The organism is Streptomyces sp. NPDC001056 (genome assembly GCF_053598955.1).
Genome location: NZ_JBSFLI010000004.1, coordinates 1 through 57151 on the forward strand (window position 1 = coordinate 1; position 57151 = coordinate 57151).

The 57151-nt window shown below is 72.7% G+C and carries 50 protein-coding genes and 1 pseudogene (1 of these 51 cut by a window edge); 26 read left to right on the forward strand and 25 right to left on the reverse strand.

Features of this window, described 5'->3' with window-relative positions:
• The 7 genes and pseudogenes from ACWDD7_RS06420 to ACWDD7_RS06450 form a co-directional block, all read right to left on the reverse strand.
• A pseudogene (locus ACWDD7_RS06420) lies at positions 1–247 on the reverse strand (hypothetical protein); the annotation flags it as partial.
• 105 nt (positions 248–352) lie between these two features.
• Positions 353–901: a hypothetical protein gene (locus tag ACWDD7_RS06425; RefSeq protein ID WP_351871979.1), complete on the reverse strand. Its 549-nt coding sequence runs from the start codon at positions 899–901 to the stop codon at positions 353–355.
• The gene (locus ACWDD7_RS06430; RefSeq protein ID WP_392211851.1) at positions 879–2177 is read right to left on the reverse strand and encodes a hypothetical protein; all 1299 of its coding nucleotides are present in this window, start codon (positions 2175–2177) and stop codon (positions 879–881) included. Before ACWDD7_RS06430 ends, ACWDD7_RS06425 begins: the two co-directional genes overlap by 23 nt.
• Positions 2177–2479, reverse strand: coding sequence for a DUF6317 family protein (locus tag ACWDD7_RS06435; protein WP_351871974.1), 303 nt, complete (start codon positions 2477–2479; stop codon positions 2177–2179). Before ACWDD7_RS06435 ends, ACWDD7_RS06430 begins: the two co-directional genes overlap by 1 nt.
• Complete coding sequence (locus ACWDD7_RS06440; RefSeq protein ID WP_351871972.1) at positions 2476–2985, reverse strand: hypothetical protein; 510 nt, start codon at positions 2983–2985, stop codon at positions 2476–2478. The genes ACWDD7_RS06435 and ACWDD7_RS06440 overlap by 4 nt, the downstream gene beginning before the upstream one ends.
• 191 nt (positions 2986–3176) lie before the next feature.
• Positions 3177–4241, reverse strand: coding sequence for a lipoate--protein ligase family protein (locus ACWDD7_RS06445; RefSeq protein ID WP_392211853.1), 1065 nt, complete (start codon positions 4239–4241; stop codon positions 3177–3179).
• 817 nt (positions 4242–5058) lie between these two features.
• Positions 5059–6300, reverse strand: a complete 1242-nt coding sequence (locus ACWDD7_RS06450) for a PucR family transcriptional regulator (RefSeq protein ID WP_450456566.1) — start codon at positions 6298–6300, stop codon at positions 5059–5061.
• A gap of 158 nt (positions 6301–6458) precedes the next feature.
• Between ACWDD7_RS06450 and ACWDD7_RS06455 the strand changes: the two genes are divergently transcribed.
• From ACWDD7_RS06455 to ACWDD7_RS06525, 15 genes are all read left to right on the forward strand, one after another.
• On the forward strand, positions 6459–7934 hold the full coding sequence (locus ACWDD7_RS06455) for a class I adenylate-forming enzyme family protein (protein WP_450456567.1): 1476 nt from the start codon (positions 6459–6461) through the stop codon (positions 7932–7934).
• Positions 7935–7970: 36 nt separating this feature from the next.
• Positions 7971–9716, forward strand: coding sequence for a DUF3556 domain-containing protein (locus ACWDD7_RS06460; protein ID WP_450456568.1), 1746 nt, complete (start codon positions 7971–7973; stop codon positions 9714–9716).
• Positions 9713–11161, forward strand: a complete 1449-nt coding sequence (locus ACWDD7_RS06465; RefSeq protein ID WP_450456569.1) for a phytoene desaturase family protein — start codon at positions 9713–9715, stop codon at positions 11159–11161. The genes ACWDD7_RS06460 and ACWDD7_RS06465 overlap by 4 nt, the downstream gene beginning before the upstream one ends.
• A gap of 95 nt (positions 11162–11256) precedes the next feature.
• Positions 11257–13032: a gamma-glutamyltransferase family protein gene (locus tag ACWDD7_RS06470; protein ID WP_450456728.1), complete on the forward strand. Its 1776-nt coding sequence runs from the start codon at positions 11257–11259 to the stop codon at positions 13030–13032.
• Positions 13033–13422: 390 nt separating this feature from the next.
• Entirely contained in the window at positions 13423–14832 is a 1410-nt protein-coding gene (locus ACWDD7_RS06475; protein WP_450456570.1) for a phytoene desaturase family protein, read from the forward strand.
• On the forward strand, positions 14829–15338 hold the full coding sequence (locus ACWDD7_RS06480; protein WP_450456571.1) for an O-acetyl-ADP-ribose deacetylase: 510 nt from the start codon (positions 14829–14831) through the stop codon (positions 15336–15338). The genes ACWDD7_RS06475 and ACWDD7_RS06480 overlap by 4 nt, the downstream gene beginning before the upstream one ends.
• A gap of 327 nt (positions 15339–15665) precedes the next feature.
• Positions 15666–16853 (forward strand): ATP-binding protein, encoded by a 1188-nt coding sequence (locus ACWDD7_RS06485; protein ID WP_351871948.1) that lies wholly within the window; start codon positions 15666–15668, stop codon positions 16851–16853.
• Positions 16850–17689, forward strand: a complete 840-nt coding sequence (locus ACWDD7_RS06490; RefSeq protein ID WP_450456572.1) for a roadblock/LC7 domain-containing protein — start codon at positions 16850–16852, stop codon at positions 17687–17689. The genes ACWDD7_RS06485 and ACWDD7_RS06490 overlap by 4 nt, the downstream gene beginning before the upstream one ends.
• Positions 17686–18069 carry a DUF742 domain-containing protein gene (locus tag ACWDD7_RS06495; RefSeq protein ID WP_285552516.1) on the forward strand — a complete coding sequence of 128 codons (384 nt, stop codon included), beginning with the start codon at positions 17686–17688 and terminating at the stop codon, positions 18067–18069. The genes ACWDD7_RS06490 and ACWDD7_RS06495 overlap by 4 nt, the downstream gene beginning before the upstream one ends.
• Before the next feature lie 3 nt (positions 18070–18072).
• Positions 18073–18633, forward strand: coding sequence for a GTP-binding protein (locus ACWDD7_RS06500; RefSeq protein WP_285552514.1), 561 nt, complete (start codon positions 18073–18075; stop codon positions 18631–18633).
• A 13-nt stretch (positions 18634–18646) separates the two neighbouring features.
• Positions 18647–20002: a cytochrome P450 family protein gene (locus ACWDD7_RS06505; protein ID WP_351871940.1), complete on the forward strand. Its 1356-nt coding sequence runs from the start codon at positions 18647–18649 to the stop codon at positions 20000–20002.
• A gap of 70 nt (positions 20003–20072) precedes the next feature.
• Positions 20073–21344, forward strand: a complete 1272-nt coding sequence (locus ACWDD7_RS06510; protein ID WP_351871937.1) for a cytochrome P450 — start codon at positions 20073–20075, stop codon at positions 21342–21344.
• A 5-nt stretch (positions 21345–21349) separates the two neighbouring features.
• Positions 21350–22180 carry an enoyl-CoA hydratase/isomerase family protein gene (locus tag ACWDD7_RS06515; protein WP_450456573.1) on the forward strand — a complete coding sequence of 277 codons (831 nt, stop codon included), beginning with the start codon at positions 21350–21352 and terminating at the stop codon, positions 22178–22180.
• A gap of 187 nt (positions 22181–22367) precedes the next feature.
• Complete coding sequence (locus tag ACWDD7_RS06520; protein WP_450456574.1) at positions 22368–22526, forward strand: hypothetical protein; 159 nt, start codon at positions 22368–22370, stop codon at positions 22524–22526.
• A 341-nt stretch (positions 22527–22867) separates the two neighbouring features.
• Entirely contained in the window at positions 22868–23338 is a 471-nt protein-coding gene (locus ACWDD7_RS06525) for a MarR family winged helix-turn-helix transcriptional regulator (RefSeq protein ID WP_450456575.1), read from the forward strand.
• A 380-nt stretch (positions 23339–23718) separates the two neighbouring features.
• Here ACWDD7_RS06525 and ACWDD7_RS06530 read toward each other — a convergent pair whose 3' ends face one another.
• Positions 23719–25365 carry an MFS transporter gene (locus ACWDD7_RS06530; protein WP_450456576.1) on the reverse strand — a complete coding sequence of 549 codons (1647 nt, stop codon included), beginning with the start codon at positions 25363–25365 and terminating at the stop codon, positions 23719–23721.
• A gap of 389 nt (positions 25366–25754) precedes the next feature.
• On the opposite strand from ACWDD7_RS06530, the gene ACWDD7_RS06535 reads away from it, so the two are divergent.
• The 3 genes from ACWDD7_RS06535 to ACWDD7_RS06545 all read left to right on the forward strand — a co-directional run bounded on the left by ACWDD7_RS06535 (position 25755) and on the right by ACWDD7_RS06545 (position 28724).
• Positions 25755–26624, forward strand: coding sequence for a methylenetetrahydrofolate reductase (locus ACWDD7_RS06535; protein ID WP_351871922.1), 870 nt, complete (start codon positions 25755–25757; stop codon positions 26622–26624).
• A 77-nt stretch (positions 26625–26701) separates the two neighbouring features.
• Positions 26702–28222 carry a DNA-3-methyladenine glycosylase 2 family protein gene (locus tag ACWDD7_RS06540; RefSeq protein WP_351871919.1) on the forward strand — a complete coding sequence of 507 codons (1521 nt, stop codon included), beginning with the start codon at positions 26702–26704 and terminating at the stop codon, positions 28220–28222.
• A gap of 13 nt (positions 28223–28235) precedes the next feature.
• Entirely contained in the window at positions 28236–28724 is a 489-nt protein-coding gene (locus ACWDD7_RS06545; RefSeq protein WP_351871917.1) for a methylated-DNA--[protein]-cysteine S-methyltransferase, read from the forward strand.
• 1 nt (position 28725) lies between these two features.
• Here ACWDD7_RS06545 and ACWDD7_RS06550 read toward each other — a convergent pair whose 3' ends face one another.
• The 3 genes from ACWDD7_RS06550 to ACWDD7_RS06560 all read right to left on the reverse strand — a co-directional run bounded on the left by ACWDD7_RS06550 (position 28726) and on the right by ACWDD7_RS06560 (position 31144).
• Positions 28726–29466: an SIR2 family NAD-dependent protein deacylase gene (locus tag ACWDD7_RS06550; RefSeq protein ID WP_450456577.1), complete on the reverse strand. Its 741-nt coding sequence runs from the start codon at positions 29464–29466 to the stop codon at positions 28726–28728.
• Between the two features lie 81 nt (positions 29467–29547).
• Positions 29548–30042 carry an NUDIX hydrolase gene (locus ACWDD7_RS06555; RefSeq protein ID WP_351871911.1) on the reverse strand — a complete coding sequence of 165 codons (495 nt, stop codon included), beginning with the start codon at positions 30040–30042 and terminating at the stop codon, positions 29548–29550.
• Positions 30026–31144, reverse strand: a complete 1119-nt coding sequence (locus ACWDD7_RS06560; RefSeq protein ID WP_450456578.1) for an ADP-ribosylglycohydrolase family protein — start codon at positions 31142–31144, stop codon at positions 30026–30028. Before ACWDD7_RS06560 ends, ACWDD7_RS06555 begins: the two co-directional genes overlap by 17 nt.
• Positions 31145–31284: 140 nt before the next feature.
• On the opposite strand from ACWDD7_RS06560, the gene ACWDD7_RS06565 reads away from it, so the two are divergent.
• On the forward strand, positions 31285–32436 hold the full coding sequence (locus ACWDD7_RS06565) for a glycerate kinase (protein ID WP_450456579.1): 1152 nt from the start codon (positions 31285–31287) through the stop codon (positions 32434–32436).
• Between the two features lie 94 nt (positions 32437–32530).
• Here the strand turns inward: ACWDD7_RS06565 and pssA are convergent, their stop codons facing one another.
• Positions 32531–33349 carry a CDP-diacylglycerol--serine O-phosphatidyltransferase gene (gene pssA / locus ACWDD7_RS06570; RefSeq protein WP_351871982.1) on the reverse strand — a complete coding sequence of 273 codons (819 nt, stop codon included), beginning with the start codon at positions 33347–33349 and terminating at the stop codon, positions 32531–32533.
• Between the two features lie 22 nt (positions 33350–33371).
• A complete protein-coding gene (locus ACWDD7_RS06575) occupies positions 33372–34028 on the reverse strand; it encodes a phosphatidylserine decarboxylase (protein ID WP_450456580.1) in 657 nt (218 codons plus the stop codon).
• Between the two features lie 18 nt (positions 34029–34046).
• Here ACWDD7_RS06575 and ACWDD7_RS06580 point away from each other — a divergent pair, with 18 nt between their 5' ends.
• Entirely contained in the window at positions 34047–34172 is a 126-nt protein-coding gene (locus ACWDD7_RS06580; protein WP_351871902.1) for a hypothetical protein, read from the forward strand.
• A 36-nt stretch (positions 34173–34208) separates the two neighbouring features.
• On the opposite strand, the gene ACWDD7_RS06585 is transcribed toward ACWDD7_RS06580, so the two are convergent.
• The 7 genes from ACWDD7_RS06585 to ACWDD7_RS06615 form a co-directional block, all read right to left on the reverse strand.
• Positions 34209–35414: an acyl-CoA dehydrogenase family protein gene (locus tag ACWDD7_RS06585; RefSeq protein ID WP_285552496.1), complete on the reverse strand. Its 1206-nt coding sequence runs from the start codon at positions 35412–35414 to the stop codon at positions 34209–34211.
• On the reverse strand, positions 35414–35926 hold the full coding sequence (locus ACWDD7_RS06590; protein ID WP_145884642.1) for a MaoC family dehydratase: 513 nt from the start codon (positions 35924–35926) through the stop codon (positions 35414–35416). Before ACWDD7_RS06590 ends, ACWDD7_RS06585 begins: the two co-directional genes overlap by 1 nt.
• A gap of 3 nt (positions 35927–35929) precedes the next feature.
• Complete coding sequence (locus tag ACWDD7_RS06595) at positions 35930–36895, reverse strand: HpcH/HpaI aldolase/citrate lyase family protein (protein WP_351871897.1); 966 nt, start codon at positions 36893–36895, stop codon at positions 35930–35932.
• The gene (locus ACWDD7_RS06600; RefSeq protein WP_392211871.1) at positions 36892–38919 is read right to left on the reverse strand and encodes a protein meaA; all 2028 of its coding nucleotides are present in this window, start codon (positions 38917–38919) and stop codon (positions 36892–36894) included. The genes ACWDD7_RS06595 and ACWDD7_RS06600 overlap by 4 nt, the downstream gene beginning before the upstream one ends.
• Before the next feature lie 9 nt (positions 38920–38928).
• Positions 38929–40266: a crotonyl-CoA carboxylase/reductase gene (gene ccrA / locus ACWDD7_RS06605; protein ID WP_285553366.1), complete on the reverse strand. Its 1338-nt coding sequence runs from the start codon at positions 40264–40266 to the stop codon at positions 38929–38931.
• A gap of 432 nt (positions 40267–40698) precedes the next feature.
• Positions 40699–41517: a TetR family transcriptional regulator gene (locus tag ACWDD7_RS06610; protein ID WP_450456581.1), complete on the reverse strand. Its 819-nt coding sequence runs from the start codon at positions 41515–41517 to the stop codon at positions 40699–40701.
• A gap of 145 nt (positions 41518–41662) precedes the next feature.
• Positions 41663–43465: a 3-hydroxyacyl-CoA dehydrogenase family protein gene (locus tag ACWDD7_RS06615; protein ID WP_450456582.1), complete on the reverse strand. Its 1803-nt coding sequence runs from the start codon at positions 43463–43465 to the stop codon at positions 41663–41665.
• 396 nt (positions 43466–43861) lie between these two features.
• Between ACWDD7_RS06615 and ACWDD7_RS06620 the strand changes: the two genes are divergently transcribed.
• On the forward strand, positions 43862–44446 hold the full coding sequence (locus tag ACWDD7_RS06620) for an adenylosuccinate lyase (RefSeq protein ID WP_392211873.1): 585 nt from the start codon (positions 43862–43864) through the stop codon (positions 44444–44446).
• A 193-nt stretch (positions 44447–44639) separates the two neighbouring features.
• Here the strand turns inward: ACWDD7_RS06620 and ACWDD7_RS06625 are convergent, their stop codons facing one another.
• The 5 genes from ACWDD7_RS06625 to ACWDD7_RS06645 all read right to left on the reverse strand — a co-directional run bounded on the left by ACWDD7_RS06625 (position 44640) and on the right by ACWDD7_RS06645 (position 49746).
• Entirely contained in the window at positions 44640–45116 is a 477-nt protein-coding gene (locus ACWDD7_RS06625; protein WP_351872284.1) for a hypothetical protein, read from the reverse strand.
• A 160-nt stretch (positions 45117–45276) separates the two neighbouring features.
• Positions 45277–46332: a YihY/virulence factor BrkB family protein gene (locus tag ACWDD7_RS06630; RefSeq protein WP_450456583.1), complete on the reverse strand. Its 1056-nt coding sequence runs from the start codon at positions 46330–46332 to the stop codon at positions 45277–45279.
• A 162-nt stretch (positions 46333–46494) separates the two neighbouring features.
• Positions 46495–46917 carry a RidA family protein gene (locus ACWDD7_RS06635; protein WP_351872279.1) on the reverse strand — a complete coding sequence of 141 codons (423 nt, stop codon included), beginning with the start codon at positions 46915–46917 and terminating at the stop codon, positions 46495–46497.
• 91 nt (positions 46918–47008) lie between these two features.
• Positions 47009–48562 carry an alpha/beta hydrolase gene (locus ACWDD7_RS06640; RefSeq protein ID WP_450456584.1) on the reverse strand — a complete coding sequence of 518 codons (1554 nt, stop codon included), beginning with the start codon at positions 48560–48562 and terminating at the stop codon, positions 47009–47011.
• A gap of 146 nt (positions 48563–48708) precedes the next feature.
• Complete coding sequence (locus ACWDD7_RS06645; protein ID WP_351872275.1) at positions 48709–49746, reverse strand: Rv2578c family radical SAM protein; 1038 nt, start codon at positions 49744–49746, stop codon at positions 48709–48711.
• Positions 49747–49893: 147 nt separating this feature from the next.
• Here ACWDD7_RS06645 and ACWDD7_RS06650 point away from each other — a divergent pair, with 147 nt between their 5' ends.
• From ACWDD7_RS06650 to ACWDD7_RS06670, 5 genes are all read left to right on the forward strand, one after another.
• On the forward strand, positions 49894–50337 hold the full coding sequence (locus tag ACWDD7_RS06650) for an SRPBCC family protein (protein ID WP_392211879.1): 444 nt from the start codon (positions 49894–49896) through the stop codon (positions 50335–50337).
• Between the two features lie 169 nt (positions 50338–50506).
• Entirely contained in the window at positions 50507–52984 is a 2478-nt protein-coding gene (locus tag ACWDD7_RS06655) for an MFS transporter (protein ID WP_450456585.1), read from the forward strand.
• 153 nt (positions 52985–53137) lie between these two features.
• The gene (locus tag ACWDD7_RS06660) at positions 53138–55693 is read left to right on the forward strand and encodes a SpoIIE family protein phosphatase (RefSeq protein ID WP_450456586.1); all 2556 of its coding nucleotides are present in this window, start codon (positions 53138–53140) and stop codon (positions 55691–55693) included.
• Positions 55694–55798: 105 nt separating this feature from the next.
• Complete coding sequence (locus ACWDD7_RS06665) at positions 55799–56518, forward strand: class I SAM-dependent methyltransferase (RefSeq protein ID WP_351872265.1); 720 nt, start codon at positions 55799–55801, stop codon at positions 56516–56518.
• 372 nt (positions 56519–56890) lie between these two features.
• Positions 56891–57151, forward strand: the beginning of a protein-coding gene (locus tag ACWDD7_RS06670) for a M55 family metallopeptidase (RefSeq protein ID WP_450456587.1). 573 nt of this gene lie beyond the right edge of the window; 261 of the gene's 834 nt are visible here — the first part of the coding sequence; it begins with the start codon at positions 56891–56893; its stop codon lies off the right edge, out of view.

A 57151-nucleotide genomic window follows, 5' to 3' on the forward strand; every position in this document is an offset into this window, starting at 1 on the left:
CGAGCTGGGAGCCGGAGACCGGGGGCCAGGAGCACGGGGCCGGGGACCGGAGCCGGGGACCGGAGGCGGGGGCCGTGGCGGAGGGCGCGGCGGACGAGGTGTCGGGCGTGCTCGCCTCGGCCCGGGGCCCGGAGGCCGGCGTCCGCGGCGCGGCGGGGCCGGCGGACAGCGCCCACCCGGCGCAGGCGAGAACGGCGACCGGGGTCAGCCGGGCGGTGAGGGCGAGCGGCAGAGGCAGAGAACGCACGGCGCACATCTCGTGGGGAGGGGGACGGGGACGACAGTGTCACACGGCTGTCTGCAAGGCGGAAGCACGAACTCGCAGGGTGCTCGCACGGTCACGGGCACGCGCTCACGACGTACCTCTCCGCCCGGTTTGCGCCTCCAGCCAGCGACGGGCGCCGACCTCGGTGGGGTATTCGCGGACGGTGAGGAGGGCCAGGAACCACCCGACGCACCAGGCCGCCAGCATGGGCATGAGGGGCGCGGCGAGGAGAAGGAGCCCGCGGCCCAGGGCGACCAGGCCGGGAACCCGCCTCTTGCTGTCGCGTCCGGCCCCCGCTGCCTGAGCGGGGGAGGGAGGGGCGAGGAGCGCCTCGCGGTGGCTCCGGCGCTGCTTCGTCCAGCCCCACACCAGGGCCACGCAGGAGGCCACCGCCTGCGTCACGTCCCATCCCGTGCGCACGCCCCGCGGCAGATAGGTGCGCGGGGCACCCGAGTACAGCACGAGCGCGATGTAGCAGAAGAACGCCAGGACGGTGAGCAGGAACAGGGCGTTGACCGTGCGGCGCAGCCAGTAGCGCGGGCCGCGCCGGTACCAGGTGGTGCCGAGCCCCGGCAGCTCGGGGATCCGCGCGGGCGCCGGGGAGGCCGCGGCCTCAGAAGATGCTCTTGATGCCATGCCACACATCGTCTTTCAGTCGTACGAAGTCGTCGCCGGTCTTGGACAGCACGTGCCCCGAACCGGTCAGGATGCCCCCCACCACGCCGTGGTCGTGGATGTCCTCGCTCCAGTGCTCGTGGAAGGAGTGGTCGATGATGCCGGTCGCGCCGATCACCACGGCGCCGCCGACCCCGGCCACCACCGCGACGGGCACATCGACGGGCGCGGCGGCCACCAGGCCCGCCGTGATGGCCGTACCAGCCGCGAGACCCGCGATGTTGGCGCCGCCGTCGACCGCGACCGATTTCTGCCACGACCAGCCCTTGTCGTGGTCGTCGGACGCCTCCAGCAGACCGCACGCGCCGGCCGCGGCGACGTCCAGCACCGGGATCTCCTTCAGGAAGTCCGGCACCGCCTCCAGGCTCTTGCCGGCGCGCAGCAGATCCGCCGCGTCCGCCAGCTTCACATTGAGGGCGCGGTCGTACGGCAGCTCGGTGCTGCCGTTCTCGGCGCGCGCGATGGCGTCCTCCAGGTCGTCCACCTTGGTGAGCGCGTCCTTGTACGCGCCCTTGGCGGGCAGGTCCTTGGGCAGCGCCTTGCCCGCCTTCTGGTACGCCTTGCGCTCGGCGCGCAGCTCCTTCTTGGCGTCCTGCGCCGCCTGCTTGGCGTCGTCCAGCTGGGCGCGCGCCTTCTCGCCGCCGGCGCGGGCGTCCTCGGCGTCGTACGCGTACAGGCCGCGCAGATAGTCCGCGATGGTGACCTTGTCACCGGTGGACACCGAGCTGTCCTTCGACGTCACCTGGTCGTACAGGTCCGACAGCTGCTGCGCCGCCTCGATGCGCGCGTGCTGCGCGGTGTGCAGGATCCGGTCGCGCACCTTCGCGTACTCGTTCATCGCGGAGATGGTCTTCTGGTCGTCCGCGCTCGGCGGGTCCGCCGTCATGATCGGCTGCGGCGCGCCCTTGGCGTCGCAGACCACGCCCTTGCGGGACGCCGCGTGCTCCGCGTTCTGGAGGGACGTCTCACAGGTGGTCAGCGCGTCCGCGAGGGTGCCCAGGACGGTGCCCGCCTGGTGCACCAGCTCGGCGAAGCCGCCGGCCGTGATCTCGTCCTCGCTCCACTTGCCGCGGAACGTCTCGGCCGCCTCGCCCTTCCAGCTCGCGTCGCTCGCCAGCTTCTCGACCGCCTTGCTCAGCGGCTTCACCACGCCGTCGAGCTTGTCCTTGGCGTTCTTGTACGTGGTGGCCATCGTGTGCAGCCCGCCGATGTCGCCACCGACCCAGCTGTCGCCCATCAGTCCAGACCCTCCGTCAGGTCCTCGAAGACGCCGTGGATGTCCACGTCGTGCCGGTGGAAGGAGTCGCGCGCGTACCCGGCCTTGTCGCCGTGGTCGTCCATGCGGTCGGCGAGCCCTGTGTGCAGGGCGATGATGAGGTCGGCGACCTCCTTGATCGCCGAGTCCAGCGCCGGGTCGCCGCCGCTGACGATGGCCGGGGACACGTCCGGGGCGAGCTTGCGGTAGTCGCCCGCCTGGTCGTGGAAGGCCTTGGCCAGCCCCGTGAGGTCCTCGTAGATGACCTTGAAGTCGGCCGTCACCGGCGCACCTCCTGCGCGAGGGCGGCCAGGTCCTCGGGCCGCCAGTTGGACTCCCCGGGGGCGATGCGCGGATCGAGCAGGACGGTGACGTCCCGTCCGCCCATCTCCTCGGCCAGCGGCCCGAGCGAACCGGCCACCCACGGCTGCGCGTCGCCGAGCGCCGCCGCCAGCTTCGCCGGGGAGGTGAAGGCGAAGGCGACCGTGCCCCGCGTCGGGTGCGCGAAGAGCTCCACGACGATGAACGGCACGCGGGCCGGGCGGCCGTCGGTGCCGGTCCCGGCGACGGAGCGCGGATGCGCCGGCACGTACACCGGCGTGTGGTACGGCGGCACGCCCGGCCGGGGGCCCGGCCGACCGTCGGCCGGGGGCGGGGGAGGAGCGGACTCGGCGAGGTCCAGCAGCGCCGAACGTCGCGGCCGGGGCCCGTCTTCCGGGGAGGCTCCCCCCGGGGGTTCGGGCTCCGGCTCCAGGAAATCGAGCAGGCGTGAACGTATCGGTGCCGCCACCGCCGTCACCTCTTCCCCGTGGTCGTGCGTGGCCGATTCAGGCCCGACCACGGTAGCCAGCGGGCGGCGGGGCAAATCCGGCTTTGTCGGGGCCGGTGACCCGGACGTGCACGGAACTCATACACGGGCTTGGCCGGGGCATGGGCATGCCTTGACCAGCGTCTGAATCGTTCCGTTCCGTGAGGGAACGGTTACGGAACCCGGGCGGTCCACTCCTCGGCCGTGAACTTCGACCGCGCCAGTTCCCGCGCCCGGGCCAGCTCCTCGTCCGTCACCTTGCCCGGCGCGAGTCCGTAGCGTCCGCGGAAGGACTCGATCATGCGGTCGATGACGGTCTCGCGGGCCAGCCCGGTCTGCCGGCGCAGCGGGTCCACCCGCTTCTTCGCGCTCCTCGTCCCCTTGTCGGACAGCTTCTCCCGGCCGATGCGCAGCACTTCGGTCATCTTGTCGGCGTCGATGTCGTACGACATGGTCACGTGGTGCAGCACCGCGCCCGGACCGCCGCCGGGGCCGACGACCCGCTTCTGCGCCGCGCCCGCGATCTTGCCCTGGTCGGTGGCGATGTCGTTCAGCGGCTGGTACCAGGCGCGGATGCCCATGTCGCCGAGCGCGGCCAGCACCCAGTCGTCCAGGTAGGCGTAGCTGTCCTGGAAGGACAGGCCGTGCACCAGGGCCTCGGGCACCGAGAGGGAGTACGTGATGGTGTTGCCGGGCTCCACGAACATCGCGCCGCCGCCGGAGATCCGGCGCACCACCTCGATGCCGTGGCGGGCGGCGCCGTGCGGGTCCACCTCGTTGCGCAGCGACTGGAAGCTGCCGATGATCACCGCGGGGGCGCCCCACTCCCACACGCGCAGCGTCGGCGGGCGTCGGCCCGCGGCCACCTCGGCGGTCAGCACCTCGTCGAGCGCCATGTGCAGGGCCGGGGACTGGGGGCCCTCGTGGATCAGCTGCCAGTCGTAGTCGGTCCAGTCGGTGGCGTGCGCCAGTGCTCGGCGCACCGCGACGGCGATGCCCTCCGCCGTCAGCCCGTACATCACCGTGCCCGCGGGCAGCGCCGCCTCGATCCGCGCGGCGAGCCCGGCCGCGTCGGTGCCCGCCGGGGCGCCCTCCAACGCGCCGTTCACCGCGTCGAGCGCCTCGTCAGGCTCCAGGAAGAAATCGCCCGCCACCCGGACGTCGCGCAGCACGCCGCCGTCCGTCTCCACGTCCACGACGACGAGCTTGCCGCCGGGCACCTTGTACTCTCCGTGCACCGCCTGGACCCTCCGTTTCCCTCCCCGTGATCAACGCACCACCTCCCCGCGGTGTTCCCCGCCCCGCGCCTCGTGCGGCGGCACGATCCCGCATTCCCGCCCGGGGGTCACTCGGGGACGGACCAGGCCGGCCGCGGCCGGGGAGCGGCGTGAGGGGGGACTTCCCGCCGGCGCGCTGTCGGCACCCCTGTTCACGGCCCCTTCGGCGGGGGCGTCAGCAACCCGTCAAAGCCGCGCGGATCCCCGTCAGCGTCACGTCAGGAAGGGCCGGGGAGCAGGTGGCGCGGGCATACCGTCGACAGTGAGCCCCGGGCCGCCTCCCCGCGTCCGGGGTCTCCTCGACTCGACGCTCCCTGCCGCACGGGAGGCACCCGTGGCGGAGCTCCGCTCCGGCGACGGCCCCGAGCCCCCCGAACCCTCCCGGCCGGACCCCTGTTCGTCCCGGTCCGGCCGGGGCCCTCCGGCCGCGGGGTACGGCGCTTCCGTCCCCCGCTCGGCGAGCGCACCGGCGTCCGGCTTCACCTCCGCGCCCCGGCTCCGCGCCGCGCTCGGGCCCGGACACGCCTCCATCCGCCTCGCGGGGGCCGGACCGCGCACCCGCGGTCGAGGTCCGCCGCCGTACCGACGCCGTACGCGACGGCCGCGCCCGGCCGCTGGTGCGCCGGAAGTCCCTGGAGGACGTCCGCCGCCGCGTGAGCGGGAACCCGCCGCCCGTCGGCGCCGGACTCCACGGACGTCTCCGGGACGGCCTCGCCCCCCGTGCCAGGAGCCGAGGTCGTGGCCTCCTCGGCTCCTGGCACGGGCCGGCCGGCTCCGCCTACGGCTCGGCGCCCAGCGCCGCGTCCCCCAGCCAGTGCACCGCGAGCAGCGCGGCGCGCACGTTGAAGTCGTCGGTCAGGCTGTCGTCGCCGTGGGGGAGCAGGGACGTGGCCCGGTGGACGCGGTACTGGACGGAGTTGCGGTGCAGGCTCATGGCCTGGGCGGTGGCGGCGTGGCTGCGGTGGTGGGTGAGGAAGGTGCGCAGGGTGTCGCGCAGCACGGCCGCGCGGGGGTCGGCCGCCGCCAGGGCGCCCAGGGAGGCGGTCACGAAGTCGCGGACGGCGGGCAGGTCCCCGGCCATGAGGGCGACCGGCGCCGCCTCGTCGTAGTGCACCCACAGCGGCGCGGCGCCGGCCCCGGAGCCGAGCCGGGTGCCGATGATCTCCCTGACCCGGGCGGCCTGGCGCGCCGAGGTGCGAAAGCCCGTCAGGCCGGGCGCCGGGCGGCCGATGGCGGCGTGCAGGGGACTGCCCTCCGGCGCGGTGAAGTGCGCGGGCCCCGCCGTGGGCAGCGCGAGCCACAGCCGTGCCTCGTGCTCGTCGGTCGGCACCAGCAGCGCGGCACCGGCCCGCAGCACCGACACGGCATGGGCGCGCACGTCGTCCACCGCGGCGACGAGGTCGAACGAGGTCATCCGCCCGGCCGGCCACAACGTGCACGCGATGTGCACCGCGTCCAGCGGATACCGCAGCGCCCGCTCGGCGGCGGCGCGGTCCACCGGGCGCCCGCCGAGCAGGTCGGTCACCCACTGCTGGCGCACCCCGCTGCGACTGGCCACCCACCGCTCGCGCTCCCGCTCGTAGGTGCGGCCGACCTGTTCGCAGATCAGGTCGATGTACCGGGCCGAACGGCGCACCAGCTCGACGCAGACCGGCACCCGCTCGGCGGCCGGCAGATCGCCGAGCAGGGCGAAGGCGTGGTCGAGGAACCGCTGGTGCCCGATGCGGTAGGCGCGGATGAGCGCCGACTGGGGCACGTCCCGCTGCGCGAGGAAACGGGCGTAGGCCAGCGCGGCCGTCGGCGCCTCCAGCAGGTCCGGGTCGATCCCCTGCCGCAGGTAGTTGATCGCGGCCACGATGTTCTCCGTGATGCTCGCCTCCAGCAGGGACCGCGCGGCGGCATCGTGGTCGAGGGCGCCGATCTGCGCGCGGGTGTCCCGGACCAGCTCCTCGATGAGCGCCTCCCGGGACTCCCGCACACGGTCGCCGACCCGGCGCACCAACGCCTCCTGTGACTGCATGGGACGCACCCTACGGCGGGGCCGGAACCGGGCGTTCGTGCCCGGAGCACGAAAACCGCCGCCGACCTTGTGCCCCGCGGCCGTGGCCGCGCGGGGCCCGCGGGACCTACGGTCGCCTCCACTCGCCTGTCACCCCAGCCCAGAGGTCCGATCCCCGTATGAACCTGAGCCGCCTGCCCGCTGTGCGCCGCGAACAAGCCCCGGACGCGCCGGCCCTCACCGACGACACCCACGGCACCCTGTCGAACGCCGCCCTCGCCGACCTGGTCGACCGCTACGCCCGCCACCTCGCCCACCGCGGCGTGCGCCCCGGCGACATCGTGGCGGTCAAGCTCACCAACCGCGTCGAACTGGTCGCGACCCTCTTCGCCGCCTGGCGGTTGGGCGCCGCCCTCGCCCCGGTCAACCCCGCCCTGACCGCGACCGAGACCGCCTACCAGCTCACCGACTGCCGCGCCCGGGTCGTCGTGGCCGAGGAGCCGCCGGACGGCCTGCCCGCCTCCGCCACCCCTCTCACCCTGGCCGACCTGGCCGCCCCGGCACCGGACCACGGCCCCCTGCCCGAACCGGCGGCCGACGGCGACGCGCTCGCGCTGGTCATCTACACCAGCGGAACCACCGGCCGCCCCAAGGGAGTCGAACTCCTGCACCGCAACATCGACGCCATGACCGAGACGCTGATCGACGCGATGAAGCTGACCGCGGCCGACCACAGCCTCCTCATCCTGCCGCTGTTCCACGTCAACGGCATCGTCGTGAGCGTCCTGTCCCCGCTGCGCGCCGGCGGCCGGGCCACCCTCGTCGGACGCTTCAGCGCCAGGGGATTCTTCGGCGCCCTGGAGCGGGCCCGCCCGACCTTCTTCTCCGGGGTCCCGGCCATCTACGCCATGCTGGCCGACCTGCCCCCCGAGGCACGGCCGGACACCTCCTCGCTCCGCTTCGCCGTGTGCGGCGCCGCCCCCATGCCCCCGGGACTCATCGCCGCCGTGGAGGAGCGCTTCGGGTTCCCGCTCGTCGAGGGCTACGGCCTGTCGGAGGCGACCTGCGCCTCCACCTCCAACCCGCTCGACGGCCTCCGCAAGCCCGGCACGGTCGGGCCGCCCCTGCCCGGACAGACCGTCGCCATCATGGACGAGCAGGGCCGGATCGTCACCGACGGCGGCATCGGCGAGGTCGTCATCAGCGGCCCCACCGTCATGCACGGCTACCTCGGCCGACCGGAGGATACCGCCAGGGCCCTGCGCGACGGCCGGCTGCACACCGGCGACCTGGGACGCCTGGACGAGGACGGCTACCTCGTCCTGGTGGATCGCGTCAAGGACATGATCATCCGGGGCGGGGAGAACGTCTACCCCAAGGAGATCGAGACCGTGCTGCACGACCACCCCGCCGTCCGCGAGGCCGCCGTCGTGGGGCGCCCCGACCCCGTCCTCGGCGAAGTCCCCGTCGCCTACGTCGCGTTGCGCGACGGCACCGGCGAACCGCGCGCCGCGCTGGCCGACTTCGCCGCCGAGCGCCTCGCGCCGTACAAGTGCCCCGTCGAGATCCTCGTCCTGCCCGACCTCCCCAGGAACCCCGTCGGCAAGACCGACAAGCCCGCCCTGCGCCGCCGCGCGCTCGCCCCCTCCCGCTGAGCCGCCGTTCCCCCGAGACACGAGGGTGTGATCCCCATGGGCTTCGTGAACCCCCAACTCCCGCCCGTCGACGCCGAGTCCTTCCGCGCGCTGCCGCGCCCCGAGCGCCTGAAGGTCCTCACCCGGCACTGGGTCGAGCACGGCTTCGGCACGCCGTACGCCGTGTACCTCTTCTACCTCGTCAAGTGCCTGCTGTACGTGGGCGGTTCGGCGTACGTCATCTCCCTGACGCCCGGCCTCGGCGGCGTCACCGGCATCGCGTCCTGGTGGTCGGAGCCGATCGTCTACCAGAAGCTGATCGTCTTCACCCTGCTGTGGGAGGTGGTCGGCCTCGGCTGCGGCTCCGGGCCCCTGGCCTCCCGCTTCAACCCGCCCATCGGGTCCGTGCTGTACTGGCTGCGGCCGGGCACCATCCGGCTGCCCCCCTGGCCCGAGCGGGTGCCGCTGACCCGCGGCAGCCGTCGTACCGTCATCGACGTCGTCCTGTACGCCGCCGTCCTCGTCTCGGCCGGATGGCTGCTCACCCGCCCCATGACCGGCTCCGCCGGGCTGCTCGACGCCCGCGCCACGCTCCCGCTCCTGGCCGCCCTCGCCCTGCTGGGCCTGCGCGACAAGACGGTCTTCCTGGCCGCGCGGGGCGAGCAGTACGGGCTGTCCCTGCTGCTGTTCTTCTTCCCGTACACCGACCAGTTCATCGGCTTCCAGCTGGTCATGCTGGCCCTGTGGTGGGGCGCGGCGACCTCGAAGCTCAACCACCACTTCCCGTTCGTGGTGGCGACGATGCTGAGCAACGCCCCGCTGATCCCGAGCCGCCGCCTCAAGCGGCTGCTCTTCCGCGACCACCCGCACGACCTGCGCCCCTCACGGCTGCCGTTCTACCTCGCCCACATCGGCACCGTGACCGAGTACGGCGTCCCCCTGTACCTGGTCTTCCTCGGCGACGGCGGCTTCTGGACCTGGGCGGCGATCGTCTACATGGCGGTGTTCCACCTGCACATCCTGTCGACCGTGCCGATGGGCGTGCCGCTGGAGTGGAACATCTTCTTCGTCTTCTCGCTCTTCTACCTCTTCGGCGCCCACACCGACATCAGCGTCCGGCACCTGCACTCGCCCTGGCTGCTCGTCGTGATCCTGCCGAGCCTCCTGCTGCTGCCCGCGCTCGGCAACGCCCGGCCCGACCTGGTGTCGTTCCTGCCCGCCATGCGCTACTACGCGGGAAACTGGGCCACCAGCGCCTGGCTGTTCACCGGCGACGCCCTCACCCGTCTGGAGACCGGACTGACCGCCTCGTGCCGGCTGCCCACCCGGCAGCTGGAGACCCTGTACGACAAGGAGACCGCCCTGCTGATGTCCCAGAAGGTGGAGAGCTGGCGCTCGATGCACTCCCACGGCCGCGCGCACAACGGCCTGATCGACCGCGTCACCTGGGGCGAGGACGACACGGTCGTGGTGGAGGGCGAGCTGATCGCCGGCTTCGCCCTCGGCTGGAACTTCGGCGAGGGCCACCTGCACGACGACCAGCTGCTGCGCGCCGTCCAGGAGCGCTGCGGCTTCGCGCCCGGAGAGGTGCGCGTGATCTGCCTGGAGGGCCAGCCCATCCACCGCCCGACCCAGGCGTACGAGGTCCACGACGCGGCCCTCGGCCTCCTCGAACGCGGCCACGTCGAGGTGCGTGACATGCTGACCCGCCAGCCCTGGCCCACCGACGGCCCCGACTACCCCGTGTACGACGTGCGGCGCCGCCACCCGCTGCGTCCGGCCCCTGAGGACACCACCGCATGAGCACCGCCCTCGTCGTCGGCGGCGGGCCCAACGGGCTCACCGCCGCGGCCCTCCTCGCCAGGGCCGGACTCGACGTCACGCTCCTGGAGGCCGCCGACGAGGTCGGCGGCGGCACCCGCAGCCAGGAGGCGATCCTGCCCGGCCTGCTGCACGACCACTGCTCGGCCATCCACCCCATGGCCGTCACCTCGCCCGCGCACCAGGCCCTCGACCTGGCGCGGTACGGACTGCGCTGGCGGCTGCCGGACATCGACTGCGCGCACCCCCTGGACGACGGCACGGCGGGCGTCCTGCTGCGCTCCGTCGAGGACACCGCCCGTCTGCTCGGCCCCGACGGCCCCCGCTACCGCCGCCTGCTGGAGCCCTCGGTACGCCACTGGGACGCCCTCGGCGACGACGTGCTGCGTCCCCTGCTGCGCGTCCCCGCCCACCCCCTGCTGCTCGCCCGCTTCGGCCTGCCCACCACGCTCCCGGCCACTCTCCTCGCCCGCCTCTTCACCACTGCCCGGGCACGGGCCCTGTGGGCGGGCGTCGCGGCGCACTCCTTCCGGCCGCTGGACCAACCTCTCGGCTCGGCGATCGGCCTCGGCATCCTCGCGGCCGGGCACGCCGCCGGATGGGCCGTGGCGGAGGGCGGCTCGGGCGCCATCGCCCGGTGCCTCTCCGACGCCCTCCGCGCCCACGGCGGCCGCGTCCACACCGGCGTCCGCGTCACCCACCACAGCCAGCTGCCGCCCGCCGACGTCACCCTCCTCGCCCTCGACCCCGCCCAGATCGCCCGCATCTACGCCGACCGCCTGCCCACCCGCGTCCGCGACGCCTACCTGCGCTTCCGTCGCGGCCCCGCCGCCTTCAAGGTCGACCTGGCGGTGGAGCAGGGCGTGCCGTGGACGAACGAGGACGCCCGGCGGGCCGGCACCGTCCACCTCGGCGGCACCCTCGCCGAGATCGCCCGCGGGGAGAGGGACGTGAACGGCGGCCGTATGCCGGAGCGCCCCTTCGTCCTCGTCGGCCAGCAGTACCTCGCCGACCCCACCCGCTCCGTCGGCGACGTCCACCCCGTCTGGGCCTACGCGCACGTCCCGTACGGCTACGACGGCGACGCGACCGAGGCCGTACTCGCCCAGCTCGAACGCTTCGCCCCCGGCACCCGGGAGCGCGTCGTCGGCCTGCGCACCACCTCACCGGCCGGGTTCGCCAGGGAGAACCCCAACTTCGCGGGCGGCGACATCCTCACCGGCGCCAAGACCGTCCCCCAGCTGGTCCTCGGCCCCCGCCCCGCGCTCGACCCCTACTCCACCGGTCTGCCCGGCGTCTTCTGCTGCTCCGCCGCCACCCCGCCGGGACCCGGCGCCCACGGCATGTGCGGGGCCGGAGCGGCGGCGTCGGCCCTGCGCCATCTGGGTGTCCGGCGGGGTGGAGACGGGAAGCGGGGCCGCCGGTAGCCTGGCGGCCGACCGCACGACCGGTAACGGCCCCGACTCCCGCGAGGTGAGACGTGCAGTTCACCACCCGGCCCACCCTGCACGGCACGTTCGGCATGGCCTCCTCCACCCACTGGCTGGCGTCCCAGTCGGCGATGGCGGTGCTGGAGGAGGGCGGCAACGCGTTCGACGCGGCCGTGGCGGGAGCGTTCGTGCTGCACGTCGTGGAGCCGCACCTGAACGGTCCCGCGGGGGAGGTGCCGATCCTGTTCGCGCCGGCCGGCGGCACGGTGCGCGTGCTGTGCGGGCAGGGCGTGGCTCCGGCGGGCGCCACCGCCGCGCACTACCGGGACCTCGGCCTGGACCTCGTCCCCGGCACCGGCCCGCTCGCCGCCGCCGTGCCCGGCGCCTTCGACGCCTGGCTGCTGCTCCTGCGCGACCACGGCACCAAGTCCCTTGAGGACGTGCTGAAACACGCCATCGGCTATGCCGAGCACGGGCACCCGCCGGTGGAGAACGTCGGCGCGACCGTGGAAAGCGTACGGGCGCTGTTCGAGACCGAGTGGACGTCCTCGGCGCAGTTGTACCTGCCGGGCGGCCGCGCGCCCCGCCCCGGCACGCTGCTGCGCAATCCCGCCCTCGCCGCCACCTGGCGCCGACTGCTCGCCGAGACCGCGCGGGCCGGGAACCGCGAGGCCCGCATCGACGCCGCCCGAAAGGTGTGGCGCTCCGGCTTCATCGCCGAGGCCCTGGTCCGGCAGTCCCGGCGGCCCACCCTGGACACCAGCGGCGAACGGCACACCGGGACGCTCGACCCGGAGGACCTCGCCACCTGGTCGGCGACGTACGAGGACGCGGTGTCGTACGACTGGAACGGCTGGACCGTGTGCAAGGCCGGCCCCTGGAGCCAGGGCCCCGCCTTCCTCCAGCAACTCGCCCTGCTCCCACCGGAACTCCCCGCGTACGGCGGCGTGGACTACGTCCATCTCCTCGTCGAGGGCTGCAAGTTGGCCATGGCCGACCGGGAGGCCTGGTACGGCGACGCCGCCGACGTGCCGCTCACGGAACTGCTGTCCGAGGAGTACAACGCCGGGCGGCGGGCGCTGATCGGGACCGAGGCGTCGTACGAACTGCGGCCCGGCGCCCCGGGCGGGCGCACCCCGCGGCTGCCCGAGCGGACCCGTGAGCCCGTGCCGCTCGCGGCGGAGGGATTCGACCCGATGGGCGTGGGGGAGCCGACGGTCGCGCGGCTGTCCGGCGACCCCCGGGTGGCGGCCGACGGCGGCACCCGGGGCGACACCTGCCACCTCGACGTGGTCGACCGCTGGGGCAACATGATCGCGGCCACGCCCAGCGGCGGCTGGCTGCAGTCCAACCCCGTCGTGCCCGAGCTGGGCTTCCCGCTCGGCACCCGGCTCCAGATGGCCTGGCTGGAGGAGGGCCTGCCGAACACCCTCACCCCCGGCCGCCGCCCCCGTACCACCCTCACCCCGTCCCTCGCGCTGCGCGACGGCGTGCCGGTCATGGCGTTCGGCACGCCCGGCGGCGACCAGCAGGACCAGTGGCAGCCGCACTTCTTCCTCGCCGTCGCCCTGCGCGCCCCCGTCCGCGGCGGCCTCGACCTCCAGGGCGCCGTCGACGCCCCGAACTGGCACAACGACGCCTTCCCCAGCTCCTTCTACCCGCGCGGCCACCACCCCGGCGCCCTGACCGTCGAGTCCCGGATGCCGCCCGGGGTCGTGGCCGGACTCCGCCGCCGCGGCCACGACCTCACCCTCGGCCCCGCCTGGTCCGAGGGGCGGCTCTGCGTGGTCGCCCGCGACCCGGAGACCGGCGTGCTGTCGGCGGCGGCGAACCCGCGCGGGATGCAGGGGTACGCCGTGGGACGCTGAACCCGGGCCCCTGCTCCAGCAGCGACTCGCGTGCGAAACGGCGCGGTTCGTCCGCCGACGCGGTCGCCCGCCGGGTGCTGTGCCGCCCGAGGCCGCAGGGCCCCAGCACCCGCTCCCGCGCCCCCGGCACCCGGTCCACCAGGGCGAGGGCCACCGCCGCCGTGCCCTCCAGGAGGGGTACGGCGAGGTCGTCAGGGTCGACCACCACGGCCGCCGCGGCCACAGGTGAGGCCGCAGCACCTTTCCCGGGCCGGGCGGGAGCGAGAGAACCGGCGCCTGCCCGCCCTCCGGAGCCCCTCGGGGCCTCGCGCGGGGCCGCTCCGCCGGTGCCCCGGCATATCCTGAACCCGAGTGGCCATCGGCTGACGAAGGGGTCCGAAGGTGCCGTCGATGCTCGATGCGGTCGTGGTGGGTGCGGGGCCCAACGGACTGACCGCCGCCGTGGAACTGGCCCGCAGGGGCTTCTCCGTGGCCCTGTTCGAGGCGCGCTCCACCGTGGGCGGCGGCGCCCGCACCGAGGAGCTGACCCTGCCCGGCTTCCGGCACGACCCGTGCTCGGCCGCCCACCCCCTGGGAATCAACTCACCCGCCTTCCGCGCCCTGCCCCTGGAGCGGTACGGCCTTCAGTGGCTGCACGCGGAGCTGCCCATGGCGCACCCCTTCCCCGACGGCACCGCCGCCGTGCTCTCCCGCTCGGTCGCGGAGACCGCCGCCTCCTTCGGACCGCGCGACGCGGGGTCGTACCGCAGACTCGTCGAGCCGCTGCTCGCCCACTGGGACACGCTGGTACGGGACTTCATGTCCCTGCCGCTTTCCGCGCTGCCCCGCGATCCGGTGACGCTGGCCCGCTTCGGCCTCGCCGGGCTGCCGCCGTCCACCTGGCTGATGCGCCGCTTCAAGGACGAGCGGATCAAGACGCTGTTCGCCGGCCTGGTCGCCCATGTGATGGCCCCGCTGGACGGCTTCGCCACCAGCGCCGTCGGCCTGGTCTTCGCGCTGGCCGCGCACGCCCGCGGCTGGCCGGTGGCCCGTGGCGGCTCCCAGGCCGTCTCGGACGCCCTCGCCGCCTACCTGGCGGATCTCGGCGGCGAGGTGCACACCGACTACGAGGTCAAACGCCTGGACGACCTGCCGCCCGCCCGCGCCTACGTCTTCGACACCTCGCCCACCGCCCTCGCCCGCATCGCCGGCTTCGGCGCCCACTACGACCGCTACCGGTACGGCCCCGGCGTCTTCAAGATCGACTACGCGCTGGACGGCCCGGTGCCCTGGACCGCCCCCGAGGCCCGCGTCGCCGGCACCGTCCAGATCGGCGCGAGCCAGGCCGAGATCGGCACCGCCCTGCGCGCCGCCTCCCGCGAGGGCCGGGCCCCCGAGAGGCCGTTCATGATCACCGTGCAGCCGAGTGTGGCCGACCCGGGTCGCGCCCCGGCGGGCAAGCACGTCTTCTGGGCGTACGGGCATGTACCGAGCGGCTGGTCCGGCGATCTCACCGATGCCATGGAGCGCCAGCTGGAGCGCTTCGCGCCCGGCTTCCGCGACCGCGTCCTCGCCCGCGCCATCGCGGGCCCCGCCGAGATGGCCGCCCGCAACGCCAACTACGTGGGCGGGGACATCGCCTGCGGTGCCACCTCCGGACTCCAGTTGCTGCTGCGGCCCCGGCCGACCCTGTTCCCGTACCACACCCCCCACCCCGCCGTCTTCCTGTGCTCCTCGGCCACCCCGCCCGGACCCGGGGTGCACGGCATGTCGGGGCACAACGCGGCCAAGGCCGTGTGGCGGAGGCTGCGCCAGACATGACCGGCATCCTCCTCGTGCAGGGCGACATCACCCGGCAGCGCGCCGACGCGATCGTCAACGCGGCCAACTCCTCGCTGCTCGGCGGCGGAGGCGTCGACGGCGCCATCCACCGCCGCGGCGGGCCCGCGATCCTCGCCGAGTGCCGCGCCCTGCGCGCCTCGCGCTACGGCCGGGGCCTGCCCACCGGACAGGCCGTCGCCACCACCGCGGGGCGGCTCGACGCCCAGTGGGTGATCCATACCGTCGGACCGGTTTTCAGCGCCGACGAGGACCGCTCGCCCCTGCTCGCCTCCTGCTACCGCGCGTCCCTGCGCGTCGCCGACGAACTCGGCGCCCGCACGGTGGCGTTTCCGGCCATCTCCACCGGCGTCTACGGCTGGCCGATGGCGGACGCCGCCGGGATCGCCCTGGCGGCCGTCCGCTCCGCGGACACGGCCGTCGAGGAGGTCCGCTTCGTGCTCCTCGACGCTCCGGCCTACGAGGTGTTCGCCCGTCAGATCGGCTGATCCGACGGGATCTTTACGCCCCCTTGTCGCCGCTTGCGGGCAACTCCCGGACACCGATCCGGAATTGTCCGAGCAGCAGCGTGTAACCACTACAACCCAGCCCGTGAGCAGGGTCGTTGGCGTGACGAGGAGTGGCAAAGGTTCCCCTAAGCGGGTGATAGCATCCCCGCGTCTGTGACCTTGGTCCCCTCGGCTCAGGCGCCGCAGAAAACGGTTTCGGTCCGGTCCTCCGCGTGACCTGACCGACCCGTTCGCGACCGGTCGTCCCACCGGTGGTGCGGTGCACTTCCGCCAACGGCCGCAGGCTAAAAGCCAGGAAAGGTTTCCATGATTCGAGACGCACTTGTCTGGTGCCTGGTTGTCGTGGCGGCGCTCGGCGTCGCCGCGGCCGTGGTTCTCAGTCGTCGCGCCAAGGCCATAGCGGCGAACAAGGACAGGTCCGAAGCCGCACTGACCCAGCGGCTGAGCGAGGCCGACGGCCGATTGGCCACTTTACGAGCAGAGCTCCACCAGCACCGGACCGACCACGCCAAGACCATCCAGGAAGCCGAGGAGGCGGCGGAGGACAGCACCAAGGCCGTACTCAAGGGCTCGGCGCGCTTCCTGCAGAGCCTCGCGGCCGAGCAGCTGGCGCTGCTGGAGGAGATCCAGCGCAAGTACGGCGGCCACTCCGTGCTCGGCGACCTGCTGGAGGTCGGCCACGCCAACGCGCAGATGGCACGCAAGGCACAGGGCATCGCGGTCATGTGCGGCGCCCCGCTGGGCCGCCGCAGCCGCGCCGCGAGCGTCTACGACGTGGTGCGCAGCGCCCAGGGGCAGATCCGTAACTTCCGGCGCGTGGAGATCATGCAGCAGACCGGCTTCGCGCTGAAGGCGTCGGCGGTCTCGCCCGTCGCCCTCGCCGTCGCCGAGCTGCTCGACAACGCTGCCAGCTTCTCCCAGCAGGGCTCGCCCATCGAGGTGACGTTCCAGCGGGTGCAGAAGAACCTGTGCATCGTCATCGACGACGCGGGCGTCGGCATGAACGACGAGGAGCGCCAGAAGGCCTCCGCCCTGCTCTCCGGCCAGTACCGCCCCCGGCTGTCCCAGCTGGGCAACCAGCCCAAGTTCGGTTTCCCCGTGATCGGCCTGCTGTCCCAGCAGTACGGCTTCCGGGTGGACGTGACCGGTGTCTCCCGCTACGGCGGCGTGCGCGCGGTCGTGCTGCTGCCCGAGGAACTGTGGACGGAGGAGGAGACCGCACCGGTGGAAGAGGTCCCGCCCGTTATCGAGCAGCCCGGCATCCCCGCCCGGCCCGAGTCCGTGACGCGCACCGCCAACGGCCTGCCGCGGCGCGGCGCCCGCCAGGTTCCCATCGCCAGCGTTCCCGACCAGGACACCGTCGGCCTGCCGCACGTCACGGCCGTGGAGGACGCCGGCCGGGCCGCGGGCCGCAGTCTGGGCGCCTTCCAGCGCGGCACGCTCTCGGGCCGCAATCTCTCCGCGGCACCGTCCGAAGGGTCCGATGACACATGATCACCGACCTGTCGTGGATGCTTGAGGACATCGTGGCCAACGTGCCCAAGGCACGCCACGCCGTCCTGCTGTCCGCGGACGGCCTGCCCCGTGGGGCGACCGACGGCATGGCCCAGAAGGACGTGCGGACCATCTCCGCCGCCATGGCGGGCATGCAGTCGCTGAGCCGGGCCACGTCCCACTTCGCCGGGGACGCCCCGGACCGGCAGTGGAACCAGACCATCATCGAGTTCTCGCACGGCTGGATCTTCCTGATCGGGGCCGGGCAGGGCGCGTATCTGGCGGCGGCCGCGGCACCCGATGTCGACATGCAGCAGATCTCCTTCCGCATGCACCGGCTCGTCGCCCGGCTCGGCAACAACCTCACCTCGCCGCCCCGGGTGCACGCCGACGAGGCCGGGTCGCGCGCCCAGCGCGCCCGCGACGGCCAGGAGATCGGCACCGGGGTCCGGATCGCCGACCTGGACGAGGTGATCAGCGAGGTGCGCGGCGCCCGGCACGCCGTGCTGCTGGGCGGCGACGGACTTCCCCGCGGCGCCACCACGGGCATGAGCCAGGACCTCGCGGACACCATCTCCGCCGCGATGACCGGCATCCACGCCTACAGCCGGGCCACCGCGCAGTTCGCCGGCGTCCAGCCGGACGCGCTCTGGCGGCAGACGGTCATCGAGTTCTCGCACGGCTGGATCTTCCTGATCTCCGCCGGGCGGGGCGCCTTCCTCGCCGCCGCGGCCCAGCACGACGCGGACATCGAGGAGTTCACCACCCGGCTGCACCAGGTCGTGCCGCGCCTCGGCGCGTATCTGGCCCCGCACGGGGAGGCGAGCCGCGCGTGAGTGACGAGCCCGACGAGGATCTGGAACTCACCTCCGCATTAGTCCCGTTCTTCGTGATCACGAACGGGCGGTCCCTGCCCCCGGAACACGCCTACGGGCACACGACGCTGGTGTCCGCGAGCGAGCACGCCGCCACCACGGTGCGCACGCTCACCCCGGAGGCCCGTCAGGTTCTGGACCTGGTCATGGACGGCTTCCTGTCCGTGGCCGAGGTCGCCGCACACACCCGTCTGCCGCTGGGGGTCGTCCGGATCCTCCTGGCCGAGATGGAGGAGAGCGGCCTGATCATCGCGCGGAAGCCGGTGCCCCGCGCGGAACGTGTCGACCGAGAAGTACTGAACGCCGTGCTCGACGGCCTCAGAGCCCGATTCGGAGCGTGATTCGTGTACCTGGACTCAGGTGTCCGTACGGCGGTGAAGGTGCTCGTGGTGGGGCACTTCGGGGTCGGCAAGACCACGTGTATCGCCAGCATCTCCGAGATCGAGCCGCTGCGGACCGAAGAAGAGATCACCGAGGCCAGCGAGGGCTTCGACGATCTGTCGGGCACTCCCGACAAGACCACCACGACGGTCGCCATGGACTTCGGCCGTCTGACCATCAACGACGAGGTGGTGCTGTACCTCTTCGGCACCCCCGGCCAGGAACGCTTCAAGGAGATGTGGGAGGAGCTGTCCCGGGGTGCCCTGGGCGCGCTCGTCCTCGTCGACCCCGAGCGTCTGTCCGAGTCGTTCCCCATCCTCGACCTGGTCGAGCGGTTCGGTCTGACGTACGCCATCGGGGTCAACCACTTCGACGGCACGCCCGGCTACCCGCTCTCTGAGGTGCGCGAGGCGCTCAACCTGTCCGCGGACACCCCCGTCGTCCCCTGCGACGTCCGCAACGAGCAGTCGTCGGCGCACGCGCTGATCACCCTCGTGCACCATCTTCTCTCCCTCATCGACTAGGAGCCCCCCGCTCATGCAGCAGCGACCCGGCACAGAGCCGCCCCCCGGCTGCCCCGCACACGGAAACACCCAGCTCTACGGCCCCCGGTTCGGCTCCGACCCGGACGGCCACTACGCCCATCTGCGCAGCCTCGGCCCGAGCGCCCCGGTGGACATCGCGCCCGGCGTCGAGGTCGAGCTGGTCACCAGCTACGACGCCGCGCTCTACATCCTGCAGAACCCCGCCTCCTTCGTCCGCGACTCGCGGCGCTGGAACGCGCTGCACGAGGGCCGGGTCCCCGAGGACAGCCCCGCGCTGCCGATGCTGGCCTACCGGCCCAACGCGCTGTTCAGCGACGGCGCCGCGCACGCCCGGCTGCGCCAGGCCGTCACCGACAGTCTGGCCAGTGTCAACGAGCTCCAGCTGGTGCGTCAGACGCAGGCCTCGGCCGACTACCTGATCAGCCGCTTCAGCTCCGAGCGCATGGGCCAGGCCGAGCTGATGGCGGAGTACGCCCAGCCGCTGCCGCTGCTGGTGTTCAGCGACCTGTTCGGCTGCCCGCCGGAGATCGGTGACCGTGTCATCGCCGGCATCACCGGCATCTTCTCCGGGAGCGCCGGCGCCGACCAGCTGCTCGCCGAGGCGCTGAACGAGCTGATCACGCTCAAGCGGCGCAACCCCGGCGAGGACCTGACGACGCGTCTGATGCAGCACTCGGCGCAGCTCACCGACGAGGAGGTGCTGCACCAGCTCGTCACCCTGCTGTCCGGTGGCACCACGCCGCTGTCCGCCGTGATCGGCACCGCGAGCGCGCTGATCCTCGGCGAGGAGTGGCAGTCCGGCCTGCCGGTCGAGGACGCCGTCACCCAGGTCCTGTGGAACTACGCTCCCATAGCCAACTACGCGGCCCATTACCCCACGCACGACGTGGAGTTGGGTGGCCGGGTGGTCAGGGCGAACGACCCGGTGATGATCTCCTTCGCGGCGGCCAACACCGACCCCCGGCTCGCCGAGCACCGCGAGCAGCTCAGCGCGAAGGCCCACCTGGCCTTCGGCGCGGGTCCGCACGCCTGTCCCGCCAAGGACCCGGCGTTCGTGATCGCGGTGACCGCCGTGGAGTCCCTGCTCAACCGGCTCCCGGATATCGACGTGCGGATGCCGTTCAAGGACTTGAGCTGGATCCCGGCGCCGTGGAGCCGCTCCCTGGTGGCGCTGCCGGTGCGCTTCACCCCGCGCATCGTGGTGCCGACCGCGGCCCAGAAGACGGAATCCCCGGTGGCGGCCTCCGCATCCCCCCTCTCCACCACGCTCCGGCCGGCGATGGCCGGGGCGCCGAAACCCAAGGCGGGCCTGTTCAGCCGCTTCCTGGCGTGGACCCGAGGGGAGTGACGAAGGCAACTCGCGCGTTGCATAGTCAGCTTGTATATGCGTCAGAAGCGGAGGGTATGCATGCGGGCTGATGTCTAGATCAGAAAGGGTCATTGTGGAAACCGTCACCACTCCGCCCGCCGACAGACGCTTCGCCGTATCGCTCTTCTCCCGCCTGCGCACCGCCAAGGGGCAGGCCAACCCCTTTCCGATCTACGCGGAACTCCGCTCCCGGGGTGCGGTGGCCGCCGCACCCTGGGGCGGCCACCTCGTGACCGGATTCGATGTCTGTGACCAGGTCGTCCGCAGTAGAGACTGGCTGGAGCCGGACGCCCGCTGGCGAGAACAGCAGGGCGACGGCACCCGCTGGACGGCGCCGTCCTCCCGCGAGATGAGCCGCACACTGCCCGCCCTCAACCCCCCGGAGCACACCTGGGTACGCCGCTCGGCCGGCATGTTCGACCGCGGCTCGCTGGACGAAATGCGCGGGATAATAGAGCGGTTCACCACCAAGCTGCTCGACAACCTCGCCGAGCGGCTGCACGACGGCGAGGCCGACCTCAACGACCTGGTCGCCGAGGAACTGCCGGTGGCCGTCATCGGACACTGGCTGGGTTTGCCCCCTGCCGACTACCCCCGGCTGCGCGATCTCACCCACGACCAGGTCTTCACCCAGGAACTGCTGCCCTCCGCCAGTCAGCTGGCGCTGTCGGACGCGGCCACCGCCGAACTGCGCCGCTACTTCACCGACCTGGTGCGCCGGCGGCGCGCCCGCCCCGGCGACGACCCCGTCTCGCGCTGGATCAAGGTGTGGGACGGCATGGAGAGCGACCAGGACAAGGCCGACGAGGCCGTCTACTTCCTCGCCCTGTTCGTGCTCCTGGCCGCCCTGGAGACCACGACCACCCTGCTGTCCACCACCGTCCTGCTGCTCCTCGAACACCCCCGCCAGTGGAACCGGCTCACGGTCCAGCCCGACCTGGTGCCGGCCGCCGTCGAGGAGTCGCTGCGCTACGACCCGCCCACCCACGTCATCAGCCGCGTCTCCTCGCGCGACTGCGAACTGGGCGGCGTGGAGATCCGCAAGGACGAGATGGTCCACCTGCTGGTCGGCGCGGCCCACCGCGACCCGGCCAAGCACGAGGACGCCGAACTGTTCAACATGCACCGCAAGCCGGCCCACCTGGCCTTCAGCGGCGGCATCCACTACTGCCTCGGCGCGCCCCTGGCCCGCCTGGAGGCCCAGACCCTCCTCCACCAGCTGGTCACGCGCTTTCCCCAGCTCACCCTGGTCCGCCGCCCGACCTGGGCGCCGCGCGTCGCCTTCAGACGACTGCTGAACCTGGACGTCACCCTCGCATGACCGATATGACCGACATAACCGTTACGGCCCAACAGGCCGGCCCCCACCGCCCGTTCGCCACCACGGCGATCCAGGCGGACCTCGACGGACCCGTGCTGTGGATCCGGCTCGGTGCCACGCCGAAGGACAACACCCTCACCGTCGCCGCCCTCGACGACCTCCTCGCCGTCCTCACCGCCCTCCACGACCGGCCGGACATCCGCGTCCTGGTGCTGACCGGAGCGGGCGACGACTTCAACCTGGGCGCCGAGCGCACCGAGTTCCAGGCCGCGCTCGCGCAGGATCCCACCGGCACGGCCCTGCGTCGCATGAACGACAAGGCGCTGCGCGTGTGCGAGGCCCTGGAGAACACCCACGCGATCACCGTCGCGCGGCTGCACGGCCGGATCATCGGCGCGGGACTCGCTCTCGCCTCCTACTGCGACCTGCGCGCGGGCGCCGACGACTGCCGGTTCCGCATGCCCGAGGTCGCCCTCGGCCTGCCCCCCGCGTGGGGCGGCGCCATGGGCCGGCTGATCTCCGAGGCCGGCGTCTCCCACATCCGTGAACTCATGCTCACCTGTGAGAACTTCGACGCGGCCACCGCCCACCGGCTCGGTCTCCTGCACAAGGTCGCGCCCCGGGAGGCCCTGGACGCGGCGGTCGACTCCTGGATCAGGCCGCTGCTGCGGCGCGCGCCCGAGTCGCTCGTCCTCACCAAGCGCATGCTGAACGGCTACGCCCGTGCCGCCCGCACCGCCGAGGTGGGTGTGCTCGACGCCCATTTGCTCAGTGCGCAACTGGGCCTCGCCCAGGCGGGCCAGCCGGCCCCGCCCCCCGCGCCGGTCCCCTTCTGACCGGCCAGGCCCCGTCCCGCGCGTGACGGGGCCGTTACTTTTTGGTGGCGAGTCGTGGGACACCGCCAGGGCCGCCCACGGCGCACAGGCGCCGCGCGGCGCCGTCGGCCGGGGCCGAGCCTCCCTGCCCGCTCGTGACGCTCGTCCGCGCTCGCTCTGCCGGAATGCCGGAATGCCGGAATGCCGGATGCCGGCGCGCCGTGTGCAGGTCGTCGGCGGTGCGGCACGGCACGGAGACCGCGAGGCCGACCCGCCCGCTGACCGCCGCGGCGAACACGGCGAGGTGCAGGACAGTTCCCGCTGGATCACCGGCAGGCTGACGGCCACGGTGGTCACCGGGAGGTAGGCGACGAAGACGCCCGCGCAGGCGAGGGCGATGACCGCGCCTCGGCCGGGAGCACGGGTCGGGGCCGGGTTCGCGGGTGTCGGTTCGGCCGGGACGGTGGTGCCGGAAGTGTTCGACGTCGCTGCTCCGGGTACGGCCGCGACGCGGGCCGCGGCGGCTCGGTCGGGCGCCCCACCGTCGGCCGTCTCGGCGGCCCCGGGCCGGCCGCGGCTCCTTCGGCGGGGAAATCCGACGTGTCACCGGCGGACGTGCGCGGAATCCCCCGTCCGCGGCCACCACGACGGGTCGGTCTCCTCTTACCTATGTTGACATAGGTATATGGTCGTATCTATAGTCGGCGTGTGCTCGACCCCACCGCATCCCGCCGGCAGACCGACCACGTGGCCTCCGTGCTCGTGGCGGTTCTGCCTGCGCTGAACAGGGTGCTGGAGCGGCGGGTCGTGCAGGACTTCCCGCACCCGACGCTGCCGGAGGGCCAGCTCGCTCTGCTGCGGCTGGTCGAGGAACGCGTAGGCGTCACGGTCCGGGAAGCGGCCGACGCCCTGCTGATGAAGCCGAACAATGTCAGCGCCCTCGTCTCCCAGCTCACCGAGCTGGGGCTGCTGGAGCGCAGGCGGGACGCCGCCGACAAGCGGATCGCCCATCTGCACCCCACGGCGCTGGCCGCGGAGCGACTCGCCGAGGCGCGGGAGCTGAAGGAAGCCCACATGGCGCGCCTGCTGGAGACCCTCACCGAGGGGGAGCGGGGCGCGCTCGGCTCGGCCTGCGGTGCGCTGCTGGCGTTGACCCGGGGCTCCTGCTCCGCCGGCTGACCCCTCGGGTCCGGTTCTCCGGCGGGACGCCCGGTCGGGTGCGTGGCCCGCGCCTCCACCCCGCCGTCCCCTGCCGCGATCCCCCGCCTGCGTGGCGGAACGCCGCCGTACCCCCGTCCGGGTCGAGGACTCCGACCTCTTCCACCGACTTGTCGACCTACCGATCACAGACAAGGCACTCGTATGGCGAGGCCTTCATGAACGGTGTGCACGCCGCCGTCCTCGTCACGGCCGTCCTGTGCCTCGTGGGTGCCGTGCTCACCGCCGTGGGCCTGCGCCGCGAGGCCGACTCGCCTGCCACCGCGGGGTGATGACGAGCCGGGCGGAGAGGCGCCCGTGCGCGTCGATCGTCCCGGTGGCGTCCTGACGAGGCGCCGAGGTCAGGGACGGAGCACGGCCGCGGTCGATCCGGTCCTGCCGTCGCCGCCCTGAGCGGACGATGCGGGCGCCTCGTCCTCGGCGGACCGGCCGACGCGCAGCCCGATCATGCCGAAGGCGGTCAGCGCCGCGGCGACGGCGGCTGCCGCACCGCACACCAGGAACGCGGTGCCGAAGCCACTGCCCAGGGCATCCAGGGCCAGGCCGTGCGCCGCGGCAGCCGGGCCGCCGGGCGGCACGCTGTTCACGGCGAGGGGCCCGCCCGCCCCGGCGATCTGACGTGCCGCCGCGAGCTGGGCGGCCGGCAGCTGTGCGCCGGACAGGTTCCGCGTGAACGCCGACCCCGCGTTGCTGAGGGCGACCGCGCCGACGACGACGGGGCCGAGGGCGAAGCCGAGGTCGCGGAGCATGTTGGTGGTGGCGCTCGCCATGCCCGCCAGCTCCGGGGGTACGCTGTTCAGCGCCACGGCCGTCACCGAGCTGACGGTCAGGGCGAAGCCGATACCGACCAGCAGCGCGGGTACCACGAACGCGCCGAGTCCCGGGTCGTCGACGTCCAGTCGGGCGCACAGCAGGCAACCGATCGCCATCAGGACGAATCCCGAGGTCAGCAGCCAGGAGGCGGCGACCCGGTGGAGGAGCCGTGAGACGACCGGGATGAGCAGGAAGGCGGGTCCCTGCAGGAGCAGGAAGGGGACCGCGACGCGGAGCGGGTCCTGGTGCTGCACGGGGCCCAGCCACATGCTCGTCGAGAAGCAGGCGCCGAGGAAGGCGAGCATGCCGATGACCGCGACGACGGACGACACGGTGAAGGCCCGGTTGCGGAACAGCCTCAGGTCGAAGAGCGGGGACTCGGCCCCCAGTTCCACCACGACGAATCCGGCGAGGAAGCAGGCGCCGAGAGCGAAGGCCAGGAGGACGGGGAGCGCGGTCCAGCCCGACTCGGGCCCCTCCACGGCGCCGTACAGCACCAGGACGAGACCGGCGGCGAAGGTGATCTGACCCGGCACGTCGAGTCTGCGGCCCCGGGGCGCCCTCGACTCCGCGGCCAGGGCCCGCGTGAGCACCGCACTGACCAGGGCGAGTGCGACCAGTACCCAGAAGGAGCCGCGCCACGACCCGACCTTGGCGAACACGCCGCCGAGCACGGGGGAGACGGCGGCGCCCGCGGACAGGCAGCCGCTCCAGAGCGCCACCGCGTGCGCCCGTTCCCGCGTGCCGCGGGTGACGGCGGTGATCGCGGTGAGCGAGCCGGGGAACATGGCGCCGGCGCCCAGCCCGTTCAGGGCGGCGCCGATCCACAGCACCTGGACGGTGGGCGCGAGCGCGGCGACGGTGCTGCCCGCGGCGACCAGGACCGTGCCGGCCACCACGAGCCGGCGCCGTCCGAAAAGGTCGCCGAGGACACCGAAGGAGAACTCGAAGCAGACCACCGCGATCATGAACGCGGCGGTGACCCAGGTGAGTTGGGAGCCATGCGTGTGCAGGTCCTGCTGGAAGAGGCCGTTCAGCGAGGCGGGCAGCGCGTTCGCCACCTGGGCCACGAAGACGGCGCCGCAGGCGGCGGCCAGTGTTCCCGCGTAACCCGGCGTCCGGGCGGCCCCCGCGGCTGGGCTCTGGGACACGGCCGTCCCGTTGTCGCGTGTCATTGCTGTTCTCCCTGGCTGGAAAGAAGGGGTCCGGGAACGGAAAGCCCCGGGGGCGTGGAAGGGCTCGGCTCCGCGTGCGGTGGGGGAGGGGCGGCACGGCGCGAGTCGGGCGCGATGCCGTGGAGAATGACATTCGCTTTACGTCACGTCAATGATTCGTTCACAAGATAAGGTCGCCGTGCGTGTTATCAGGGATTCCTTCGGGCGCCGCGTCGGCGGACCGGAGCCCGGCTGGGGCCGCACTGCCGGGGACGGCCCGGCGCACCGGCTTGGGTAGCATCACACCCGGTGCCTGGCCGACGTGGTCGGTCACGGGAGCGGGGCGCCCCGCGAAACCGCAGGTCGAAGCCGAAGAGGCGCGCCGCAGCGCCCGAGCCGCAAGGAGCCCGATGAACCCCGCCGCCACCGCCCCGGCCACGGTGGGCACCGCCCTGCTGGACGACTTCTCGCTGGAGATGACCGGCAAGGACGTGCCCGCGCTGGAGGAGGCGCGGGACAGCATCCCGCGGGGCACCCGGATCAACGTCACCTTCCTCGCCGGCGAGGACCACGCCACCCGGCTCGCCGCGGCGCGCGCGGTCCGCCGGCTCGGCTTCGTCCCCGTGCCGCACATCTCCGCCCGTCGGCTGCCCTCGCCCGCCGCGCTGGAGGAGTTCCTCGCGGGCCTCGCCGAGGACGGCACCGCGGACAACGTCTTCGTCGTCGGCGGCGACCCGGCCCGCCCCGAGGGTCCGTACGAGGACGCCCTCGCCGTCATCCGCACCGGACTGCTCCAGCGCTACGGCGTCCGCCACATCGGCATCAGCGGCTACCCCGAGGGCCACCCCGCGATAACCGGCCCCGCACTGTGGTCGGCGCTCACCGACAAGGCCGCGGCCATCGGCGCGGGTCCCTTCACCGGCGACGTCATCACCCAGTTCGGCTTCGACGCCGACCCGGTCCTCGACTGGCTGGCGGCCGTCCGCGCCCGGGGCGTCGACCTGCCCGTCCGCATCGGCGTCCCCGGCCCCGCGGGCATCCGCCGCCTCGTCGGCTACGCCACCCGCTTCGGCGTCACCACCAGCGCCTCCGTCGCCCGCAAGTACGGCTTCTCGCTGACCAACCTGCTGGGCACGGCGGGCCCCGACCGCTTCCTGCACGCGCTGACCGAACGCCACGATCCCGCGCGCCACGGCCAGGTCAAGGTGCACTTCTACACGTTCGGCGGGCTGCGCACCACGGCGGAGTGGATCAGCGACTTCCGGCAGCGGACCCGGTAGGGCATCCCCGCAGGCCGCTCGGCGTACATGTCGGAATTCCGCCAGCACGGGGCTCCCGCACTGGTCATCCTTGAGTCATGCAGACAGCGACGCACCTCGACCGGGAGCACTGCGTGCGCGCCGTGCAGTCCAAGGACGCCCGGTTCGACGGATGGTTCTACACGGCGGTGCTGACCACCCGCATCTACTGCCGGCCCAGCTGCCCCGTCGTCCCGCCCAAGCCGGAGAACATGACGTTCTACCCGAGCGCGGCCGCCTGCCAGCAGGCCGGGTTCCGGGCCTGCAAGCGCTGCCGCCCGGACACCAGTCCCGGCTCCCCGGAGTGGAACCGGCGCGCCGATCTGGTGGCCCGCGCCATGCGCCTGATCACCGACGGCGTCGTGGACCGCGAGGGCGTGCCCGGCCTCGCCGCCCGGCTCGGCTACAGCACCCGCCAGGTGGAGCGGCAACTCCTCGCCGAGCTGGGCGCGGGGCCCCTCGCCCTCGCCCGCGCCCAGCGCGCCCAGACCGCGCGGCTGCTCATCGAGACCACCGCGCTGCCCATGGCGGAGATCGCCTTCGCGGCCGGCTTCTCCTCCGTCCGCGCCTTCAACGACACCGTCCGCGAGGTCTTCGCCCTCTCCCCGAGCGAGTTGCGCCACCGGGTACCGGCCGGCCGCGCGGCCGCCGACGGCACCCCCGGGACCCTCTGTCTGCGCCTGCCGTTCCGCGCCCCGCTCAACCCGAGCAACCTCTTCGGCCACCTCGCCGCCACGGCCGTACCCGGCGTCGAGGAATGGCTCCCGCAGAGCCTGAACGGCGCGGGCGGTGCCCCCACCGGCGCCTACCGCCGGACCCTCCGACTGCCGTACGGCCACGGGATCGTCGCCCTCGCCCCCCGCCCCGACCACATCGCCTGCCGCCTCACCCTCAGCGACCTGCGCGACCTGGCCGTGGCGATCAGCCGCTGCCGCCGGCTGCTCGACCTGGACGCCGACCCCGTCGCCGTGGACGACCGGCTGCGCACCGACCCGCTGCTCGCCCCGCTGGTCGACAAGGCGCCGGGCCGCCGGGTGCCGCGCACGGTGGACGAGGCCGAGTTCGCCGTACGGGCCGTACTCGGGCAGCAGGTCTCCACGGCCGCCGCCCGCACCCACGCGGCCCGCCTCGTCACCGCCCACGGCAAGCCCCTGGACGACCCCGAGGGCGGCCTCACCCACCTTTTCCCCTCGCCCGAGGAACTGGCCGCGGTCGACCCCGAGACCCTGGCGATGCCCCGCACACGGCGCACCACCTTCACCACCCTGGTGGGTCAACTCGCCGACGGCGCACTCCACTTGGGGGTGGAATCGGACTGGGCCGAGGCCCGCGTCCGGCTGCTCGCGCTGCCCGGCTTCGGCCCCTGGACGGTCGACGTCATCGCCATGCGCGCCCTCGGCGACCCGGACGCCTTCCTGCCCACCGACCTCGGCATCCGGCGCGCGGCCGGCGAACTCGGGCTGCCGTCCACCCCCGCCGCGCTCACCGTCCGCGCCGAGGCATGGCGCCCGTGGCGGGCGTACGCGGTGCAGTATCTATGGGCGACCGACAGCCACCCGATCAACTTCCTTCCCGTGTAAGAAGGTTCTTCCCGTGATGTGCCACACCGTGACCGACAGCCCGTACGGTCCCCTCACCCTGGTCGCCGAGGACGGCGCCCTGTGCGGCCTGTACATGACCGACCAGCGGCACCGCCCGCCCGAGGAGGACTTCGGCGTCCGCGACGACTCCCCGCCCTGCTTCGCCGCGGCACAGGAACAGCTGGACGCCTACTTCGCGGGCGAGTTGCGCGAGTTCACCCTCGAACTCGGCCTGCGCGGAACCCCGTTCCAGCGCAGCGTCTGGGACCAGCTCACCCGCATCCCCTACGGCGAGACGCGCACCTACGGCCAACTCGCCGACGCCCTCGGCAATCCCGGCGCCTCCCGCGCGGTCGGCCTCGCCAACGGCCGCAACCCCGTCGGCATCATCGTGCCCTGCCACCGCGTCGTCGGCAGCGACGGCAGCCTCACCGGCTACGGCGGCGGCCTGGAGCGCAAGCGCCGCCTGCTGGACTTCGAACGCGGCACGGCCCTGTTCTGAGTCAGCCGGCCGCCGTGTCCTCGGCCAGGCCGGCCAGCAGCCGGGGCAGCGCGGTCCCGATGGGCTCGCGGATCACCTCGTCCGCCTGGTCGTCGTACGGCGTCGGTTCCGCGTTGACGACGATCAGGCGGGCGCCGTGGTCGGCGGCGACCCCCGCGAGGCCGGCGGCGGGCTGTACCTGGAGGCTGGTGCCGACGGCGATGAACACCTGGCAGGCCTTGGTGACGGCCACGGCCTCGCCGAGCACCATCGGGTCGAGGCGCTCGCCGAACATCACCGTGGCGGACTTCAGGATGCCGCCGCACTCCCGGCACCGGGGATCGTCCTCACCGGCGTCGAGGCGTGCCAGGGCGTCCTCCATCGGGCCGCGCGCATGGCACTGCGTGCAGAGGAACTCCCGTGCTGTGCCGTGCAGTTCGAGCACCTTGCGGGCGGGCATCCCGGCGAGCTGGTGCAGCCCGTCCACGTTCTGTGTGATCACCCGGACCGGGACCCCGGACCGCTCCAGCTCCGCGACGGCCCGGTGGGCGGCGTTGGGCTCGGCCCCCAGCGCCTGGTTGCCGCGCCGCATCCGCCATGACCGGCGCCGGATCTCCGGATCGCCCATGTAGTACTCGTACGTGACGAGCTTCTCCGCCTCGGGGTCGCGCCGCCACAGGCCGTTCGGCCCTCGGTAGTCGGGGATTCCGGAGTCGGTGGAGATACCTGCGCCACTGAGAATGGCCACGAGAGGCTTGCCCATGGGGCGAGGGTAGGGCGCGGGGTCGGGCGGTGCGAGTGGATATCGGCGCGGTGGATCCGGGAGGCCGGCCGGGCCGCGGGGTCAGTCCGCCCGGTGGCCGTTCTCCAGCTCGGCCGGGCCGGAACCGTCGGCGAGGACGTCGAGGGCGGCGAGGACACGGCGGCCGAGGGCACCGGGAAGATGCGCGGCGAGTTCCTCGCGCGGCACCAGCCGCCAGGACAGCAGTTCCTCCTCCTGGAGCCGGATCGCGCCCAGGTCGTCGTCGGCGAGCACCCCGCCGTCGTACACGTACGCCACCAACGGCGGCCGCGCCGTGCCCGGAACCCAGTCCACGGCGAGCAGCCGCCCGAGCGACCGGTCGAGCCCGATCTCCTCCCGCGTCTCCCTGCGCGCCCCCTGCCGTGGCGTCTCCCCGCTGTCCGACTCCACCGTCCCGCCCGGAAGAGCCCATCCCTCACGGTAGTTGGGCTCGACCAGCAGCACCCGCCCTTCCCTGTCCCGGAAGAGCGCGGCGGCCCCGGCGAGGACCCGGGGCAGGCCGGCGATGTACGCGGCGTAGTCAGCGGTGGAGGTCATGGGGGCAGGGTATCCAGCCGGAGCCGGGCTGCGAACCGGCCCCCGCCAGGCGCACGGTGCGTTCGGCCAGCGCACTGATCCGCACGCCGTCGAAGCCGAAGACCGCGCTGCGGACCGTGTCCTCCAGGGGGTCCTTCCAGTGGCCCGGGAGGGCGGCGGCGCCGGTGCGGACACCGGCCACCGAGCCCGCGGTCGCCCCGTTGGAGTCGGTGTCCAGACCGCCGCGCACGGTGAGCGCGAGGGTGCGGGTGAAGTCGTCGTCGCCGTAGAGCAGCCCCGCGGTGAGGACGGCCGCGTTCGGGACGGTGTGGATCCAGCCCCCGGCGCTCTCGCCGGTCGCGGTGGCCAGGGTGTCGGCCCAGGGCAGCCCGGCCTCGTGCAGCGACACGACGCGGCGCACGGTGCGGGCGAGGCGGCAGCTCGCCGGGATCACGCCGAGCGCACTGTCCAGCGCGGCCCGTACGGTCGGGGCGGTGAAGGCGGCGGCGATCAGCGCGGCCGCGAACAGGGCGCCGTAGACGCCGTTGCCGGTGTGGGACAGCACGGCGTCGCGGTGGGCCAGGGCCGCCGCGCGGGCGGGGTCGCCGGGGCGGGTCCAGCCGAAGACGTCCGCGCGGATGAGGGCGCCGATCCACTCCTGGTACGGGTTCTCGTACGTCGCCGTCAGGGGCGGCCGCAGTCCGTTCGCGAGATTGCGGTAGGCCGCCCGTTCCGCGGTGAAGGTCTGCAGGTACGGCAGCCGGGTCAGCCACAGCTCGCCGACGTCCTCGGTGCTGAAGCCGAAGCCGCGGCTCTCCAGCAGGTGCAGTCCGAGGATCGTGTAGTCCACGTCGTCGTCGCGGCAGCTGCCGTGGATCCGGCCGCGGACGCAGGAGCGCCACTCCGGGCGCAGTGCGGCGGTGTCGGCCGGGTCGGCGGGCTCGGGCAGGTAGTCGGTGAGCGGCAGCGCGCCGGAGCGGCCGAGGTAGCGGTCGATGCGCGCCGGGGTCCACACCTCGCCCTGCTCGACCGGCTTGCCGAGCATGTTGCCCGCGATCCGCCCGAGCCAGCCGCCGTGGATCCGGTCGGCGAGATCGACGGGTGCCGGGTGCTCGCTGCTCATGGCCTGGGTGTACCCGTTTTCCCCGGGTCTGTTCAGCCCTTGGCCGGGGGCATGACGGTGGGGGTCCGGCGAGGTTAAGGTCGCGGCGGCGCGACCGGTCCCGGTATGTGCGCGGGGCCCGGAGAGCAAGGGGATGGCAAGTGGCGAACGGCGCAGTGGACGGGACCCGTCGGGTACTCGTCGCCGCGGACAAGTTCAAGGGCTCGCTGACGGCCGTGCAGGTCGCCGAGCGGGTCACCGCCGGGCTGCGGCGGGTGGTGCCGGACCTGGTGGTGGAGGCGCTGCCGGTGGCGGACGGCGGCGACGGGACCGTGGCCGCGGCCGTCGCGGCCGGGTTCGAACGGCGCACGGTGCGGGTGGCCGGGCCGCTGGGGGAAGCGGTGACGGCGGCGTTCGCGCTGCGCGACGGCACCGCGGTGGTGGAGATGGCCGAGGCGAGTGGCCTGCACCGGCTGCCGGCGGGCGTCTTCGCGCCGCTGACCGCGTCCACGTACGGCTCCGGCGAGCTGCTGCGCGCCGCGCTGGACGCCGGGGCGCGGACGATCGTGTTCGGCGTGGGCGGCAGCGCCACGACGGACGGCGGCGCCGGGATGCTGGCGGCGCTCGGGGCGCGGTTCCTGGGGGAGGACGGGGAGCCGGTGCCGCCGGGTGGCGGCGGTCTGGCCGGCCTGGCCCGCGCCGACCTCTCCGGTCTGGACCCCCGGCTGTCCTGCGTCTCGCTCGTGCTGGCCGGCGACGTCGACAATCCGCTGACCGGGCCGACCGGCGCTCCCGCGGTGTACGGCCCGCAGAAGGGGGCCTCGCCGGACGACGTGCGGGCCCTGGACGCGGCGCTCGGGCATTACGCGAAGGTGCTGGAGGCGGAGGTCGGGCCCCGGGCGGCGCGGGCCGCGGCGGCGCCGGGCGCGGGGGCGGCGGGCGGCGTCGGGTACGGCGCGCTGCTCCTCGGCGCGCGGTTCTGCCCCGGCATCGACCTCATGCTCGACGTCCTCGGTTTCGCCCCCGCCCTGGCGCGCGCGTCCCTGGTGATCACCGGCGAGGGCTCCCTGGACGAGCAGACCCTGCACGGCAAGGCCCCGGCGGGCGTGGCGGCGGCCTCGCGTGCCGCGGGCAAGGAGGTCGTGGCGGTGTGCGGCCGCCTCGCCCTGACGGAACCGGCCCTGCACGCGGCCGGCATCTCCCGCGCCTACCCCCTGACGGCCCTCGAACCCGACGTCTCCCGCTGTATCGCGCACGCCGGCCCCCTCCTGGAGCGCGTCGCCTCCCGCATCGCCGAGGACCTCCTGGTGTGACCGCCGGAAGGCGCAGCCCCCGGCAGGCGCCGCGCAGACGAAAGGGCCCCGAATCCAGCCAACCCTGGATTCGGGGCCCTCGGTCAGGACGCCGTCACGGCAGTTGCGCCGTCCGAGCCTCGCGGCGGTTGTCGCGGAAGTTGTTCACCCGGCGGGCCGTGGCGAACAGTGGGATCACCGCGCCCATGACCAGCTGGAGCGCGCAGCCCGTCTGGAGGAGCAGCTGGCCGCTGGGGGCGTCGAAGGCCCAGGCGGCCAGGAGGCCCATGGACAGGACGATCCAGCAGAGCATCGCCCCGGCGAGCCGCCCGCGCGGCTTCGGGTACTCCACCCGGCTCACCATCAGCCAGGCCGTGCCCACGATCGCGAGCAGGGTCGCCACGAACGGGAGCTCAAGGAGCACGATCGAGACGACGGTGAGCGCGCCGAACGGCGACGGCATGCCCTGGAACATCCCGTCCTTCATCGTCACGCACGAGAAGCGGGCGAGCCGCAGCACGACCGCCAGCAGCACCACGATCGCCCCGAGTGCCGCGACTCTCTGGTGCGCGTCGTCCGCGACCATGCCGTAGACGAGGACGAAGTACGCCGGCGCCAGCCCGAAGCTGATCAGGTCGGAGAGGTTGTCCAGCTCCGCGCCCATCGGCGAGGAGCGCAGCTTGCGCGCCACCAGGCCGTCGAAGAGGTCGAACACCGCCGCGCAGAGCATCAGGATGACCGCCGTGGCCGCGCTGTGGCGGGCCATGCCGGACTCCTGGCTGCCGGTGAGGTGCGGGATCAGGATGCCCGTGGTGGTGAAGTACACCGCCATGAATCCGCACGTGGCGTTGCCGAGGGTGAGGGTGTCCGCTATCGACAGGCGGAGCGAGAGCGGCATCTCCTCCTCTTCGTCCACCTCGTCGGCCTCGGGCACCCAGTTCGCCTGGGTCTCCGGATCAATCACGGTCAATGCGAGTCACCCCAGCCACGGTCTTCTGTCCGACCTCGACCGCCACCTCCACGCCTTCGGGCAGGTAGAGATCGACACGCGAGCCGAAGCGGATCAGACCGATACGGTCGCCCTGCTCGACCTTCGTGCCCTCAGGGATGTAGGGCACGATGCGGCGGGCCACCGCGCCGGCGATCTGGATCATCTCGATGTCGCCGAGTTCGGTGTCGAAATGCCAGACTACGCGCTCGTTGTTCTCGCTCTCCTTGTTGAAAGCCGGAACAAAGCCGCCGGGGATGTGCTCGACCGACGTCACCGTGCCCGCGAGCGGCGCGCGGTTGACGTGGACATTGAGCGGACTCATGAAGATGGCGACGCGGGTGCGACCGTCCTTCCAGGGCATGATGCTCTGCACCACACCGTCGGCCGGGGAGATGACCCGGCCCTGGGTGATCTCGCGCTCGGGGTCGCGGAAGAACCACAGCATGCCCGCCGCGAGAGCGGTGGCGGGCACGGCGACGGCCTTGGCGGCACCCGAGCGGCGGGCGCGGGCCAGGCTGAGGGCTGCGGTGGCGACGGTCGGGAGAAGCCACGGCGATGCTCCGCGCGCGAGGCGTACGCCGGCTCGGCTGTCGCGAGGTGCAGAGGTTTGGCTGTGGGGCATGGATGACCTTCGTAGCGGATGATGCCGCGCAAGACGGGGGACGGCGGCTTTCCGGGGATCGTACCGGTCGCGGGCCGCAACTGGGCAAGCCAGGAAGCCGAGTCGGCGGCCGAAGACCGGCTGAACAACGTCTACGGGGTGTGATCTTCCCCTCGAAGAAAACACCCCGTATACGGACAATCAGCCCTGGAATCGATACTCTTCGAGCAACCGGCGGCCGATGATCATTTTCTGGATCTCGGCGGTACCTTCACCGATGAGCAGCATCGGCGCCTCGCGGTACAGGCGCTCGATCTCGTACTCCTTGGAGAAGCCGTAGCCGCCGTGGATGCGGAAGGCGTCCTCCACGACCTCCTTGCAGTACTCGGAGGCGAGGTACTTCGCCATCCCGGCCTCCAGGTCGTTTCGCTGCCCGGAGTCCTTTTTGCGCGCCGCGTTCACCATCATCGCATGGGCGGCCTCGACCTTGGTCGCCATCTCGGCCAGCTTGAACTGGATGGCCTGGTGCTGGGCGATCGGCTTGCCGAAGGTGTGCCGCTGCTGGGCGTACTGCACCCCCAGCTCGAAGGCGCGCTGGGCGACACCGCAGCCACGGGCCGCGACGTTGACCCGGCCGACCTCCACGCCGTCCATCATTTGGTAAAAACCTCGGCCGGTGACGCCGCCGAGCACCCGATCGGCCGGGATGCGCAGCCCGTCCATGATCAGCTCGGTGGTGTCGACGCCCTTGTAGCCCATCTTCTCGATCTTGCCGGGGATGGTGAGGCCAGGGCGGACCTCGCCGAAGCCCGGCTCCTTCTCGACCAGGAAGGTGGTCATGGACTTGTGCGGGGCCGTGCCCTCCGGGTGGCCCTCGTCGCTGCGCACCAGGACGGCCACGAGGGAGGACGTGCCGCCGTTCGTCAGCCACATCTTCTGGCCGGTCAGGACGTACTCGTCGCCGTCCTTGACCGCCTTGGAGGAGATGGCCGACACGTCGGAGCCGAGCGCCGGCTCCGACATCGAGAAGGCGCCCCGGATGTCACCGGCCGCCATCCGCGGCAGGAAGTGGTCCTTCTGCTCCTGCGTGCCGTGCTGCTTGAGCATGTACGCGACGATGAAGTGGGTGTTGATGATGCCGGACACCGACATCCAGCCGCGGGCGATCTCCTCCACGCACAGCGCGTAGGTGAGCAGCGACTCGCCCAGGCCCCCGTACTCCTCGGGGATCATCAGACCGAACAGGCCCAGCTCCTTGAGGCCGTCCACGATCTGCTGCGGGTACTCGTCGCGGTGCTCCAGCTCGGTCGCGACCGGGATGATCTCCTTGTCGACGAAGTCCCGGACGGTGGAGACGATCTCCTGCTGGACGTCGGTCAGACCGGCGGTCTGGGCGAGGCGCGCCATCACTTCTCCTGCTGCTTCAGCTCCGGGCGGCCCGGCTGCTCGCCGCCGCGTTCCTTGATGTACGTCTCGGTCGGCACCATCACCTTGCGGCGGAAGACGCACACGAGGGTGCCGTCCTGCTTGTAGCCCTTGGTCTCGACGTAGACGATGCCGCGGTCGTCCTTCGACTTCGACGGCCACTTGTCCAGCACGGTCGTCTGGCCGTAGATGGTGTCGCCGTGGAAGGTCGGCGCCACGTGCTTGAGCGACTCGATCTCCAGGTTGGCGATCGCCTTGCCGGAGATGTCCGGCACGGACATGCCGAGCAGCAGGGAGTAGATGTAGTTCCCGACGACGACGTTCTTGCCGAAGTCCGTCGTCTTCTCCGCATAGTTGGTGTCCATGTGGAGCGGGTGGTGGTTCATGGTGAGGAGACAGAACAGGTGGTCGTCGTACTCCGTGACCGTCTTTCCCGGCCAGTGCTTGTACGTCGCCCCGACCTCGAACTCCTCGTAGGTGCGTCCGAACTGCATGGCTCAGGCCTCCGGGATCTCGAACTTGGTGGTGCGGCGCATGCCGGCGGCGCGGCCCTTGCCGGAGATGACCAGGGCCATCTTGCGGCTGGCCTCGTCGATCATCTCGTCGCCGAGCATCGCGGAGCCCTTCTTGCCGCCGGCCTCGGACGTGTAGTACTCGTACGCGTCCAGGATCAGCTCGGCGTGGTCGTAGTCCTCCTGGGACGGCGAGAAGATCTCGTTGGAGGCCTCGACCTGGCCCGGGTGCAGCACCCACTTGCCGTCGAAGCCGAGCGCGGCGGCGCGCTGGGCGACCTCGCGGTAGCCGTCGACGTTGCGGATCTGGAGGTAGGGGCCGTCGATCGCCTGGAGGTCGTTGGCGCGGGCGGCCATCAGGATCTTCATGAGGATGTAGTGGTAGGCGTCCGCCGGGTAGCCGGGCGGCTGCTCGCCCACGACGAGGGACTTCATGTTGATGGAGGCCATGAAGTCGGCCGGGCCGAAGATGATGGTCTCGATGCGCGGGGAGGCCTGGGCGATCGCGTTGACGTTGTTCAGGCCCTGCGCGTTCTCGATCTGCGCCTCGATGCCGATCCGGCCGACCTCGAAGCCCATCGTCTTCTCGATCTGCGTGAGCAGCAGGTCGAGCGCCACGACCTGCTCGGCCGTCTGCACCTTCGGCAGCATGATGCAGTCGAGGTTCTGCCCGGCACCCTCGACGACCGTCACGACGTCGCGGTACGTCCACTCGGTCGTCCAGTCGTTGACGCGGACCACCCGCGTCTTGCCCGTCCAGTCACCCTCGTTGAGGAACTTGACGATGGTGTGCCGCGCCTCGGGCTTGGCGAGCGGGGCGCACGCGTCCTCCAGGTCGAGGAAGACCTGGTCCGCCGGCAGGCCCTGCGCCTTCTCCAGGAAGCGGGGGTTCGAGCCGGGTACGGCCAGGCAGGAACGCCGCGGGCGAAGGCGGTTGACGGGGGTGGTCATGCGGAGACCTCCAGGGGGTCGAGCTTGTTCGCGGTCCGGATCTCGTCGACGATGCGGCCGATGATCCCGGTGATGTCGAAGTCCTTCGGGGTGAAGACAGCGGCCACTCCGGCGGCCCTGAGCTGCTCGGCGTCACCGTTCGGGATGATGCCACCTGCGATCACCGGTATATCTGTGGCACCCGCCACACGCAGCCGCTGGAGCACGTCCGGGACCAGCTGGGCGTGCGAGCCGGAGAGGATCGACAGGCCGACCGCGTGCACGTCCTCGGCGAGGGCCGCGTCCACGATCTGCTCCGGGGTGAGCCGGATGCCCTGGTAGACCACCTCGAAGCCGGCGTCGCGGGCGCGTACGGCGATCTGCTCGGCGCCGTTGGAGTGCCCGTCCAGGCCCGGCTTGCCGACCAGGAAGCGCAGCTTGCCGACGCCCAGGTCGCGGGCGGTGGCATCCACCTTGGCGCGGACCTCGGCGAGCGCGGAGCCGGCTTCGACGGGGACGGCCACGGGCGCGGAGGAGACCCCGGTGGGCGCCCGGTACTCGCCGAACACCTCGCGCAGCGCTCCCGCCCACTCGCCGGTCGTCGCCCCGGCGCGGGCGCACTCCAGGGTGGCCTCCATCAGGTTGCCGGTGCCCCGGGCGGCCTCCTTCAGGCGCTCCAGCGCCTTGCAGGGGCGCGGGTGGTTGAACGGCGGCTGGTAGCGGGTGTCACGCCACTGCTGGAGCGCGGCGATCACGCGGGCCTCGACCGCCGGGTCCACCGTCTGGATCGCGGTGTCCAGGTCGGCGGTGAGCGGGTTCGGCTCGGTGCCCTCGAAGGCGTTGACGCCGATGATCTTCTCTTCGCCGGACTCGATCCGGGCCCGGCGCTCGGCGTGCGAGGCGACCAGCTGCGACTTCAGGTAGCCGGACTCGACGGCGGCCATCGCGCCGCCCATCTCCTGGATCCGCTCGATCTCCGCGAAGGAGTCGGCGACCAGCTGCTCCACCTTGGCCTCGATCACCTTCGAGCCCTCGAAGATGTCCTCGTACTCCAGCAGGTCGCTCTCGTAGGCGAGCACCTGCTGGATGCGCAGGCTCCACTGCTGGTCCCAGGGCCGGGGCAGGCCCAGCGCCTCGTTCCAGGCCGGAAGCTGCACGGCACGCGCGCGGGCGTCCTTGGACAGCGTCACGGCCAGCATCTCCAGCACGATCCGCTGGACGTTGTTCTCCGGCTGCGCCTCGGTCAGGCCGAGGGAGTTGACCTGGACGCCGTAGCGGAAGCGGCGCTGCTTGGGGTTCTCGATGCCGTACCGCTCGCGCGTGATCGTGTCCCAGATGCGGCCGAACGCGCGCATCTTGCACATCTCCTCGACGAAGCGGACGCCCGCGTTCACGAAGAAGGAGATCCGCGCGACCACGTCCCCCATGCGCTCCTGTGGCACCTGGCCGCTGTCGCGCACGGCGTCCAGGACGGCGATCGCGGTGGACATCGCGTACGCGATCTCCTGCACCGGCGTGGCCCCGGCCTCCTGCAGGTGGTAGCTGCAGATGTTGATCGGGTTCCACTTCGGGATGTGGGAGACCGTGTACGCGATCATGTCCGTCGTCAGGCGGAGCGAGGGTCCCGGCGGGAAGACGTGCGTGCCGCGGGACAGGTACTCCTTGACGATGTCGTTCTGGGTCGTGCCCTGGAGCTTGGTGATGTCCGCGCCCTGCTCCTCGGCGACGACCTGGTAGAGCGCCAGCAGCCACATGGCGGTGGCGTTGATCGTCATCGAGGTGTTCATCTGCTCCAGGGGGATGTCCTGGAACAGCCGGCGCATGTCACCGAGGTGCGAGACGGGCACGCCGACCCGGCCGACCTCGCCGCGGGCGAGGATGTGGTCGGGGTCGTAGCCGGTCTGCGTCGGCAGGTCGAACGCCACCGACAGTCCCGTCTGGCCCTTGGCGAGGTTGCGCCGGTACAGCTCGTTGGATGCCTCGGCCGTGGAGTGGCCGGCATACGTCCGCATGAGCCACGGACGATCTTTCTGACGCTCTGTCATCGAGGGCTCTCAGATGTTCCGGAAACGGTTGATGGCGTCGATGTGCTCGGCCCGCATCTCCTCGTCGCGCACGCCGAGGCCTTCCTCGGGCGCGAGGCACAGCACGCCGACCTTGCCCTGGTGCAGGTTGCGGTGGACGTCGTAGGCGGCCTGGCCGGTGTCCTCCAGGGAGTACACCTTCGACAGGGTGGGGTGGATCTTGCCCTTGGCGACCAGGCGGTTGGCCTCCCATGCCTCGCGGTAGTTGGCGAAGTGCGAGCCGACGATCCGCTTCAACGACATCCACAGGTAGCGGTTGTCGTACTCGTGCTGGTAGCCCGAGGTGGAGGCGCAGGTGACGATGGTGCCGCCCTTGCGGGTGACGTACACCGAGGCGCCGAAGGTCTCGCGGCCGGGGTGCTCGAAGACGATGTCCACGTCCTCGCCGCCGGTGAGTTCGCGGATGCGCTTGCCGAAGCGCTTCCACTCCTTCGGGTCCTGGGTGTGCTCGTCCTTCCAGAACTTGTAGCCCTCGGCGCTGCGGTCGATGATCAGCTCGGCGCCCATCTTCCGGCAGATCTCGGCCTTCTGCTCGCTGGAGACCACGCAGATCGGGGTGGCGCCGCCCGCCAGTGCGAACTGCGTGGCGTACGACCCGAGCCCGCCGCTCGCGCCCCAGATCAGGACGTTGTCGCCCTGCTTCATCTGGGCGCCGTTGCGGGAGACCAGCTGCCGGTAGGCGGTGGAGTTCACCAGGCCCGGGGCGGCGGCCTCCTCCCAGCTGAGGTGGTTCGGCTTCGGCATCAGCTGGTTGGACTTGACGAGGGCTATCTCGGCGAGGCCGCCGAAGTTGGTCTCGAAGCCCCAGATGCGCTGCTCGGGGTCGAGCATCGTGTCGTTGTGCCCGTCGGAGGACTCCAGCTCCACGCTGAGGCAGTGGGCGACGACCTCGTCACCGGGCTTCCAGGCGTTGACGCCGGGGCCGGTGCGCAGGACGACGCCCGCCAGGTCGGAGCCGATGATGTGGTAGGGCAGGTCGTGCCGCTTGGTCAGCTCGCTGAGCTTGCCGTAGCGCTCCAGGAAGCCGAAGGTCGGCAGCGGCTCGAAGATCGAGGTCCACACCGAGTTGTAGTTGACGGAGGAGGCCATGACGGCCACCAGGGCCTCGCCCGGCCCGAGCTCGGGCACGGGGACGTCGTCCAGGTGGATCGACTTGCGCGGGTCCTTGTCGCGGGTCGCGAGGCCCGCGAACATCTCCGTCTCGTCCTTGTGCACGGTGATCGCCCGGTACGACTCGGGGAGCTGAAGTGCGGCGAAGTCGGCGGACGTGGCGTCCTTCGACTGGATCGCGTCCAGGATGTCCTTCACGGTCACGGTGTTGCCTCCGGCGGTGAGCGCCCTGAGGGAGGGGCGCTTGAGGGTTCGTCGGTGCTGGGATGCGTGCTGCTGAGGGTTTTGGTGAAAGTGCCGTAGGTTCGGCTCGGTGGTGCTTCGGCAGCGCTTTGTGGCGCGGGAGGTTGCCTGTGACGCAGGCGTCCGGGCGCGCAGGCCATGGGCTTGCGGGGACAGCCGGCGAACGAATGGTCGCTGCTCGCCGGCCGCCCGGACTTCCTTCAACGTATGACACCGCGTGTCAGGTGACAAGGCACTGAGTGCCAGAACTTCGTCTCAGATGAAATCTTTACGTAACAAATGAGCGATGATCGATCGAACAGCTCGCGAAATCCCCTCGAAAAGGGCCCCTGACATGGCAAAACGGCCACCCCGAGGGGTGGCCGTCATCACAGCGGGGGAGCGGGCTCAGCGCTCCTTGAGCGCCTCCTCGATGGTGCGCATGACCTCGTCGAGGGGGGCGTCGGTGCGGGCGACGGTGACGAGTACCTCGCCGTGCGCGGAGGCCGTCGCCGGAGCGCCGGCGGCCGGGCGGGCGGCCGTGTTCCGGCCGGCGCCGATGCCGGTGCCGAAGGTCTTGCGCACGATCGAGAAGGCGTGGTCGAGCTGCGTCTCCACATCACCCCGGCCGTCCGCGCGCAGCCAGCGCCGCAGCACGTGGTTGTGGGCGGTGACCACCGCGGAGGCGGCGACCTCGGCCAGCAGCGGGTCGTCGTTGGCGTCGTCGGCGTGTGCCCGCTCGTCGAAGTGGCCGAGCAGATAGCGGGTGAACAGGCGCTCGTAGCGGGCGACGGAGGCGATCTCGGCCTCGCGCAGGGTGGGCACCTCGCGCGTGAGCCGGTAGCGGGCCACGGAGATGTCCGGATGCGCCGCGTACATCCTCATGACCTCCTTGATGCCCCGGCACACCGTGTCGAGCGGGTGCTCGTGCGCCGGGGCGGCGTTCAGGACCGCCTCGGCACGGACCAGGGTGTCGTCGTGGTCCGGGAAGATCGCCTCCTCCTTGGAGCGGAAGTGGCGGAAGAAGGTCCGGCGGGCGACGCCGGCCGCGGCCGCGATCTCGTCGACGGTGGTGGCCTCGTACCCCTTGGTCGCGAACAGCTCCATGGCTGCGGCCGCCAGTTCTCGGCGCATCTTGAGGCGCTGGGCGGCGGCGCGGCTGCCTGCGGCACTTTCCGGCGCGTCGGGCGTAGCTGGTGTACGTGAGGACTTGGCGGGCTGGGACATGACCCGAACGTACTGCATGGACGCGGTGTCATGTGCGGGAGCCCGGTCTGCCCCGCCCGGCCCCGAAGGGCCGGGCGGGGGAGCCAGGGCGGGGTCGAGCAGCCCGCCCCAGTCCGTCTCCGCGGGGGACCAGTCGCCGACGCCGTCAGCGGCGGGCATACTCGCGGAAGCCGCGGCCGGTCTTGCGGCCGAGGCAGCCCGCGGCCACCAGGTGCTCCAGGAGCGGGGCCGGGGCGAGTCCGGGGTCGCGGAACTCGCGGTGCAGCACCTTCTCGATGGCCAGCGAGACGTCCAGACCGACCACGTCCAGCAGCTCGAACGGGCCCATCGGGTACCCGCCGCCGAGCCGCATCGCCGCGTCGATGTCGTCCAGCGTCGCGTAGTGCTGCTCGACCATCTTGACCGCGTTGTTCAGGTACGGGAACAGCAGCGCGTTGACGATGAACCCGGCCCGGTCGCCGCAGTCCACCGCGTGCTTGCGGATCTTCCGGCAGACCTCGCGGACCGTGGCGTGCACGTCGTCGGCGGTCAGCACGGTGCGCACGACCTCGACCAGCTTCATGGCCGGGGCCGGGTTGAAGAAGTGCATGCCGATCACGTCCTGCGGGCGCGAGGTGGCGCGGGCGCAGGCGACGACGGGCAGCGAGGAGGTGGTGGTGGCGAGCACCGCGCCGGGCTTGCAGACCTTGTCCAGCGCCTGGAACAGCTGCTGCTTGATCTCCAGGTCCTCGGCTATCGCCTCGACGGCCAGGTCGACGTCCGCGAACGCCTCGTAGGAGCCGGCCGGGGTGATCCGGTCCAGGGTCTGGGCGGCCGCCTCGGCGGTCAGCCGGCCCTTGTCCACGGAACGCGCCAGGGACTTGCCGATCCGGGCCTTCGCCGCCTCGGCCTTCTCCTCGCTGCGCGCGGCCAGGACGACGTCGTAGCCCGCCTTGGCGAACACCTCGGCGATGCCGGACGCCATGGTGCCGGAGCCGGCGACGCCCACCGAGCGCACCTCGCGGCCCGGGGTGGCGGCACCGTCCGCCGACGGGGTCAGCGCGTCCGGCACCACGGTGGCGCTGCCCGGCGCCTCGTAGGTGTAGAAGCCGCGCCCGGCCTTGCGGCCGGTCAGGCCCGCCTCGCTGAGCTGCTTGAGGATCGGGGCGGGGGCGTGCAGCCGGTCGTGGGACTCGGCGTACATGGCGTCCAGGACGGTGCGCGCGGTGTCGATGCCGATCAGGTCGAGCAGCGCGAGCGGGCCCATCGGCAGGCCGCAGCCCAGCCGCATCGCCGCGTCGATGTCCTCGCGGGAGGCGTAGCGGGCCTCGTACATCGCCGCCGCCTGGTTGAGGTAGCCGAACAGCAGGCCGTCGGCGACGAAGCCGGGGCGGTCGCCGACCGCGACGGGCTCCTTGCCCAGCTCGATCGCGAGGTCCGTGACGGCCGCGACGACCTGCGGCGCGGTCAGCACCGAGGAGACGACCTCCACCAGCTTCATCGCCGGGGCCGGGTTGAAGAAGTGCAGCCCGAGCACCCGCTCGGGACGCGCCGAGTCGGCGGCGAGCCGGGTCACGGACAGCGCGTTGGTGCCGGTGGCGAGGATGGCCTCCGGGCGGACGACGCCGTCCAGCTCACGGATGATCTGGTGCTTGACCTCGTACGACTCCGGGACCACCTCGATCACGAGGTCGGCGTCGGCCGCCGCGGCCAGGTCGGTGGAGGTGCGCAGCCGGGCGAGGGCGCCGGTGCGCTCGGCCTCGGTGAGCCGGCCGCGCTCCACCGAGCGGGCGGTGGCGGCCTCCAGGGCGGCCCGCGCCCGGGTGGCCTGGGCCTCGCTGATGTCGATGCCGACGACCTCGCGGCCGGCCTGCACGAGGACCTCGGTGATGCCGGTGCCCATGGTGCCGAGGCCGACGACGGCGATCTTCTTGAGGGACAGAGGGGTGTCGGACAGGGGAGTGGCCATCGCGGGACTCCAGAGATGAGGGTGACGACGAGGAACGCGACCGGGTGCGCCGCAAGGGCGCACCACGGAAGCGGAAAGGAGTGCGGGTGTTGCCGGGCTGACGAGCGCACACGCCCGGGTGCCGTGCCGACGGGCGTGCACACGCCCGGCAGCGGCGATGTTCCGACCGGCTCTGTCCCGAAGCCGGGTCGTACTGGCGGTACCCGGCGCACGAGGCGCACACGGGTACCGTTCCTTGCCCGCGACGGCCGCGTCACCAGACCGTCGCCAGCGGGTGCGAGAAGGTTGCTCGCTCGTCTGAGCTTAACCGGTGGGTAACGAGCGCGCTAGCCCCCATCGGGTTCTTTGTGCGCCGGGTCCCTCCCGTTGCCCCCGCGACCCGCCTAACCTGAAGCCGTGGACGAAGAGTTGCGATCGCTCACGGAGCGCTTACGGCAGGAGTCGGGGGGCTCGGCGGCCTTCGACGCCCTGCTGGCGACCGGGGACCCCGACGAGCTGGCCGAGGTCCTCACCGCGCCCGGACAGCCGCTGTGGGCAAGGGAGTTGGCCGCCTTCCGGCTCGGCCTCGCGGGCGACCGGCGCGCCTTCGAGTCCCTGGTGCTCCTCCTCAACCACCGCGACCCCCCGCGGTGCGCCGGCGCCGCGTACGCGCTGGCCCGGCTCGGTGACCCCCGCACGGCGCGCGCGGCCGCCGCCCTCGCCACCAACGAACTCCGCGTCGCCTACGCCCTGCACCCGGTACGGCTCCTGGTCGCGCTGCGCGCTCCCGAGTCGGTGCCCGCGCTGATCACCACCCTGGAACGCCGGCTGCGCCCGCACGACCCCTACCGACGGGTCGCCCTCGCCTGCGTGGACGGCCTCGGCGCCCTCGCCGACGCCCGCGCCCGGCGCGTCCTCACGGAGGCCCTGGCCCATCCGGCGCTCGCGGAGGCGGCGGTGCACGCGCTGGCGAGGCTTCCGAAGGAGAGACGGACCGGGTGACGGCGGGCTGGGCGGGCTGGAGGGGCCGGACGGTTCGGCGTCAGGCCCGCGGCTCGTGCGGCCGGGGGCCCGTGCGTCCCGCCGCCCCGGGGCCCCGCCGCCCTGCGGCTGCTGCGCCCTGCGGCGCGTGTGGTCTGGGGCGCGTGTGGTCCGCGGTACCTCCGGCTCGTCCGACGGCCGTCGCGCGCCGCGGTCAGGGCCAGTACGCGGTGCACGCCCGGTGCCCGGCGTGCCGCCCGCACGCCTGCGCCTCCAGGTGCCAGCCCTTGCCGTGCACGTACTTGACCGCGCGCGTGTTCTGGCCGCCGCCCGAGTGCACGGTCGCCGAGCAGACGCCGAAGTCCGCCCACGACCCGTAGTCGACGTCCCACTCCAGCGCGACCGTGTCACCCTTGCCCGCGCCGGAGATCGCCGCCCACACGTAGTACGGCGCGCCCTGCCTCGCGTTGCCGTACCGCACCTTGACCGTGGCCCCGCCGATCCGCAGGGTCGGGCCGTTGTGCCGACGGCCGCTCGGGATCCGCGTGCTGGGGTCGATGCTCGTACCGCACGAGGCCGCGGCCCCGGACGGCCGCGAGGTCTGCGCCGCCGTCGCGGTCGCGGCCGACGCTGCGGCCAGCATCGCCACACCGGCCATCGCGGCCACCACGCCCCTGGACTTGATCGCCATGCCTTGCCCCTCTTGCCGACCGCGCGGTGTCACCGACTGTTGACACATCGTGCTCGCGGTGGCCCGAGGCCGAGGTTGGCAGCGGGCCGGGGGAGTGGACAAGGAGCAGTGGAGGCACGGCCCGCGCACCGCTCCCGCGCATCCGGCGCGCGGGTGCCGATCAGCTGTCTGTCATACGGCGGACGTCGTCCGCGTCCCACTTGGCCGTGTCCCGGGGCTCGGCGTACGGCCCGGCGGACTCGGGGGGATGGCCGCCGGCGATGGCCCGCTGCCGCGCGGTCTCGGCGTCGAACTCCAGGCCCAGCAGGATCGCCAGGTTGGTGATCCACAGCCAGACCAGGAAGATGATGACGCCCGCCATGGTGCCGTAGGTCTTGTTGTACGACGAGAAGTTCGCCACGTAGACCGCGAAGCCCGCGGAGGCGATCATCCAGATGACCAGGGCGAGGAAGCTGCCCGGGGTGATCCACCGGAAGCCCCTGACCTTGGCGTTCGGGCACGCCCAGTACAGGATCGCGATCATCAGGACGACCAGGACGACGAGCACCGGCCACTTGGCGATCGACCACGCGGTCAGCGCCGCGTCCCCCATGCCGAGCGCCTGGCCGGCGCGCCGGGCCAGGCCGCCGCTGAAGACCACGATCACCGAGCAGATCAGCGCGATCAGCATCAGCGCCACGGTGACCCCGAGGCGCACCGGCAGCAGCTTCCACACCGAGCGCCCCTCGGGTACGTCGTAGACGGCGTTCGCGGTGCGGATGAAGGCGGCGACGTACCCGGACGCCGACCACAGCGCCAGGACGAGGCCCACGATCGCCAGGACCGAGCCGGTCCCCGCGCTGTTCTGCAACTGCTCGACGGCCCGGGTGAGGATGTCCCGGGCCGAGCCGGGGGCGAGCTTCCCGATGTCGGCCAGCAGCCGGTCGGTGGTCGAGCGGCCGGTGATGCCGAGCAGGGCGACCAGCACCAGCAGCGCGGGGAACAGGGCCAGCACCGAGTAGTAGGTCAGCGCGGCGGCCCGGTCGGTCAGCTCGTCCTTCCTGAACTCCTTCAGGCTCCCCTTGAACACCGCCCTCCACGCGGCCTTCGGCAGCTGCGCCGGCGACTGCGGCGCCCGCTCCTCCACCTCCCGCCCCGGCCCGGCCTCCTCGGGCGACGGCACCCGGGGACCCGGCTCGCCGTCGTCGCGGTCCCTGCGTCCTGGAAGATTCACCATGGGAGCCGGGTACCCCGAAGTTCCGGGAACTCGTGGGCGCGGGGGCGGGCGGCGCGGGGCGGTCGGGCGTGTCAGGTCCGGCGGTGGGACGTGTCAGGTCCGGGCGGTGGGGCGTGTCAGGTCCGGGCGGTGGGGCGTGTCAGGTCCGGGCGGTGGGGCGTGTCAGGTCCGGGCGGTGCCCGGGTCGGTGTCCGGGACCACCGCCAGGGCCTCGATCTCCATCAGGAAGTCCGGGCTCACCAGCCCGGCCACCCGGACCGCCGAGCACGCCGGAAGGCGGTCGTCGGGGATGTGGGCCGCCCGGGCCGTGCGGATCGCCGGCATGTGGGCCATGTCCGTGACGAAGAAGGTCAGCTTCACCACGTGCTCGAAGCCCGCGCCCGCCGCGGCCAGGCAGCGGCGCAGGTTCTCGAAGACCTGGCGGGCCTGGGCCACGGGGTCGCCGGGGCCGACCGGCTTGCCGTCCTCGTCCAGGGCCAACTGGCCGGAGACGGCGACGATCCGGCCCGTCGCCGTGACCACATGGCTGTACTGGGCCGCGGGCGCGACACCTGCGGGGGCGGTGATCCTGATCGGTTCGCTCATGGAGCCCATCCCATCACGGACCGCGCCGCCCGCCGGCAATTCCCCTCGTCGTAGCGGCACTTGACCACGCCAGTGATCCGGCGGCCGGTCCTCAGCCCCGGAAGCCCAGCAGAGCGTGCAGGACCGAGCCCCGGGAGGACGTCGACGCCGCCTTCGACGCCGGCGGTGTCGGGTCCGGGGACTTGGCGCACACCGCGTCGGCCGGGCCGGAGCCGCGGGGGATCGTGCCGTCCGCCAGGTACGCGGACAGGTACCTGTCCAGGCAGGCGTTGCCGCTGAGGGTGATGCCGTGGTTGCCGCCGCCCTGTTCGACCACCAGGCTGGAGCCGGCCAGCAGCCGGTGGGCCGCGACGCCACCGGCGTACGGCGTCGCCGCGTCGTCCGTCGCCTGGAAGAGCAGCGCCGGCGGCAGCTTGTCGTTGGCCACGTCCGGCCGCTGCGTCCGGCCGGTCGGCCAGAACACGCACGGCGCGTTGTACCAGGCGTTGTTCCAGGCCATGAAGGGCGACTTCGCGTACACCGCCCACGCGTCCTGCCGCCACCGCGCCCAGTCGTGCGGCCAGGCGGTGTCCCCGCACTGCACGGCCGTGTAGACGCTGTACCCGTTGTCGCCGGACGTGTCCACACCGGCGAAGTCGTCGTACGCCTCCACCAGCGGCTCGGGGTCCTTGTCGTGCACGTACGCCGCGAACGCCTCGGCGAGAGAGGGCCAGTAACCGTTGTAGTAGCCGCCCGGGATGAAGGTGTCCTCCAGCTCGGCGGCGCCCACCTTCCCCCCGGCCGGCTTCTTCGCCAGGGCCGTCCGCATCGCGTACCACTCGGCCTCGACCCTCGCCGGGTCCTTGCCGAGCCCGTACGTCGCGTCGTGCGTGGCGATCCAGGCCATCAGCGCGCGGTGCCGGTCGTCGAAGGCCCGCTCCTGGCCGATGTTGTCCGCGTACCAGACGCCGGTCGGGTCGACGATCGAGTCCAGCACCAGCCTGCGGACCCGGTCGGGGTGCAGCTTGGCGTACACCGCGCCGAGGTAGGTGCCGTACGAGTAGCCGAAGTAGCTGATCCGCGGCGCGCCGAGGGCCGCGCGGATGGCGTCCATGTCCTGCGCGGCGCTGACGGTGTCCATGTACGGCAGCACGTCGCCGTACCGCTTGCCGCAGTCGGCGGCGAAGGTCCGGGCGCGCTCCAGGTTCGCCTGTTCCAGGGCGGGCGTGTCCGGCACGGTGTCCGGGCGCACCGGCTTGAAATGGCCGGGCGCGCAGTCGAGGGCCGGGCTGCTGCGGCCGACCCCGCGCGGGTCGAAGCCGACGACGTCGTACCGTGCCGCCACGTCCTTCGGCAGCGCCGAGGCCACGAACCCGGCGAGGGCGAGTCCGCTGCCGCCGGGGCCGCCCGGGTTGACCAGCAGCGGGCCCTCGGAGGCCGGCGCGGTGTGCGGGACGCGGGACAGGGCGAGCGTGATCCGCCGGCCGGAGGGGTTCGCGTGGTCCAGCGGCACCTGAAGCGACGCGCACTGGAGCGTCGGGTAGTCGTGGGTGGCGCACTTCTTCCAGGCGAGCGGCGCGGGCGCGGCGGCCTGTGCGGGGACGCCGGTGACCGAGCCGGCCAGGACGGCGGCGGCCGCGCACAGGACGGCTGCGCGTCTTCTCATGGGTCCTCCCGGGACGGAGAGGTCGAGCGAACCGCGAGATCACGGTCCTCGCCGCATCGTCCCGATGCGGGCCCTTCGCGGAACGCGTTCCGCCGATAGTTGACCCAATTGCCCGCGCGAAGCCCTCGAACGCTCCCGGCGGGGCCTCACATCAGAGTCAGCTGGGTCGGCTCGGGCACCGGCACGGGCCCGGCCGGGCGGATCCGGCGCGCCTCGCCCGCGCGCGTGGGCCCGATGCCGCACTCCCGTGCCAGCTCGTGCACCTGACGGGTGATCCGGCGCTGGTACCAGGTCGGCGCGTACGACCCGCCGGCGTACATCCGCTCGTAACGGCGCACCAGATGCGGGTGGTGGTCGGCGAGCCAGGACATGAACCACTCCCGCGCGCCGGGCCGCAGATGCAGGACCAGCGGGGTCACCGAGGTGGCCCCCGCGGCCGCGATGGCCTCGACCGTGGCCCGCAGTTGCTCGGGACGGTCGCCGAGGAACGGGATCACCGGCGCCATCAGGACCCCGCACCCGATGCCGTGCTCCCCGAGGGTGCGTACGACGTCCAGGCGCCGCTCGGGAGCGGGGGTGCCCGGCTCCACGGTGCGCCACAGGGCGGGGTCGAGGAAGCCGACCGAGACCGAGATGCCGACGTCGGTCACCTCGGCCGCGCGCACCAGCAGGTCCAGGTCGCGCAGGATCAGCGTGCCCTTGGTCAGGATCGAGAACGGGTTCGCGTGCTCGGTGAGCGCGGAGATGATGCCCGGCATCAGCCGGTAGCGGCCCTCGGCCCGCTGGTAGCAGTCCACGTTCGTGCCCATCGCCACGTGGTCGCCGCGCCAGCGGCCGGAGCCCAGCTGGCGGCGCAGCACCTCCGGGGCGTTCACCTTGACCACGATCTGGGTGTCGAAACCGATGCCCGTGTCCAGGTCCAGGTAGCCGTGCGTCTTCCTGGCGAAGCAGTACACACAGGCGTGCGAACAACCCCGGTAGGGGTTCACCGTCCATTCGAACGGCATCCGCGAGGCGCCCGGCACCCGGTTGAGCACCGAGCGTGCGCGGACCTCGTGGAAGGTGATGCCGCGGAACTCGGGCGTGTCGAACGTTCGGGTGGTCACGGCGTCCGCGCCGAACAGCGCGGCGTCGGGGGCCCGGCCGTGTTCGACGGGCTCGTCGGTGAGGTTGTCCCAGCGCATGACCCCTCCTCGGTAGCACTCGTCCGACACAATAGAACATCTGTTCCCATGATCGTGCGCACCCCGACGCGCCCCCGATTTGGGCGGCCGGGACCCGGGGTGGTTGGCTTTTCCCAACCCCGAGCAATCAGGTCCTGGAGGAACGCAATGGCGCAGGTCGAGGCCACTACGGAGCGGGTCGTCGCGGCGGACGCGGAGAAGGTGCTCGACGCCCTCGCCGACTACCGCGGCACCCGGCAGAAGCTGCTGCCGGAGCAGTTCAGCGAGTACGAGGTGCGCGAGGGCGGCGACGGCGAGGGCACCCTCGTCCACTGGAAGCTCCAGGCCACCAGCAAGCGGGTGCGCGACTGCCTGCTGGAGGTCAGCGAGCCCAGCGACGGCGAGCTGGTCGAGAAGGACCGCAACTCCTCCATGGTCACCACCTGGCGGGTCACCCCCGCCGGTGAGGGCAGGGCGCGGGTCGTCGTCACCACCACCTGGAAGGGCGCCGGCGGCATCGGCGGCTTCTTCGAGCGGACCTTCGCCCCCAAGGGCCTGGGCCGCATCTACGACGCCGTGCTCGCCCGCCTCGCCACCGAGGTCGAGAAGTAGTCCCAACCCCCGGACGGTGAAGGGGCGTTGCCTCCCTTCACCGGTTCGAGTGGAAGTCCCGCCCACCGGGAACCGCCCCGTAACTCACCGCAGTTGTTCGTAGTTGTCGCCTCGCGCGAGAAATTGCACGGGTACGGCAGCCGCGAGACGGCGACGAGGGGAGCGGCACGTGGGCGGGACGACTCCGGTGGATCACGACACTCTCGTGCTCCCGACTGCCCGGAAAGCGCCCGAGGCGGCCGCCGGGGAGGAGACCCCGGCGGAATCCGCGGCGGCCGGCCCCGCGGCCCCGCCGCCCGCCCCCTCCCTGAGCCCCCGCCGGGTGCGGCTGGTCTTCCTCGGGCTGATGCTGGCCATGCTGCTGGCCGCCCTCGACCAGATGATCGTCGCCACCGCCCTGCCCAAGGTGGTCGGCGAACTCCACGGCCTGGACCGGATGTCCTGGGCGATCACCGCCTATCTGCTGACCTCCACCATCGGCCTGCCGCTGTACGGCAAGCTCGGCGACCTCGTCGGCCGCAAGAGCGTCTTCCTCTTCGCCATCGCGGTCTTCGTCCTCGGCTCCGCGCTCGCCGGACGCGCGGGCGGCATGGACCAGTTGATCGCCTTCCGCGCCCTCCAGGGCGTCGGCGCGGGCGGGCTCATGATCGGTGTGCAGGCGATCATCGCCGACATCGTGCCGCCCCGGCAGCGCGGCCGCTACATGGGCCTGATCGGCGCCGCCTTCGGAGTCGCCTCCGTCGCGGGTCCCCTGCTCGGCGGCTACTTCACCGACCACCTCTCCTGGCGCTGGTGCTTCTACGTCAACGTCCCCTTCGGACTGGTGACGTTCGCCGTCGTCGCCGCCGTCCTCAAGCTGCCGAAGCCGGAAGTCCGCGGCCGCCTCGACGTGGCGGGCGCCCTGCTGCTCGCCGCCGCCTCGACCTGTCTGGTGCTGCTGACCAGTTGGGGCGGCACCGAATACGCGTGGGGCTCCCGGCAGATCCTCGGCCTCGGCGCGGGCGCGCTCGTCGCCACCGTGCTCTTCCTCGTCGCCGAGCGATTCGCCGCCGAACCCGTCATCCCGCTGCGACTGTTCCGCGACTCCGTCTTCAACGTCACCGGTCTGGTCGGCCTCGTCATCGGTGTCGCCCTGTTCGGCGCCGCCAGCTATCTGCCCACCTTCCTGCAGATGGTCGACGGGGCCAGCGCCACCGGCTCCGGGCTGCTGATGCTGCCCATGACCGCCGGCATCGTCGTGGCCTCCCTGCTGTCCGGCCAGCTCATCACCCACACCGGCCGCTACAGGCTCTACCCCGTGCTCGGCAGCGCCGTCTCCGTCGCCGGCATGTGGCTGCTGTCCCGCCTCGACGCCGGCACCTCCCGGCTGGAGTACAGCATCTGGATGGCCGTGCTCGGCGCGGGGATCGGCATGGTGATGCCCGTGCTCGTCCTCGCCGTGCAGAACTCGGCGCGCCCCGCCGACCTCGGCACCGCCACCAGTGCCACCAACTACTTCCGGCAGATCGGCGGCAGCGTGGGCGCCGCCGTCTTCGGCACCCTCTTCGCGAACCGGCTCGGCCACGCCCTGCGCCGGGAACTGCCCCCGAGCGCCGGTGCCCGGCTGCCCGACCCCGAGTCCCTCACCCCACAGCTCGTCCACGCCCTGCCCCCGGCCCTGCGCGACGCCTACGTCCGCGCGTACGCCGACGCCATGCCCCGGGTCTTCCTGTACCTCGTCCCGGTGCTCGTCCTCGGCCTCCTCGTCGCCTTCTTCCTCAAGGAGAAACCACTGGTGTCCCACCACACCACCGAATCCGACCCCGACAGCTTCGACGTCTCCGTCCCGCAACCCCGCCACCAGCCTTCGGCCGGGGGGACCCCCACCCCGCGCCGCTCGCCGCACGCCGCCGGAATCCCGGTGTGCGGCACGGTGCAGCACACCGACGGCACCGTGGTGCCCCGCGCCGCGCTCACCCTCATCGACGTCACCGGCCGGCAGATCGGCCGGGGCGCCAGCGGCGACGACGGGCGGTACGCGCTGAGCACGCCCGGCTCCGGGGCGTACGTCCTGATCGCCGCCGCCGGTGGCCACCAGCCGCAGGCCGTCTCCGTCACCGTCGGGGAGCGGCCCGTCGAACTCGACGTCGTCCTCGGCGGCGCCGGCCGCCTTGCGGGCAGCGTGCTCACCGCCGACGGCAGCCCGGTGCGGGACGCGACCGTCACGCTCACCAACGTCCACGGCGAGGTCGTCGCCACCACCCGCAGCGGCCGCGAGGGCGGCTACGTCATCACCGAGCTGGTCGCGGGCGAGTACACCCTCGCCGCCAGCGCCCCCGCCTTCCGCCCGGCCGCCCTTCCGGTCAGCGTGCAGGCGTCCCGGGAGACCCGGCAGGACGTCGAACTCGCGGGCGGGGCCGTGCTGCGGGGCGTCGTACGGGCGAGCGGGGGGCGGCCCGTGGAGGACGCCCGTGTCACGCTTCTGGATGCCGCGGGCAACGTCGTGGACACCCTCACCACAGGGGCCGACGGCGCCTTCCGGTTCGTGGATCTGTCCTCGGGCGAGTACACGGTCATCGCCGCGGGTTACCCGCCGGTCGCCACGGTCTTGCAGGTCGCGGGGGGTGGCCGCACGGAACGGGATCTTCAGCTGGGGCACGAGGACTGAGGCGGCGCCCGCCGGGTCGCCGGTCCGCCGGCCGGTGCGATCATGTGAAACCAATTCCCGGATTGCCACACATCGCCACCGGCCGCCACCGTACGGTAGTGGCGGGCGGCACAGATCGTTTGCGAACAGCCGTGGGGAGAAGGGGCCTGGGTCATGGACCGTGGCAGCGAGCGGGGCACGGCTCCCGGGCGCGGCGCCGGCGACACCGAGGCGGGCCGGATTCCGCTTGCCGTGATCGTCGTGGGCCGCGACGGCCTGGTGTCCCACTGGAGCAGCGGTGCACGGCGTCTGTTCGGCGTGGCCCGCGAGGACGCCGTCGGGCGCCCGGCGGGCGATCTGCTCCCGGTCTCCGGCGCGCTCCCGGACCAGCTCCAGAGCGGTTCGGCACCGGACGCGGACGAGGCGTACGAGCCGTACGGCGGGCGGCCGAACGGCGAGGCGGCTTACGGTGGTTCGGCCGACGACGACCTGGGCCCCGACCTGGAGGCCTCCCTCGGCGGACACACCTCCTTCGCCACGGCCGGCCGCGCCCGCCTCTTCACGCACCGGCACCGGGAGACCGACGGCGAGCCGCATGCGGCCGACCGCGAGCCGGACCCCGACCGCGAGCGGCTCGACGTGCTCTGGTGGGCCTACCCGTTGGTCGGCCCCGGCCCCGCCCGGCTGCTGGTGCTCGCCGCCGACGCCACCCGGCTGCGCGAGGAGCGCGGCTACGACGACGAGACCGCCGAACGGATCGCGCCCGGCTTCGCCCGCCACACCGAACTGCCCGCCTTCGACGAACTCGAACGGCGGCTGCCGGAGATCCTGCCCAACATGGGTCCGGGCCTCAGCGCCCGCGTCGTCTCCCAGGTCCTCGACCTCGGCTACCCCGTCCTGGAGTTCAGCCGGTTCGAGCGGGTCCCGGTGACCCCGTACTGGGGCGTGCCCCGCCGCCCCGGCCGCGTCCCCGCCGAGGCCGTTCGCGTGCCGCGACAGCGCACGCCCGTCCTGACGGGCGCCCCGGCCGGCGCCGAACAGGACCTTGAGTACGCGGCCGTCCGCGAACGCCTCGAATTCCTCAACGAGGTCAGCTCCCGCATCGGCTCCTCCCTCGACCTCGGCGAGACCATCCGCGAGGTCACCAGCGCCGCCGTGCCCCGCTTCGCCGACTTCGCCGGCACCCATCTGCGCGCGGCCGTCCTCGCGGGCGAGGGCTTCCCGGACGGCCCGCCCGACGCCAGCACCGTCATGTTCCGCGTCTGGGTGGAGCACAACGACGAACCGGGCCGCTGGGACGACACCGTGCCGGCCGGCGAGGCCTTCGCCTTCCCCGAACACACCCCGTTCTACAAGTGCATGGTCACCGGCGAGCCGGTGCTCATCCCGAAGGTCACCGACGAGCTGTCCGAGCGCATCTCCGGCGAGTTCGAGAAGCGCGACCTCAGACCGCTGATCGGCGGCCGCTCCCTGCTGATCGTGCCGCTCAAGGCGCGCAACGTCGTCCTCGGCTTCATGGTGCTGATGCGCCGCCCCGACCGGCCCGAGTTCGACGACATGGACCGCACCACCGGCGCCGAACTCGCCGCCCGCGCGGGCCTCGTGCTCGACAACGCGCGCATGTACACGTACCAGGAGAACGTCGCCGACACCCTCCAGGACAGCATGCTCCCGCAGGTCACCCCGCGGATGGCCGGCTGCGACGTCGCCACCCGCTATCTGCCAGGCACCCGGCTCGGCCGGATCGGCGGCGACTGGTTCGACACCATCAAACTGCCCGGCTCCCGCACCGCCCTCGTCGTCGGTGACGTCATGGGCCACGGCCTCAACTCGGCGGCGATGATGGGCCAGTTGCGCACCGCCGTGCAGACCATGGCCGCGATGGAGACCCCGCCGGTCCAGCTCCTGCGCAACCTGGACGACCTGGCCCGCCGGCTCGGCGACAACTACCTCGCCACCTGTCTCTACGCGGTCTACGACCCGATCCGCGGCGAGGTCACCCTGGCCAACGCCGGACACATCCCGCCGGTGGTGGTGCGCGCCGAGGACGGCAGCAGCGAACTCCTCGACCTGCCCACCGGCGCGCCCATCGGTGTCGGCGGCGTCCCCTTCGAGGCCGCCCGGATCAGGGTCGCGCCCGGGGACCGGTTGGTGCTGTGCACCGACGGCCTGGTCGAGGTGCGCGGCTCGGACATCGGGGAGGGCCTCGCCGCGCTCTGCGAGTCCGCCGCGCATCCCGCCGCCTCCATGGACGCCGCCTGCGACACCATCATCCGCGCCCTCAACACCCGCGGCGGCCGCAAGGACGACGTCGCCCTGCTGATGGCCCGCCTCAACGGCATACCCGCCGAGCACGTCGCCGAGTGGTGGCTCCACAACGAGCCCCGCGAGGTGGGCCGGGCCCGTCGCCTGGTCCGCGAGCAACTCCTCGCCTGGGGGCTGCCGCAGACGGTGGAGACCGCCGAACTGCTGGTGAGCGAGGTCGTCTCCAACGCCGTGCAGCACGCCGAGGGCGACCGGGTCGGGCTGCGGGTGGTGCGCACCGACGCGCTGCTGTTCGAGATCACCGACGACGAGCCCGCTCTGCCCGCGATGATCGCCGCCGGCCCCCGGGACGAGTACGGCCGCGGACTGCGCGTGGTCAGCAGGCTCGCCCGCGAATGGGGCGCGAGCGCCACCGGGCACCGTAAGACGGTCTGGTTCGAACAGTCGGTCACGGCGAGCCGCTGAACCAGGGGTGATGCCGGTACGTCCGGTGAAGGTGGCCGCCCGACCCTTGCCCGCGGCCCGGCCCGCACGATATCCCGATCATGGCAACCGATCGTGGGAGAGTGCATGAACGTTTCGGACAACTACCGCGGCAACTGGGAGAGTTACTGGAGCGAGACCTCCGACGCTCCGGGCGAGGCGATCTGGGACTCGGATGCCTCGCTGGCCGCCGAGCCGCACTCCGCGCTGCTCCTGCCGCACGCCGACCCGGCCCGCACCATAGTCGACCTGGGCTGCGGCAACGGCACCCAGACCCGCTACCTGGCCACCCGGTTCGCCCGCGCCGTCGGCGTCGACCTCTCGCAGGCGGCCGTCGAGCACGCCCGCCGCGCCGCGGGTGACGCGCCCGTGGAGTTCGAGCAGCTGGACCTGACCGACAGCGACGCGGTGAAGGCCCTGCACGACCGGCTCGGCGACTGCAACGTCTACATGCGGGCGGTCATCCACCAGAGCGAGCCCGCCGCGCGCCCCGCGGTCGCCGCCGCCGTCGCCACGCTCCTCGGCGGCGCGGGCCGCGCCTTCGTCGTGGAACTCACCCCCGCCTCCCGCGACGTCCTCAAGCGCGCCGCGGCCGAGCCGTCCGGCCCGCCGCCCAAGCTCCAGCGCGTCTTCCACCATCACCTCAAGCCCGCCGACGCCGACGAGGGCGAGATCCCGCGCCTGCTCGGCGAGGCCGGCCTGACCGTCCTCGCCGAGGGCGACACCGTCCTGCCGCAGACCGAACACCTCACCGACGGCACCCGCATCGACCTGCCGGCGCGCTGGTTCGTACTCGCGGGGAGGTAGCGGCGCGGGACGGCGGCCGAGGGCGCCGTCCCGTGCACCGGTGTCCGGGGCCTCGGACGCGGGCTCGGGTGCCGGGTTCGGGCGGGCGGAACGGGCCGAGCCGTGGTCGTGCCCTGGGGAGGCGGCGTAGTCGGCGTGGCCGGACAGCGGCCGGGGCGGACGTCCGGACGCACCGGCGGAAGACGATCGAGCCCACGGCCGCCCCGGCGCCGACGGCCACGGCCAGGGGCAGGGCCGGGACGAGCCAGGCGGCACGGGGCGGACCCGCCGGGGCCGGTGCGGGGGTACGCCTCTCACCGATGAGGGGTGCCGCCACGCGCCTCGGTGGCTTTTGGTGGTCCGGGGACCCCGCAACGCGTAACGTGACGCCCCATGAAGATCCTCATCAGTGCCGACATGGAGGGGGCCACGGGCGTCACCTGGCCGGCGGACGTGCTGCCGGGGACGCCGCAGTGGGAGCGGTGCCGGGGGATGTTCACCTCGGACGTGAACGCCGCCGTACAGGGTTTCTTCGACGGCGGCGCCGACGAGGTGCTCGTCAACGAGGCCCACTGGACCATGCGCAACCTGCTGCTCGAACGGCTGGACGAGCGGGTGGAGATGCTCACCGGGCGGCACAAGGCGCTGTCCATG

Bases quoted from the DNA above. Each gene is read 5' to 3' on its own strand.
- ACWDD7_RS06425 (WP_351871979.1), bottom strand. From the start codon at position 901: ATGGCATCAAGAGCATCTTCTGAGGCCGCGGCCTCCCCGGCGCCCGCG.
- ACWDD7_RS06430 (WP_392211851.1), bottom strand. From the start codon at position 2,177: ATGGGCGACAGCTGGGTCGGTGGCGACATCGGCGGGCTGCACACGATG.
- ACWDD7_RS06450 (WP_450456566.1), bottom strand. From the start codon at position 6,300: ATGCAGTCACAGGAGGCGTTGGTGCGCCGGGTCGGCGACCGTGTGCGG.
- ACWDD7_RS06455 (WP_450456567.1), top strand. From the start codon at position 6,459: ATGAACCTGAGCCGCCTGCCCGCTGTGCGCCGCGAACAAGCCCCGGAC.
- ACWDD7_RS06460 (WP_450456568.1), top strand. From the start codon at position 7,971: ATGGGCTTCGTGAACCCCCAACTCCCGCCCGTCGACGCCGAGTCCTTC.
- ACWDD7_RS06465 (WP_450456569.1), top strand. From the start codon at position 9,713: ATGAGCACCGCCCTCGTCGTCGGCGGCGGGCCCAACGGGCTCACCGCC.
- ACWDD7_RS06470 (WP_450456728.1), top strand. From the start codon at position 11,257: ATGGCCTCCTCCACCCACTGGCTGGCGTCCCAGTCGGCGATGGCGGTG.
- ACWDD7_RS06475 (WP_450456570.1), top strand. From the start codon at position 13,423: ATGCTCGATGCGGTCGTGGTGGGTGCGGGGCCCAACGGACTGACCGCC.
- ACWDD7_RS06480 (WP_450456571.1), top strand. From the start codon at position 14,829: ATGACCGGCATCCTCCTCGTGCAGGGCGACATCACCCGGCAGCGCGCC.
- ACWDD7_RS06485 (WP_351871948.1), top strand. From the start codon at position 15,666: ATGATTCGAGACGCACTTGTCTGGTGCCTGGTTGTCGTGGCGGCGCTC.
- ACWDD7_RS06490 (WP_450456572.1), top strand. From the start codon at position 16,850: ATGATCACCGACCTGTCGTGGATGCTTGAGGACATCGTGGCCAACGTG.
- ACWDD7_RS06505 (WP_351871940.1), top strand. From the start codon at position 18,647: ATGCAGCAGCGACCCGGCACAGAGCCGCCCCCCGGCTGCCCCGCACAC.
- ACWDD7_RS06510 (WP_351871937.1), top strand. From the start codon at position 20,073: ATGTCTAGATCAGAAAGGGTCATTGTGGAAACCGTCACCACTCCGCCC.
- ACWDD7_RS06515 (WP_450456573.1), top strand. From the start codon at position 21,350: ATGACCGACATAACCGTTACGGCCCAACAGGCCGGCCCCCACCGCCCG.
- ACWDD7_RS06520 (WP_450456574.1), top strand. From the start codon at position 22,368: ATGCCGGCGCGCCGTGTGCAGGTCGTCGGCGGTGCGGCACGGCACGGA.
- ACWDD7_RS06530 (WP_450456576.1), bottom strand. From the start codon at position 25,365: ATGACACGCGACAACGGGACGGCCGTGTCCCAGAGCCCAGCCGCGGGG.
- ACWDD7_RS06535 (WP_351871922.1), top strand. From the start codon at position 25,755: ATGAACCCCGCCGCCACCGCCCCGGCCACGGTGGGCACCGCCCTGCTG.
- ACWDD7_RS06540 (WP_351871919.1), top strand. From the start codon at position 26,702: ATGCAGACAGCGACGCACCTCGACCGGGAGCACTGCGTGCGCGCCGTG.
- ACWDD7_RS06550 (WP_450456577.1), bottom strand. From the start codon at position 29,466: ATGGGCAAGCCTCTCGTGGCCATTCTCAGTGGCGCAGGTATCTCCACC.
- ACWDD7_RS06555 (WP_351871911.1), bottom strand. From the start codon at position 30,042: ATGACCTCCACCGCTGACTACGCCGCGTACATCGCCGGCCTGCCCCGG.
- ACWDD7_RS06560 (WP_450456578.1), bottom strand. From the start codon at position 31,144: ATGAGCAGCGAGCACCCGGCACCCGTCGATCTCGCCGACCGGATCCAC.
- ACWDD7_RS06575 (WP_450456580.1), bottom strand. From the start codon at position 34,028: ATGCCCCACAGCCAAACCTCTGCACCTCGCGACAGCCGAGCCGGCGTA.
- ACWDD7_RS06580 (WP_351871902.1), top strand. From the start codon at position 34,047: ATGATGCCGCGCAAGACGGGGGACGGCGGCTTTCCGGGGATCGTACCG.
- ACWDD7_RS06585 (WP_285552496.1), bottom strand. From the start codon at position 35,414: ATGGCGCGCCTCGCCCAGACCGCCGGTCTGACCGACGTCCAGCAGGAG.
- ACWDD7_RS06590 (WP_145884642.1), bottom strand. From the start codon at position 35,926: ATGCAGTTCGGACGCACCTACGAGGAGTTCGAGGTCGGGGCGACGTAC.
- ACWDD7_RS06595 (WP_351871897.1), bottom strand. From the start codon at position 36,895: ATGACCACCCCCGTCAACCGCCTTCGCCCGCGGCGTTCCTGCCTGGCC.
- ACWDD7_RS06600 (WP_392211871.1), bottom strand. From the start codon at position 38,919: ATGACAGAGCGTCAGAAAGATCGTCCGTGGCTCATGCGGACGTATGCC.
- ACWDD7_RS06610 (WP_450456581.1), bottom strand. From the start codon at position 41,517: ATGTCCCAGCCCGCCAAGTCCTCACGTACACCAGCTACGCCCGACGCG.
- ACWDD7_RS06615 (WP_450456582.1), bottom strand. From the start codon at position 43,465: ATGGCCACTCCCCTGTCCGACACCCCTCTGTCCCTCAAGAAGATCGCC.
- ACWDD7_RS06625 (WP_351872284.1), bottom strand. From the start codon at position 45,116: ATGGCGATCAAGTCCAGGGGCGTGGTGGCCGCGATGGCCGGTGTGGCG.
- ACWDD7_RS06630 (WP_450456583.1), bottom strand. From the start codon at position 46,332: ATGGTGAATCTTCCAGGACGCAGGGACCGCGACGACGGCGAGCCGGGT.
- ACWDD7_RS06635 (WP_351872279.1), bottom strand. From the start codon at position 46,917: ATGAGCGAACCGATCAGGATCACCGCCCCCGCAGGTGTCGCGCCCGCG.
- ACWDD7_RS06640 (WP_450456584.1), bottom strand. From the start codon at position 48,562: ATGAGAAGACGCGCAGCCGTCCTGTGCGCGGCCGCCGCCGTCCTGGCC.
- ACWDD7_RS06645 (WP_351872275.1), bottom strand. From the start codon at position 49,746: ATGCGCTGGGACAACCTCACCGACGAGCCCGTCGAACACGGCCGGGCC.
- ACWDD7_RS06650 (WP_392211879.1), top strand. From the start codon at position 49,894: ATGGCGCAGGTCGAGGCCACTACGGAGCGGGTCGTCGCGGCGGACGCG.
- ACWDD7_RS06660 (WP_450456586.1), top strand. From the start codon at position 53,138: ATGGACCGTGGCAGCGAGCGGGGCACGGCTCCCGGGCGCGGCGCCGGC.
- ACWDD7_RS06665 (WP_351872265.1), top strand. From the start codon at position 55,799: ATGAACGTTTCGGACAACTACCGCGGCAACTGGGAGAGTTACTGGAGC.